The following is a 57,671-nucleotide window of genomic DNA, read 5'->3' as shown; positions in this document are numbered from 1 at the left end:
TCAAGTCCACGTTAGACATTTCAAGCTGACCAGCGATAATCGCACCTGTTCCATCTTCGGCACTGTTAGCTGTCAGGGGCTCAAGTGCACCATCAGGATTCGCATTGGCCGTCATACGGTACAAGTTGCCTCCGATTTTCTCCAAGCCTTCTGGATTGACTACCTTACCGATACCAAGCTGTGCACCAGCCTCAATCGTGCCATCAGCCATCGTCTGATTGATCGTGCCATCTTGACCAATCGTGAAGGACACGACATCATCTCCAAGGGTAATGTTAGCACCACCATTATCCAGTACAAACAATCCATCAGATGTCAACAGGTTACGTGCAGCATCAATGTGGAAATCACCAGCACGAGTCAAATAAGGAACCTCTTGATCCTCACTGAGGCGTACCAAGAAGAATCCATCCCCGTTAATCCGCAAATCTGTAGGATTGTTCGTTGTCATCGGGCTACCTGCCAAGTGCAACGTATCAATTGAACCAATCGATACCCCGAGTCCGATTTGTTTCGCGTTCACACCACCAGTTGCATCTCCTGGAGCAGTTACCCCAGCTGTTGTTTGGCTCATAATATCTTTGAACATGACGCGGCTACCTTTAAAACCAACCGTATTCACGTTCGCAATATTATTACCGATAACATCTAGCTTTGTTTGAAAACCCCGCATCCCGGAAACGCCTGAGTACATTGATTTCAACATTTTAGAAAAGCCTCCCAGCCATAATTTGGTTTACCGCATCAATCGGTCAGCGGCATTCCGGCTCCCGAGAAGGGCCAGCCGGTTAAGAAATAATGACAGCACTATCAATTTGAGTGAATACGTTGTTCTTCATACTTTCACTATCCATGGCAGTTACGACGGTGCGATTTTTGACGTTCACGATAAAGGCAAGATCCTGCATTAAAATCAGAGACTCTTTCGCTCCTTTGGCAGCAGCTTTGTCTAGCGCTGTACCAATTTGCTGCATTTGCTCACTTTTCAGTTCAATGCCACGTTGTTCCAATCTCTTGGCAGCGTGATTGCTTAACTTTAGAAGATTATCTTCCAAAACCTGAGCAAAGGGGCGCTCCGGAGTTGTGGATAATTCCGCTTGCTTGGATCGACTCAGCAAATTTGGTGTATTTATCCCTGTGTATAACTGTCCAACCGTTATGCGATCACTCATAACAAGTTCTCACTGTCATCCGCCCGCTCGGTTGCTTCTGGATTAACTGGGCTTTCGTTTGTGTCTGTTACGTTATCCGTAGTGTTTTGAACCTGAGGTTCACTTTGCTGCGGCTGATTCAGATCACTTGATTCCGGTTCCTTCGGATTGGTTACCTGAATAATCTCATCCAATTTGATTTCGTCATTGCCCACTTTAGCGTACTGTACACCATCACGAACAACGATTGAATCTACAATGCCCTGACGAAGCGTTCCGTTATCTGCTTTATTAGAAGAAAGCCAACTGATCTCTCGACCAATCATGCCAGACACAGCACCCAGGGATTGGTTCAAAGTCTTCAGTTGTGATGAAATGTTAACCAATTGTTCGACCGAACTGAACTGCGCCATCTGAGCGATAAACTCTTTATCCTCCATCGGCTGCATCGGATCTTGGTTCTGAAGCTGAGTAATCAAAATTTTGAGAAACTGATCCTTCCCTAACTCCTTTGTAGCAGCACTTGTCGTTGCTTTGTTCGCTGCCGAGTAGTTTGGCCAGGTATTGTTGGTTGAAACGATTTCATTAGCCATATATTCACCTCATTTCTATTAAGCTTCTGCTGTAAATGAATCCCGTTTAAGCTCTTGACCCTCTACTTGCTCGCTGCGCCAGTTACGCAATTCTTCCTGGATCCCTGCTGTTGTTATAGCATCATCAGATTGCTCTTCACGTTCACGCGAACGACGTTGCTGCTGGGAGTTACTTCCTGGCTGACGTCCACCATCCTGATACATTTGAGATCCCAGTGAGCTGTTCTGTGTAACTTCAAGTCGTTCTACTTGAATCCCTTGGGCTTGAAGTGAACTACGTAGTTGCATCATCTGTTGTTCAAGCATATCTCTCGCCATGGTATGTTCTGTCATAAAACGAGCAACCAATTGTCCGTTCTGTAACGTGATCTGAACATCCAACTTACCTAAATGCTCCGGACGAAGTGAAATCGTCGCTTCAGAGAATCCATTCTTCTGAACGATATCCAACTTGTTCACAACGAACTGCGTCATTTCCTTAGCAAACTGTGAAGCTTGCATAACAGGCTCCGCAGGTTTAGCTGCAGAAGTACCCGAAGTACGCATAGATAACTCACCAGCTGTAATTACAGTGGAATGATCCAACTCTACATCTGTGCTTGCCGTTACAGAAGAATTCGTTCCTGTCTCCATCGTAGCCTGAGTACCCTTACCTGCTGCTGACGCAATAAGGAGCTGAGAGATCACTGCATCTTGCTTATTCAGTGCTTGGCCTGTACTCGCTTGAGTGACTTGTACATTCTGATCCTTTATGGCTACTAACGTATCCACAATAGATTTAAGATCTGCCCAGCCCTTACTACTGCTTAAATCCACACCTGAGTTCTGTAAATGATTCTGTAGATTCTGCAGGAGATTCTTAAACTCACTTGTGTTTTTATTAAGAGTACCATCAGGGTTAACTAGGTTTGTCGCCATTTGTGTAAGAGCATCCTGCAACACAAAACGAGCTACTGTCGGATGTTCCGTCAGGTTAATAGCTGGTACAGCTTTCAATGCCTCTGGAGCGACATCTGTATCTGTTGTCCCACTCTCTTGCTCTGTACCATCGGTGATCTGAGCGTACATCTGCTGAATGAGAATCTGTAGTTCGGCAAGAAGTGACGGGTCTTGCTCAATAGCTTCATCTAAAGGTTCCAAGTCGCTGAATAAAGAATTCAGTATGTCCGTTAACGAGCTTTGCTCATCTTCCTCACTAGATGCTAATGCAACTACGAGTGGATTAACACTTAACATCCCTGATGCTGCCGCATTGCTTCCTTCTGTAGTTCCACCATTCAAGGATGCTGCGAGGGTTTGCATAAATTCTCCCCCTGGTGCCGTAGTAGCTCCCTTTGCTTGGGTTCCTGTCGTTGAATTTGTTGCAGTCGCTTTCGCTGAGGATGCTGTAGTCATCTGATATACGATCGACATATGTTCTCACCTCCTTTCAAATGTTCGGAAACATGTTAAAAAGATGATGCTCCGACTACTTATTTCCCATCAGTCTGTTTAAAATTTTGGCCGTTTCCACTGAATTCTCGGTAGACATATTCTCAAGCAACTGCGAACGAGTGGCATCATCCACTGAGTTCAAAATGGTCAACGTTTTGTCTGGACTGAGCTTATATGTTTCGAGCAGTAGTTTTGCACCACTTGAAGCTGACATGCTAGCAAAGGTTTGACTAAGTTGGTTTTTGTCTAAATTCTTCGATGTTGTCGTAGCCGCTGCCGTTGTTGTCGCTTCCTTATTCAATCTAGATTGCAGTGCATCGATGGCCAAGTCTCCAGATGGTTTGGCATCCTTCATCAACATGGTGACATCTGCAGCTGTCTTGGGATCCATCTTCTCAAGTACTCTAGTCCGAGATGTAGATTGCATCGCACTCAGCAGAAGAACCATTTCTTCATTCGTCATGTTTTGCAAAATCGGTGCTGCTTTACTTGGACTCATGTCTGCATACATTTTAGCCAAATCTTTGATCTGTTTTTGGTAATCAGAAGGTGTCTCTGGAGTAGCCTGTGCAGCTGTTTCAGCAGCCTGCTCAGCTTCATCTAATTTTTTTTGCAAATCGCTAGCTTTCTGTGTTTCTGTAGTCGTAGCATCCTTAGCTGCTTGAAGCTCCGTTTCCTTCGCAGCAACTTGAGATTTGAGCTTCTCGATCGTCGCTTCAGCACTTTCAACTTGCTTTTCGCTCTTCTCTAGCTTCTCTTTCTCCGGATCTAACACAGGCTCAGGAACCCAGTCCTTGACGATTGGAATTTTATTAGCTAAATCTAGTAAGTTATTGCGAATGTCTACATTAAATAGGGTAAGTAGTACCCCAAGCAGTACAACAGTGAATACAATTGGAATAGAGATCATTAGAAACTTTTCCCAGCCACCGCTTGATTCTTTTTCCATGTCCTCTGTGTCTTTTACAGCCATCGTTTATTCCTCCCTCACGAGGGCAACCTCGCTTCCAGACTTCTATTACATTGCCCGTCCGGCTTTTGCAGCGAAGCGTACAGTAGCCATCTCGTCCAGATCGTTCTGTTCACGGAGGAGCATCTCCTGCTGAAATTTGATCTTGGCCTTGTCTCTCGCTTCAAGCCATACTTTTTCGTCCACCATTTTGCCATTTAGGAACGTTTTATTTCGTTCTACATTGACCTGAGCATGCTTTACATCCGTATTCTTTCTACTGATGCATTCATCCAGGTGATGAACATATCGTTGCATTTCTTGTAGAGTAGATACGGAGGCTGTGCTTTCCGTTGTCGATTGAATCACTTGGATCAAATCATTTTTATCATTCAAAAGTTGTAAAAGATGCTCTTCTTCCGTCTGAAGTTTACCGATGGCTGTGGATAACATCCACTCCGCTTGTGTTTTCTCATTGCTCTTCAGGTCAACAACCTTCTGGAAATGATATAGAAATTTCATCGCTTACTCATTCATCTCCTTGCAAACTCAAGAATCAAACGTTCCTGTACTTCACTCAGTGTCACTTTTTCATCTACTTTTTGTTTGGTAAAATTCCAAATGTTATCAATCTGATCCATTGATTCGTCGATCGCGGCATTGGAACCTCTCTGATAGGCTCCAATGTTAATCAAGTCCTCGGATTCTTTATAGACAGCCATTAATCGCTTCATATTATTCGTTGCTTCGATCTGCTCTTGAGGTGCAATGTCCTTCATGACACGGCTAATACTCGCAAGTACATCGATGGCTGGAAAGTGGCCTTTGTTTGCAATAGCACGATTTAATACAATATGACCATCGAGTATACCCCTCACTGCATCCGCAATCGGTTCATTCATATCATCACCATCAACGAGAACCGTGTAGAAGGCGGTAATTGAGCCCGTTGGACCAGTTCCTGCTCGCTCTAGCAATTTGGGAAGGCTAGCAAAAACAGAAGGCGTATATCCTCTCATCGCAGGCGGCTCTCCAACAGCGAGTCCTACTTCCCTTTGTGCCATTGCGTAACGTGTGACGGAGTCCATCATCAGCATGACGTTCATGCCTCTATCCCTGAAATACTCTGCAATCGTCGTTGCAATGACCGCTCCCTTGATCCGAATCAGTGCAGGTTGATCGGAAGTCGCTACAATCACAACAGATCGTTCCAATCCCTCTGGTCCTAGATCCCGTTCAATAAAGTCGCGAACCTCACGTCCCCGTTCACCAACAAGTGCGATTACATTCACGTCAGCGGCTGTGTTTCGAGCGATCATGCCCATTAATGTACTCTTACCGACACCAGATCCCGCAAAAATCCCGACCCGTTGACCTTTACCGACGGTTAGCAGTCCATCAATGGCACGAACGCCAACCCCCATCGTCTCCAGTACGCGCGGTCGATCCATCGGATTGACGGGTGTATTGGAGGTTGAATACGTAGGCATTCTTGAAGGTAGAAGCGAACCATCCAGCGGCTGTCCCAATCCGTCAAGTACTTTGCCAAGCAGCTCCGAACCTACCTGTACACCGAGCGGTTTGCCAGTTCCTACAACATCACAACCCGGCCCGATCGACTGCAATTCACCTAATGGCATTAACAGTACTTTGTTATCTCTGAACCCAACAACCTCTGCCTGAAGTGGTTTAGCTGATTTTCCAGGGTAGATGTAACATACGTCACCGATGCTTGCATCTGGCCCCTCAGATTCAACCATTAATCCAATAACCTGAGTCACTTTTCCGTTAACCCGGACAGGGTCAAAACCTTTTAAGTGTTCCATATACCGCTGTGAACTAAGAACCTTCATGTTGATTTTTTCGCCCCTCATCCTCAAGTGCTAAGCGGATCAGTTCCTTTTTAATTTCAGTCAGTTGAGTATCAATACGAGCATCCACGCTACCGAAGGAAGAACGTATGACACATCCCTTGTCTTTGACGGTTGCATCAGGCAAAATCTGTAATTCAGCTTGTGAGTCAATCGCTAGCGATAACTCTTCCCGTGCTGCTTGCACAAACGAAAACTGATCTGGTGCTACACATAATGTGATCATTCCCTGTTCTCGTTTGCGCGATAGGTTTTGACGAATCAATTCAAGCATTTGTTCTGGCTCCACAGTAAGTTGCATATCAATTACTTTCTCAGCAATACCACAAGCTAGATCAACTAGAAATGGTTCTGCTTCTTGAATAATCTGATCTTTAGCAACATAAGCCTCTTCAAGAACCTCACGAGCTTCTTTCATCATCTCTTCGATCTGCACTTGGAGATCCAGTTCAGCCTGCACTTTGCCTTCTTCAAACCCTTGCTGAAAGCCTTGTGATCGCATCGCTTCAGTAAGATGTTCATCCTGCATGCGCTGCTCCTGCCACCAGGTATCAATCTGTTCACGGGCTTCTTGAAGCAAACGTTCCGCCTCCTCAGAAGCTTCCCGCACCTGCTTTTCTGCAAACTCCTTCGCATCCTCCAGCATCTCTGCAGTGAGTCGTTGTGACTCCTCGTCTACACGTGCTTGCAGCTGTTCTGCTTCAGCACTTTCATCTCGTACCTCTTCGAATTCCGCTTCCGAATCTCCATAATGATGATGATTTTCAAGTCGTTTGCGGTCATCTACCGGAACATACTGGAAAGATTTAATCAAATTAGACAATGATATCATCTCCTCCACCACGAGCGATAATGATCTCACCAGCTTCTTCCAACCTACGGATTGTACCTACGATACGAGTCTGTGCTTCCTCCACATCACGCAATCGTACAGGTCCCATGAACTCCATTTCTTCCTTGAACGTTTCGGACATCCGTTTCGACATATTCCGGAACACCGCATCGCGTACTTCCTCGCTAGCAACTTTGAGCGCCAACTGCAGATCTGCGTTGTCGATATCGCGAATAATTCGTTGAATCGAACGATCGTCGACGTTGACGATATCCTCGAAGACAAACATCCGCTTTTTGATCTCTTCAGCAAGCTCTGGATCTTGTATCTCGAGAGAATCCAAAATCGTACGCTCTGTACCACGGTCTACACCGTTCAAAATCTGAACGATTGACTCGATACCACCAGCATTCGTGTAGTCCTGCGTAACGGTTGAAGACAATTTTTGCTCCAGCACCCGTTCCACCTGTGCGATAACTTCCGGAGAAGTACTATCCATGACCGCCACTCTTCTAGCCACATCAGCCTGCTTCTCCTGTGGTAAAGAGGAAAGGATCGCTGCAGCTTGCTCGAATTGCAGATAGGATAGTACCAAAGCGATCGTTTGTGGACTTTCATTTTGAATAAAGTTCAAAATTTGATTCGGATCGGCTTTACGAGCAAAGTCGAATGGCCTAACTTGCAGTGTTGCCGTCAAGCGATTAATGACTTCAAGAGCTTTCGAAGATCCCAATGCCTTCTCGAGAATCTCTCTCGCATATGTGATACCGCCTTGAGAAATGTATTCCTGAGCCAGGCAGATCTGATGAAATTCAGCCATAATCATGTCTTTTTCCGCGGCATCCACTTTACGAACGTTAGCAATTTCCAACGTCAATTGTTCTATTTCCTCATCACGAAGATGCTTGAAGATTTGTGCCGATACCTCTGGACCAAGTGTTATGAGCAAAATAGCTGCTTTTTGTCTTCCGCTTAGTCCCTGATTGCTTGCCTTTGCCAATGCGTCCACCTCTATTCGTCAGCCAGCCATGTACGCAGCAGATTGACGAATTCGTCTGGCTTTTTCTTCGCCAAACTCTCCAATTGTTTGCGCACCTGACTTTCGTTCGTTACACTGTCCAACGTTATGGACGGGAACTCTGTTGCTACCGGAAGAGGGATTTCCTCTTCTTCTTCTTCGTTTTGTTTCCGGCGACGGCGTACAAGCAGGATCACAACGGCTGCGATCAATGCTGCAACCAGTCCACCTATGCCCCATAGCATTCCTGTTGAAAGTGGGAATCCTGTTTCCGCTGTATCTGTAGTCTGGAAGCCTTGTGAGATAACAGATACTTTTTTAGCCAGATCCGCGTCAGTGATAACCGTGCCTGTGTCAGCAAGTGAAGCACGAACGATATTCACCAAGATATTTTCAATCGCATCTTGAACTGGCGCTTGCAATTCTGTCTGACCTGCTGGTGGTTCAACAGCCACGTTAATGGTTAAGTCTTTTACAGAATATGGGCTTGCCACAATATCTTTAACAATTCGATTAACATCGTAATTCTTAGTGCTTGATGATTCTTCAGAGGTTGAATTTCCTGTTGCATCAGCCGATGGATAACCCGGAACTTCTTCCTGCCCCGTACCAGCTACGCCACCTGTAGGTGTACTCGCTCCGGTATAACTCTTCTGAATCTCTTGTACACTAATCTCAATACCTTTCATATTTTCAACATCGACTGGCTCTACTCTATTTTCTGTTCTAGTTTCCTTGTCAAAATTCAATGTAGAAACGACAAGAACGTTAACTTTGTCTTCGCCTACGATTTGTGAAAGGAATTGCTTCACGTTGTTACGAACATCATTTTCAAATTTCTTCTGAAGTGCCATGTTCTCTTGAACTTCAGATGACAAGCCACCACTGCCACCTCGGGCTGTTGGAATGAGCTCTGCTTCATCTGTATTGGTAATTGTAATATTCTCTATTGGTAGATTAGGAATAGCGGTTTTAACCAAATTAAAATACCCATCAACTGCTGCTTGATTTGGGTGATAACCCGGTTTGAATTGTAGGGCTACAGATGCGGATGCTTTGTCTTGCTCTTCTAAGCCAGCGAAGATGTTATCCTTTGGCATATTCACGAGCACCTTGGCATCCTGAATTCCTTGCATCCGTTGAAGTAATTGCTCCACTTCTCCGTTTAACGCACTGTTGTATTTCACATCAAATTCTTTATCCGTCATCCCAATTGGAGACGAGGATTCTGAGAATGCTTTGTAACCTAACGAACCGTTTTGGATAATACCTTGTGATCCGACATTCACTTTCGTAATTGCAACATCCGTACTAGGAATGGAGATCGATTTGCCATCTGCACTTAATTTGTAAGGAATATTGGCTGAATCTAGGTATGCGATAACTCCCGCCGAGTCACTAGAGTTCAGATCTCTGAAGGCGACCTCATACTCCGTTTTGGAGAGTTGCATGGTTAGAACAACTGCTGCCATGATTAAAAATAAAAAGGTAGATACCAGTAATACCTTTTGTTTTTTGCTAAAACTATTCCAGTACTGAACCGTCTTGTCTTTGTACTGGGCAATTCTCTCATTCACTCTGTCACCCCATCCGAAACTTTGCTTAGTCTGTCCCGAAGCAACTTCTGTACGTCATTCGTTACAGAATAACGTTGGCTTTTAGGAGCAGCATCACGCTGCTTGTTGTAATAATCAGCGCTGTCATCGAAGCGCAAGGCGTGCTATTTTACAATTGCGTACGCATAATTTCTTGGTATGCTTCGACTACTTTGTTTCGGACCTGAGTCGTCAGTTGCAAACTCAACAGAGCTTGTTCTGATGCGATCATCACTTGGTCAACGTTCACTTTCCCAACTAAGAACTGATTAGACATTTCATGCGCCTGGGACTCCTGTGCAGCTACAGAGCCTAGCGCTTCTTGTAAGTATGTACCGAAGCTCTCAATAGTTTCGGCTGGTGTTGAGGGTTTGCTAACGGAAGCATTTTGCATTTGGAGCGGTTGAATCCCCTGTGTGTTAAACATGTTATTCTGAATCATTAATGTCCCTCCCCTTCATCTCTTTCTTCAGTTTAAGAAGAATTTAAATTCCATTCCTGTTTAACTAGGCTCTACCAATCTCCAATGCCTTAGATATCATGGCTTTAGTTGAATTCAAAGCAGTAACGTTCGCCTCATATGACCGCGAAGCTGAGATCATATCAACCATCTCTTTCGCAATGTCGACATTAGGCATAAATACATACCCATCTGCATTTGCATCTGGATGTGTTGGATCGTAGACAGGCTTGAGCGGAGATTGATCATCTCGGATCTCGGAAACTCGAACACCTTCCCCAGTTCCACCGTCTCTCATTTGGCTTTGAAGTATGCTGTTAAATGAGGATTTGTTGGGCTCAAGAACGACCATTTTCCTCTTATAAGGAACGGCTTCCCCGTTAACTACACTCGCACGTGTTGTCTCTGCGTTGGCAATATTGGAAGAAATCACGTCCATTCGCAAACGTTGAGCCGTTAGAGCCGATGCACTAATCCCAAAGCTATTACTGATGTTCACCTTTGTTATCTCCCTTCAACGCCAACACGCATCATTTTGATCTGTTCATTGACTTGCTGGATATAAGCACTGTAGCGCAATTGGTTGTCCGCCAGAAGACTCATTTCTCTGTCGATATCGACATTATTCTGGTTATTATTCATCGATGTGGACTGATCCAAATTGACTACTGGTGTAGGTACGGAAGAGGAAGGGCCTATGACAAAATGCCTTGAATCCGTTACTTTCCCTCTAAGAACAGGCGTATCTCCATCCATTTGCTGCTGCAACATTTCTTCAAAAGCGACGTTCGAACGCTTAAAGTATGGGGTATCCGCATTTGCAATGTTGTCTGAAATCGTACGTTGTCTCATGTTCGACGCATCAAGTGCACCTTGTAACCTCCGGAAACTAATATCATTCAAAAGATTCATATTTTCCCTCCTCTCCTTAGAAATTATGGAAAAAGATTGAATCTTCTTCCTTTTAATCGCTTATGTTTTTTCGACAAAAACATTCGCTTTTACACGTTTTTCTAGGACTTAAGTAGAATTAACTCTGATGTTGTCGTATATGATAAGTTTCTTCGAGATTGGGATTTATTACAATAAGAAAAAAGCCCTATCTTTTCTGTAATAGAGGGCTTTTTGTGTATTTTCTGCAAATTATGATTTTTTTCGCAAATGATGAGGCCCAAGACAAAACTTTTCGAACATACGATCATCCTACGCTTAAACATTCTTAAAATAAAAAAAATGATTCATAGCCTTGTTTCTTACGCAACCTTTACAAAACAGCAGTAAGATTGATCGGATCATCCCTCTGTATGTTACTAATAATTGCCGTAATAATACGGTTTTTTTATTAAACCCACTTCTGCAATGCCATTTCTATGCAATGGAATTTTGACAAAAAAATGATAGTTCTTATTTCAATTCTGCGTCTATTCCACAACACTTTTTTAACAATTATCAACTTGTATGTAGATTAATTTCTCGGAAAGTAGTTTGTTATTCCAGAAATTCCTCCAAACCCACTTTTTGCACATTTGCGCAAAGTTTCTCTCATTCTTCATAAAACCTATCGTCAGACTTGGTTAAAACAAAACCCTTATATTGGAAGAGGTTCCACTCCTGATCATCACTATAACTTACTTTTAGCGAGCGAATTATGCCCGATCTGCGGCACAAGTCCTATATTGTACCTACCAAAATTCTTCATTCACCTAATTATCGGTTCGTGACCTCCATTTTATTAGATGGATTCGTTAACAAGGTCGTTTAGATTAAAACAAAATAACGGTATACCTCTGGATTGCCAGCACACTTACAAGCCAATACAGGATTGCTTATCCCCTAATAGCTATAAATGTGATAGTTTATCCGATGTATACCGTCATTCTCTCATCTATATCGAAATTGCAAGTCAGCTATAGCTGACTTATAGAATGTACTGGCTCAGATCACGATCCAGAGCAATGTCATTCAATTTCTCACGCACATATTCCGGAGTAATCACCATACGCTCTAACGTAAGCTCAGCCGCCTCAAAGGACAAGTCCTCAAGCAGTTTCTCCAGAATCGTGTGCAGACGACGTGCGCCAATATTCTCCGTATTCTGGTTCACGGACTCAGCAAGCTTAGCAATTTCCCGAATCGCTTCATCCGAAAACTCAATTTCGATATTCTCTGTACGTAATAGATCTACGTATTGCTTCGTTAATGCATTTTTCGGTTCAGTCAAAATGGATACAAATTCGTCCAGTGTGAGGCTATTCAATTCTACACGAATTGGGAAACGCCCCTGAAGCTCTGGGATCAGATCTGAAGGCTTAGCCACATGAAATGCCCCCGCGGCCATAAATAGAATATAATCGGTTTTGACAGGGCCGTATTTAGTCATTACAGTCGATCCTTCAACGATAGGCAAAATATCCCGCTGTACACCTTCGCGTGACACGTCAGGGCCACTTCCGCGTCCCTGGCTGGCTACCTTGTCTATTTCATCAATGAAGATAATTCCGGTTTGCTCTGCTCTGCGGATCGATTCCTGCGTAACGTCATCCATGTCGATTAACTTTCCAGCTTCTTCCTGGATGAGCACTTTACGTGCTTCTTTAATAGCTAATTTGCGCTTCTTAGTGCGACGAGGCAACAAGCTACCAAACATCTCCTGCATGTTCATTCCCATCTGGTCATTACCCTGACCAGCAAACATATCCATCATGTTAGGTATTGTATCCTCTACATCAATCTCTATAACATCGTCCTCTAGCTTGCCTGATAACAGATCGAATTTAATCTTACGGCGGCGCTCAGCCACATTGGTATCTGGCTCAGCTTCTTCTTGCTCAGGGACGTTATTACCATTATTCCCGAAGATCATCTCAAACGGATTTCGCTGATTTTTGGATTTGGATTGTGAAGGAGCCAAAATATGTACAATTCGCTCGTTGGCAGCTTCCTCGGCTTTATCTTTCACCTGTTCTGTCCGCTCCAATTTAACCATACGCAAGGACGTTTCGATGAGATCACGAACCATGGACTCAACATCACGACCCACATAACCCACTTCTGTAAATTTGGTCGCCTCTACTTTAACAAATGGGGCACCCACGAGCTTAGCCAAACGACGGGCTATCTCTGTTTTACCTACACCTGTAGGTCCGATCATCAGGATATTTTTTGGAACGATATCATCCTGGGTTTGCTCGGGTAGCAAGCTACGACGATAACGGTTACGAAGAGCCACCGCTACGGATTTCTTAGCTTGTTTTTGACCAACGATGTATTTATCGAGCTCTGCAACAATTTGTCTAGGTGTTAATGCTTGTGATTGCATATAGCTTCCCTCCTACCGGTATACTTGTATTTTGATTCTCAAAGAGGTTGTTCAAAACCGACCTTTTTGAACACGCACTTAAACATATCGATGACCAAAATTAGGGAGAACCCCGCAAAACATGAGGATAAATGACCGGGGTCAGGCTCCATTTTGCGGGGTTGAATTACAACTCTTCTACAATGATATTCGTATTGGTGTACACACACAATTCTGCTGCAATTTGGAGTGATTCACGCGCAATATCTTTGGCTTCCAAATTACCTGCATGTCGTTTCAAGGCACGCGCTGCGGATAAGGCGAAGTTCCCCCCTGATCCTATGGCAATAACATCATCATCCGGCTCGATGATCTCACCACCACCAGAGATGAGTAACATACCTGTTTTATCCATAACGATTAAAAGTGCTTCAAGCTTACGGAGTATCCGATCCTGTCTCCAGTCTTTGGCAAGCTCTACAGCAGCCCGTTGTAAATTACCGTGGTGCTCCTCTAGCTTACCTTCGAATTTCTCAAAGAGTGTAATCGCATCTGCTACGGAGCCGGCAAAACCAGCAACGACCTGTCCGCGATACAAACGTCTTACCTTTTTGGCGGTATTCTTCATAACAACACTTTGTCCCATGGTCACTTGACCATCTCCAGCAATCGCTGCCTTGCCATTATGACGCACTGCACAGATCGTAGTGGCATGAAATGACATATCCATCATATAGCCTCCCCCACGAATAATTTATACGCGTTCAGGAACGGTTAGACCTTCTGAAGCAGCAAACCGAGCAATTCCATCCAATGCACGCTGGGCAAGAGCTTCATTCTTTTCCTTTTTGTTGCGTATCTTTGTTTCCAGTTTCGGCAACAAACCAAAGTTTGCATTCATCGGCTGGAAGTGTTTAAAATCTGCTGTCGTAATATATTGTGCCATACTACCCAGTGTTGTTTCTACTGGCAGTACTACAAGTTCCTGACCAAGAGCCGCTTTTGCTGCATTCATACCTGCGATCAGACCCGATGCAGCCGATTCGACATATCCTTCAACACCAGTCATCTGTCCAGCGAAGAACAGGTTAGGACGGTCTTTAAATTGATAAGTTGGACGAAGCAACTTAGGAGAATTAATAAATGTATTGCGATGCATTACGCCGTAACGTACAAATTCTGCATTTTCAAGACCAGGAATCAATGAAAATACACGTTTTTGTTCTCCCCACTTCAGATGGGTCTGGAAACCAACCAAATTGTACAACGTTCCTGCAGCATTATCCTGTCTAAGCTGAACTACCGCGTGTGGAAGTGTTCCTGTATGTGGGTTAACTAGACCTACAGGTTTCATCGGTCCAAACAATGCTGTTTGTTTACCACGTTTCATCATGACTTCGATTGGCATGCAGCCCTCAAAGTAAATCTCTTTCTCAAACTCTTTTAATTGAGCTACCTCAGCCGTAATCAATGCATCATAAAACACATCAAATTCCTCTTCTGTCATCGGACAGTTCAGATAAGCCGCCTCTCCCTTGTCATAACGGGAAGCCAGGTAGACCTTATTCATGTCAATGGAGTCTTTCTCAATAATTGGTGCAGCTGCATCATAGAAGTAGAAGTATTCCTCTCCCATGAGTGCTTTGATCTGCTCGGATAATGCCGGCGAAGTCAAAGGCCCTGTTGCAACAACAACGATGCCATCTTCCGGAAGAGAAGTCAGTTCCTCATTGACAACCTCAATTAAAGGATGCTGTTGCAGCGTAGAAGTGATCTCCCCCGAGAATCCATCCCGGTCAACCGCAAGAGCTCCACCTGCTGGTACAGCATGCTTGTCTGCCGCTCCCAGAACAAGAGAGTTAAGCATTCTCATTTCTTCCTTAAGAACACCTACTGCATTGGTCAGACCGTTAGCACGCAGTGAGTTACTGCATACCAGTTCTGCAAATTTATCTGTATGATGAGCCGGCGTTTTCACAACCGGTCTCATCTCGTATAATTTTACGCGTACACCGCGACTCGCAATCTGCCAAGCTGCTTCTGTTCCCGCCAGACCTGCTCCAATAACCGTTACTTGTTGTTCGTTAGTCAAAATCATTTACCCCCATATATGCTAATCCGCTGATTCCTCGTCTGCTTCTTCCACAGGCTCCTGATGGTCACAGGACGTACATTGTAATCTTGTTCCTTGCTTATTGCGCTTCTCAATCATTAACGAACCGCAGCTTGGACATGGCTTCGCTGATGGCTTATCCCACGAGACAAAGTCACATTCAGGATACTTGTCACAACCGTAGAATACACGTCCCTTTTTGCTGCGTCGCTCTACAACATGCCCTTCCTTACATTTCGGGCAAGTCACGCCGATATCCTTAATAATCGGTTTGGTATTTCGACATTCCGGGAAGCCAGAACAAGCCAAAAACTTACCAAAACGGCCGAGCTTATAAACTAAATGTTTACCGCACTTTTCACAGATTTCATCGGAAACTTCATCTTCAATCTCAATTTCCTTCATTTCTTCTTCTGCGAATTCAAGCCGTTTCTCGAAGGATTCGTAAAATTCCGCAAGCACCTTGACCCAATCCTCAGAGCCTTCTTCTACATGGTCAAGGTCACCTTCCATGTTGGCAGTAAACTCTACATTAAGAATTTCTGGGAAAAACTCTTCCATCTGTTCTATGACAAGCTCACCTAACTCTGTAGGCATGAATTTCTTTTCCTCGATGGCAACATACCCGCGCTTCTGAATCGTTTCCAGCGTTGGCGCATATGTACTCGGACGGCCTATGCCCAGTTCTTCAAGAGTCTTAACCAGCCTCGCCTCGGTATAACGCGGTGGTGGCTGAGTGAAGTGCTGCTTCGGCTCGATCTCCTGTTTCTCCAGTACATCTCCATTTTTCAGAGGAGGAAGCAGGCGATCTTCTTCTGTTGTTCCGTCATCGTTACCTTCCACATACACCTTCATGAAACCTTGGAAGCGAACTTTGGAGCCCGCAGCGCGAAAGATCGTATCTCCGACAGCAATATCTACAGACAGTGTATCCAGAATAGCCGATGACATCTGACTTGCGACAAATCGTTCCCAAACTAGTTTATATAAGCGAAATTGATCCCGGCTCATAAATGATTTAATCGAATCCGGATCACGCAAAATGGACGTTGGGCGAATAGCTTCATGCGCATCCTGAGCATTAGCTGCCTTTTTGGAATAGTTTCTAGGTGTTTCTGGCGCAAATGGTTCACCGTACTTGCCAATGATGTATTCCTTCGCTTCTTCCTGTGCAGATGCTGCAATTCGTGTGGAATCGGTTCTCATATACGTGATGAGACCCACTGTGCCTTCTTTTCCGAGGTCTACGCCCTCATACAGCTGTTGTGCAACGGACATCGTCTTAGAAGCTCTGAAATTCAATTTACGAGCAGCTTCCTGTTGCAAGGAACTCGTCGTAAACGGAGCGGAAGGATTGCGGCTACGTTCCTTCTCTTTCACTTCTTTGACCGTAAAGTCAGCGCCTTCGATCTGTTTCAGGATCGCCTGCACTTCAGCTTCGCTACCCAGTTCGGTCTTGGTGCCGTTTAACTGATGAAATTTGGCTTCGAACGGATTTCCATCAGCTGTCAGCTTTGCGGTTATGCTCCAGTACTCTTCAGGTACAAAATCATCAATTTCATTTTCACGATCCAAAATGATTTTGACCGCTACCGATTGAACCCGACCAGCCGATAGTCCTTTTTTGACTTTCTTCCATAATAATGGGCTAATCTTATATCCTACGAGCCGATCCAGAATACGTCTTGCCTGCTGCGCATTAACCAGATCCATATTGATTTTGCGCGGCGTTTTGAACGCATCCTTGACTGCTTGTTTAGTAATCTCATTAAATACAACGCGGCAATCCTCTGTATCATCAAGTTCCAAGGCATGAGCTAAATGCCATGCAATAGCCTCACCTTCGCGATCCGGGTCAGCTGCGAGGTACACTTTTTTCACTTTCTTACGTGCATCTTTCAGTTCTTTCAAAATCGAACCTTTGCCGCGGATCGTAATATATTTCGGATTAAAATCATTCTCAACCTCAACGCCGATCTGACTTTTCGGCAAATCTCGCACATGTCCCATCGAAGCCTTAACGATGAACTTGCTGCCTAAATATTTGCCAATGGTCTTCGCCTTTGAGGGCGACTCCACGATTACGAGTGAATCCGCCATAGGTCCATCTCCTCTCAGTCATGAAACTGCTTGGTTCCAATTCATAGTAATGCTCATCATAGCCGTTAACTTCCGTTAATAATCTATATTCACACGCTGCATACGTCACAGCATCGTCATACCCTTGCATATCTAGTTCCAGGTAATTGGCTAATCTGCTTTTTTATGATTAAAGATAACAGAACTGAATGCAAATGTCCAAAATCCCAACCAAGCCGTTCAACAAGTTGATCCAAGGATTGTTCCTCTTGCTCCAGTATGGTGATTACTCTCTGCTCATCGGAGAAGAGGGTTACCGGAGGAAACATTCCCGCTGTAACAGATTGTTTATTTTGCGTCGAACGTCCTCTATTGTAAGGAACTTGTTCGGGATTTGGCAAGTCCATTTGATACTCTTCTAACAGATCGGCAGCAGAAGTGACCAATTTTGCGCCCTGTCGAATGAGGTTGTGTGACCCTCTGCTCTTCGGCGATGTAATAGGACCTGGCACAGCAAATACATCCCTGCCCGCATCCAACGCTGCATCAGCCGTAATGAGTGATCCACTACGAATGTCAGCTTCCACCACCAGCGTTCCTAGGCTCAAGCCAGCAATAATTCGATTCCGTTCCGGAAACAACCCCTGGTGAGCTCGAGTACCTGGAGGATATTCTGACAAAAGTAGACCCGTTTCGGCAATGCGTTCAGCCAAACTATTATTTTCAGGTGGATAGATGGTATCTATTCCTGTTCCAAATACCGCAATCGTTTTGCCACCTGCGCGCAAAGCCGCATCATGACACACGCTATCAATACCTCTAGCTAGTCCACTGACAATAGTTAAACCGGCCTTGCATAATTCCTCAGTTAAACGCTCCCCAACTTTACGACCATAAACGGTCGGCATACGGGTACCCACCATCGCAATGGACTTGGAATGCAGCAGCTGCATATCTCCACGACCATATAGTACCCATGGGGGCTGATCGGTTTCCTTCATTAATATAGGGTAATTGGAATCCAGATAAGTTATAACCTCAATTCCCTGTTTGTAAACGTTCTCCCGTCTTTGAGCAATCCAGTCAAGGTCAAAATGCACCGCAAGGCGATGCGCCTGATCCTTCCTCAAACCCGCCTCTAGCCAATCGGCTTCTGTATACTCTAGCAGGTCTTGGAGCCTATGCTGTCCAGATAATAACTTCGCAATTGTTTTCTTACCGACCCCGTCCATTTCATGCAAACCAAATAAAATCCATCTCTCCTCCATAAACAAAAAACCTCCCGATCCGGGAAGAAGTTCTTCCCTCATATTGTGTAGGCTGTGACAACGGATTGCAAGCGTTTACTCTAAAAAGAATCACTCCATGCTCACGAGAAACCGAGTAAAAAAACGCAAAAAAGCAACCCTTCGCCCTAAATTAGGACAAAAGGTTGCTTACCTTTTCCGTATCCACAAAGTCGGTTACCTGGAAAACGAGTTTCCTGCACCGTTTCTTCTATTATAACGGAAAAGAATTAATGTGTCGTGCACAAATTCAGAATACCGCGTTCTTCAAGCACACTGACAAGCGTAGATCCCATCTCGGCTGGCGTAGGCGCAACCTTGATACCGCAAGATTCAAGCTTCGCAATTTTTTCCTTAGCCGTACCTTTACCACCGGAAATGATTGCGCCAGCGTGACCCATACGTTTGCCTGGAGGAGCTGTAACACCACCAATGAACCCTACAACAGGTTTGGTCATGTTAGCCGCCACCCATTCTGCCGCATCCTCTTCCGCTGTACCACCGATTTCACCAATCATGATTACAGCGTGTGTCTGCGGATCTTCATTGAACCGCTTGAGAATATCAATGAACTCAGAGCCCTTAACAGGGTCTCCACCGATTCCGACAGCAGAGGATTGTCCGATACCACGAGTAGTCAATTGATGTACAGCTTCATACGTCAATGTTCCACTACGGGAAACGACACCAACATGTCCTGGCATATGGATGTACCCTGGCATAATTCCGATTTTACATTCGCCTGGCGTAATGACACCTGGACAGTTAGGGCCGATCAGGACGGTATCTTTCCCCTCCATAAAACGATCTACCTTAACCATATCTAACACAGGAATACCTTCTGTGATACAGATAACGAGATCCAACTCTGCGTCAACAGCCTCCATGATGGAATCTGCTGCGAATGCTGGGGGAACATAAATGACGCTCGCTGTTGCGCCAGTTGCTTCCTTCGCTTCCTGCACCGTGTTGAATACCGGAAGGCTGACTACTGAACCGTCTTCCAGCGTGATGTCAACATTGGTTCCGCCTTTACCCGGAGTAACACCGCCTACCATCTGGGTTCCGTAGTCCAATGCGCCCTTCGTGTGGAACATTCCCGTTGAACCCGTAATGCCTTGCGTAATGACTTTTGTATTTTTATCAATCAAAATACTCACGTTGCTTCACATCCTTACGGTTATTTTTCAAGTGCCGGACAGCTCCGGTACTAAGGAAGCTTGTTGCACTACTCGGGTGCAACCTTCCCAGGAATGAGCTTACTTCACGAGGGCAACAATTTTCTGTGCACCATCGGCCATGGAGTCAGCAGGTACGATATTTAGGCCGGATTCACCCAAAATACGCTTACCAAGCTCCACGTTTGTTCCTTCAAGACGGACTACCAGTGGTTTCGTAAGTCCAAGCTGCTTCGCAGCTTCAACGACACCATTGGCAATGACATCACAGCGCATGATACCGCCGAAAATATTAACGAAGATGCCCGCAACTTTAGCGTCAGACAGAATAATTTTAAACGCTTCTGTTACTTTCTCCGTTGTGGCACCGCCCCCAACGTCAAGGAAGTTGGCTGGGTCGCCTCCATAATATTTGATAATGTCCATCGTTGCCATCGCAAGTCCCGCACCATTAACCATACAGCCGATGTTTCCATCAAGTGCTATGTAGCTGAGGTCGTATTTCGAAGCTTCGATTTCTTTTTCGTCTTCTTCGTCCAGATCACGCAGTTCCAAAATGTCCTTGTGACGGAACAGCGCATTGGAGTCAAAGTTTAGTTTCGCATCCAGTGCGATAACGTTTCCATCTCCTGTAACAACGAGTGGGTTGATCTCAGCGATGGAGCAATCTTTTTCGACAAATGCTTTGTACAACGCGAGCATGAACTTCACAGCTTTGTTAACCAATTCATTTGGAATATTAATGCTGTAAGCCAGTTTACGCGCTTGGAACACTTGCAATCCGATTGCAGGATCAACGATTTCTTTGAAAATTTTCTCAGGCGTAGCTTCAGCTACTTCTTCGATCTCCGTACCGCCCTCTTCGGAAGCCATCATCACGACACGTCCCGTAGCGCGGTCAACAACAACACCCACATAGTATTCTTTGCGGATATCGCATCCTTCTTCGATCAGAAGACGCTTCACTTCTTTACCTTCAGGTCCGGTTTGGTGTGTAACCAACACTTTACCCAGAATTTCGGATGCATACGCACGAACCTCATCCGTGCTCTTCGCCACTTTCACACCGCCGGCTTTCCCCCGGCCACCTGCGTGAATTTGCGCTTTTACTACAGTCACCGGACTGCCCAGTGCCTCTGCGGCCGCGACCGCTTCATCGACTGTATAAGCAACCTTTCCATTAGGAACGGCAACTCCATACTGTTTCAGTACTTCTTTTCCTTGATATTCATGGATATTCATTCTCGAATCCTCCTATCAACATGACTGCAACAAGGCGGGTTGGTTGACTAACAAAAGACAAATGTTGACTATTTTTACTTAAACCCAGTTCATTGTAACACGTTTTTAAAACGCTTTCCTTAAAAAATTAATGGTTAATAGACAGCATTTTGATATGGATATCATCCCATTTTGTGAATGCTTGGATATAAATGGAAAAACCTTCGACGAATATGTCGAAGGTTCATCATCATTTGGCGGTTATTCGTTACTTCCTGGACTCTTTCATATTGGTCTCATGCACCTTATGCAAAAGCCCTTTAAACTGTCCGAGCAAGGCCTCAAACTCAGTACTATTTAAGCAAGCGTCTCCTTGGATGGAGGACGGTATAGCCAAAGCTTTGTTCCGTAATTCTCTACCCGAATCAGTTAACGTAATAAGCACCTTACGTTCATCCTGCGCCGAGCGTTCACGATGGATGTGACCCGCTGATTGCAGGCGTTTCAGCAGAGGAGTCAGTGTTCCCGAATCAAGATAAAGCGCCTCTCCGATTTCTTTCACCGTACATTCTTCACGCTCCCACAGCACCATCAGTACTAAATACTGCGAGTAAGTTACGCCCAGCACTTCGAGATAAGGCTGGTACAACTTCGTAATTTCCCGTGAACAAGCATATATGGCAAAGCATAATTGGTTATCCAACTTCAATGAATCATTCTGCATATCTTGTTCTCACCTGCCTAATTGTGCATTCAATTCCTAACTTAATCCGCATTATCATAGCTATGCTAGCCACTTAAATTTTGCGAATGATTAGAAACTCTAGATCTATCTTATCACAAATTAGAAAAAAAACAGAATAATTGAGCACAAAGTATTTTACTTTTATATTTAATCGTGTTAAATTAGGTTGTATAAAATATAATTGTTTACTCAGGAGTTATGATATATGATGACTATTCAACAAAAGATGACGCGGCTACACTCGACGTACTCGCCAAAGGTGTAGATCAAGAAACTGCTGCAAAATTAGTCGAAGCTGCTCACCAAGCATGCCCTTATTCTCGTGCAACACGTGGAAATATTGTCGTTGAACTGAAAGTACTCTAAACAATTTACTTCTCATTTACATGCCATATATAAGGACATCTGGTTCCATTCGTAATTCTCTGAGGAATTTCTTGTTGTTCACATAACAATTCAGGAATCAGGAATCTCGAGCGAGGCATCATGATTAACACCTGAGTTGACTCCCTGATTTCTTTTATATAAAATGCATAATAGAAGATGAGGAAGCACCTTAATTCGAAGACTGGCCTGCACTCTGCAGAGTCAAGAACGAAGTGAGGTGTTTCTTTTATTATGTACGGCAAAATACATAGTGCTTGTTTGTACGGAATCGATGGGGTTTTGATTGAAGTCGAAACCGATTTATCGAATGGCTTGCCTCAGACAGCCATCATTGGACTGCCAGATTCGGCCATTCGTGAGGCTGTGGAGCGTGTACGGGCAGCGATTAAAAACTGCGGATTCCAGTACCCGCTACAGCGAATTACGATTAATCTAGCTCCTGCTGATTTACGAAAAGAAGGTTCTTCCTTTGATCTGGCTATTGCCGTGGGTTTGCTTGTTACCAGTGGGCAACTCATGCTTCCTCCACAAGAACGCACGCTTATCCTTGGAGAGCTTGCTCTGGATGGCACGGTGCGTTCGGTACCAGGTATCCTCGCTATGGTTGATCTCGCTAAAAGAGGAGGCTTCACTTCTGTCTTGCTACCACAGGACAATTTGGCTGAAGCTGCTTTAATTCGAGGCATTCACGTATATGGCATTCGTCATTTGCAAGATGTTATACCGCAAAGCGAATCTGGTGTAGGTAACGCTGTAGAAACAAAAGCAAATAATCAGCCACTCATTTTGAAAAATTACAACCATTTGTTAACATCGAAGGATGCAATAGAAGTGATCGGTTCGGATAAAGGAGGACAACAGGAAGACTCTTCTGCAGAGGACTATAACGATGTATTAGGACAGCATCATGTGAAACGGGCACTGATGATCGCTGCAGCGGGCATGCATAATATAATGCTTGTTGGGCCACCAGGAACAGGCAAAACCATGTTAATTAAAAGGCTACCCACCATCCTCCCTCCTCTTTCCGAAGAGGAAGCTCTTGAGGTAACCAAAATTTTAAGCGCGGCAGGTAAATTAAAGGAAATCTCGCAAGGGCTCGTTAGCCAAAGGCCTTTCCGCTCTCCACATCATACTATCTCAACTTCAGGATTGATCGGAGGCGGCAGTATTCCAAAACCTGGTGAAGTAAGTCTGGCACATCGCGGCATTTTGTTTTTGGATGAGCTGCCCGAATTCCAACGTCAAGTGCTCGAGGTATTGCGTCAGCCTTTGGAGGATCAGACGGTGACGATCAGCCGCGCTAGAGCTGTATTCACGTTCCCCGCACAGTTTATGCTCGCCTGTTCGATGAACCCGTGTCCTTGTGGATACTTGTCAGCACAAACAGATGACCTGAGTTGTATCTGCAGTCCTTCCCGCGTTGCAGCATATCGTGCCAAAATATCAGGTCCCTTGCTTGATCGAATCGATCTTCAAGTCGAAGTTCCACCTCCGGGGGAATGGCGTAAGGCTGCGCCTTCGCTTAGCTCCAATGAGATGCAAGCCAAGGTCATGCATGCCCATCAGCTTCAAGCCAAACGTTACACAAATACTCGTGTGCATTGGAATAGCCAGCTCTCTGGAGCATTGCTACGCCGCATGATCGTTCTACCTCAAGAGGCAGAGCAATTGCTGCAAAATACACTACAGGCCATGAACCTAAGCATGCGAGCACATGATCGAATCATGAAGATGGCACAGACGATAGCTGACCTTGAAAATGAAGGTAAAGTGGTTACTGCCCATGTGGCTGAAGCCATTCAATATCGTCAATTGGATCTTAAAATCTTTTAAAAGAAAAGCCGTAACCTGCATTGTTATAGGAGCCTTCAACTTAAGCATAACAAATAGCCCCCACTTACGCTTGCTAATCGATTGAATTACATACGTTATGACCAAAACCCAAGATAACAAACCGTCCTTAGGGTCATCGTTTCGGCCATAAACGGATAAATTCAACCTATATAGCATCCCTCATGCATAAGGGAGTTTAGCGTAAATTGGGGCGATTTGTGTCGTTTCACCCTTCACCAAACGTCGACAAAATAGTTACAACTTTACATAACCTACGTTATGAAAATAGATTATTCAAACAGAGTCAGCTTGTCTTTGGCTGCTGTACGCTCTTTAGCTGAAGGAATAACATCCGGATATCCCATATAGATCATGCCAATAATCTTTTCGCCCGCTTCGATGCCGAGCGGTTTACGGAATTTGGGGGCATATAGAAATGGCTTCGTTACCCAGAATGTCCCAATCTCTTCACTCCAGGCTGCAAGCAAAAAGTTCTGCACGAGTGCGCTAACCGCAGCAAAATCCTCATCCCAAATGTTTTGGCGTGGATCCTCTTCCAGTACAACCAGCATAATCGCAGGCACCTGCTTAATATTCGCTGAGAATTTATTATCCTCTCCCATCTCAGCATCAATAGCTTGAGCTAGCTTTTTGCGGCCATCCCCAGTGAACAGAAGGAACCGCCAAGGTTCGCGCAGTTTGTGATTAGGAGCCCATACAGCTGCATCTAATAATTCAATAATTTTGTCTGCAGGAACCGCGTCTTTTTTGAACTTTTTGACCGTCCGACGATTTTGAATTGCTTCAATGACCGCGTTTCCTGTCTGAATTGATTTGCTCATAACATAACCTCCTAGGCTTTCTTGTTTAAATTATGGTGTAACAGCTTGTAAGCCAAGCATATGATTTGATATAAAACTGCCAACATATGAAGTTGCTTCTTTATTATACATCGTTCTGTTCGCCAGATTCAAAAAAGCTGACCGCTATGGATCTCCTCATCTTCTATCTCCTATTATCATAAAAAAAGATGCTCTCAATCCTGCCCCCTCGAAAGGAATACAGAGATTAAAAGCATCGATCTACTCACACCTATTTAACTGGCAACGTTCCTACGGTTTCTAGTAAGAGACACTTAGTACGAGCCAGCTCCTTCAAAGATACCATTTACAAAGTCCATTTTATTCATTTTCTCCGCATTCCCTGCCACATCCGTGCTGTAGTATTCCACCAACTTCACGTCATTTGCATAAAATTTAACAGGACCATTATAGGTCATCCATTCTGCGCCATTGTAACGATATTGTGTTATTTTTACGCCTGATCCGTTAGCTTCATCCGTGGCTTGCAGTCTAAACGTAAACCCAACAATATAAAGCTTTCCATTAATCGTTTCCGTTAATGGCACCAGTCGATACTTGGTTACTGGAGGCTGAATATCTTGGTTGACGCGTAATACAAAATCGACGGTATTATGATCTCCCGGAGTTAAATTTGCTAATTTGCTATGTTTGGGGTAACCAGCTGCTTCCGCAACGATTGTAATTGAACCTGTTGGAATCCGTTTAAGTAAATAATAGCCTTGAACATCGGTTGTAGCTCGTTCCGTGTACCCACTAACTTTGACTCCTGCTACCGGATTCCCACTAGCATCAACAATCTGTCCTCTGACATGAGCAGCATTCTCCAGTACAACATCAATACGTAACGTTTGACCTGCATCAATGCCTAGACGGTCTTGTAGATAAGGGAGATGATCCTGACTATCGATCCAGATGGCAATGTTGGGGTTATAATCGTAATCGATACCCGTAACTGTATACCTTCCGTTTGCATCCGTCTGTATTACACGATCTGTTATACTTGTCACTTTAATTGCGGCACCAGGAATCGGTTGACCCGCTGGATCTGTTACCGTGCCCACAATGGTAGAGGGCTCATATAGGCTTACATTGATGTTCACTTCATCCCCAGGACTTAACGTATAATTTTGATATTGCCTATAGGACGCATAGGTAATGAAGCCTTCTGCTTCAACGTACAATGTTAGGTCTGTATAATCTTCAACGACTGCTTCAAAGCGATAGTTTCCGTTTTCATCAGCGACCAGACTGTGTTTGGTCGTATCCCCCCGATAATAAAGCTCATAATCCACTTTGGCATGAGGGACACTGTAGCCTTCTCGATCCGTTATTTTCCCATAAATAATGGCTGGTGGTTGGGCATTATTTTCTTGTGCGGCGGAGAGTGCCCCTTCCTGCTCCAATGCGTAGGAGGTTCCAGCGTATACAATACTAAGTAAGATCGAAAAGAAGCACAGCATGAACGATCGAGAGATCCATTTAGAGTGCCTACTCATGAACATTGTTTTCACCTCATTAGTCTATTTATGGTTCTTGTCAGCAAGTCGGTATCAGCTTGTGAGTAATTCAAGTTTCCAAAACTCTCCATCCCATACATAATGCCAGATTCCCCCACCACCACTCAGAGTATGCTGTACCTCCAACACATCCACTTTGGGTGTTTGCCAACAACGCTTAACTTGGGTGTTAGTTCCAGTTGTTTCTTTTTCCATCTTCCTCTCCTCCTACCTTTAGTTGTTCTATTCTGTTATTTCCCACGGTATATGATACAATTTGTATCATTCAAAAACAATATGGAATTTACTGCACACAACTAAAGCCTAACGTATAACTCAATCATGCTAGATGTTGTAAGTGGATCAAGACAAATTTGGAGCATTATGGAACTAAGTTTCAACCCTATTGATTGGATCCGATAGATTTTGAAGCAATAGAAAAATCATAGAAGATCAAAAATTGCCTATCAACCAAAAAAAACTTCACTACCACGACTGTGTTCGTGGTAATAAAGTCCGTTTTCAACCTAATTTATTTGAGTGTATTAAAAAAATCCGAGAGAAGTAAATTTTGCCGAATATTTAAGCATCCGGTCAGAAGTTTTTCGCACGCATATTACTGAGGTGTTTCAAGAGAACATAACACTGCAGGCGTGAGAAGCCGGTGAATGATGCCTTTAAGTGAGATTTATTAGCGCCCTAGAACGCATTTACGATATGTTCTATAGAAACCATCTCGCCTGTCTCATCCTGCATCACTGCAATAACATCAAAGCGGATTTGCCGATTAAGCTCTCCAGACCTTTGCATATACACCGCCGCCGTTGAACGAACCTGCTGCACCTTACGGAAATCAACCGATTCCTGTGGTGTACCATATCGCCCTGCCCCGCTCCTGCTTCGGACTTCAACAAAAATGACGAGTCCTTCAAACGTGGCAACAATATCGATCTCCCCACTACGGCAACGCCAGTTTTGAGCTACAATCTCGTAATCATGCTCTTGTAGCCACCGACAAGCCGCTTGCTCCCCTAATTTTCCTTTTTGCTGACGTGTAAGCTTAGGGGAGGACTTATGTTCTGGTTTATGATCTACCAATCGTTTTACTCCTCCCGTCCAGAAGCCAACCGATCAGCTCGATAAATGTAGGTTAATACCTCTGCTACTAACTGATATAACTCCGCCGGTATCTGTTCATCTAGATCCAGCTTGGAGAGCACCTCTACCAGAGCCGCATCTTCTTGAACAGGCACACCATTTTCCTTGGCTTTGTCCAGAATGGCTTCTGCCACTTTGCCACGACCTTTGGCCACGACAACAGGTGCTTCCGTTTCCCCTGGTACATATTTTAAGGCAACAGCCTTTTTGGAAAGCAGATCCGGCTGCGGCTCATCTTTCATATTTTAAAGTCCACCCCTTTGTACCGTTCAGGGCTATAATCCGACGCATTGATTTTACGTTCTGCACCAGGTTCCTGGCCTACCGGCCAAGGTTCTGTCTTAAAGGTAAGCAGTTGGTAGCCTAGCTTGTCGAGAGCCGTATGAATGACTTCACGCCCACTTTCGAGTAGCGGCCCCATGCCTTCCCGATCATTAAGCACACGCAGACTGACAATATTATTGACGACATGCACATCCACCAACGTTGGTCCCAGACTCTTCATGTCCAAGTCAAACCACAACCGGCAGTTGGATGCATCCAGTTCGCCGCGCTGGCCTCTGCGAGATTGAATCTGGACTGAAGCGGTCTCTTCTCCATCAGGACCCGTAATTGGAATAAACCAATGCATCTGGGCAAAGGTAGAGCTTCGATCGGTTGTCAGCAATAACTGCTGCCCCGTTAAATATTGCACAGCCTGCCCGGCGGCATCTTTGAGTGCCGCCGGGGCATTGTCGCTGCTGGCTAACTGCAGCAGCAAGCCCTTCAGCGTGTCCGTGGTTCCCGGACTCGCCACGTCGCCCACGCGCGCTTGCGCAGCTGCGCCGTGCACTGCCTGCTGCTCGTGCTCCGCACCGAGCAGCTTCAACACACGCCCCACCCACGGGTCTCCCCCGTGGGTGACGGGCGCTGCCGCAGCACCTGCAGGAGCTGCGGCAGTTCCACCAGCCGGCGGCGCATCAGCGCCGGCTGGAACCTGCTGCGCCGCGCCTCCGGCAGCCGCAGCGGCTTGGCCGCCCTGCGATGCAGGGGCGGCCTGGGCTGCCGCACCCGGCTGTGCCGGTGCGGCAGTGGATGCGCTGCGCAGCGCATCCAGCAGCGCCAGCAGCTTAGGCGCAAGCTCCGCTGCGCTTGCTGCTGCTGGCGCCGCCTGCGCGGCTGCGGGCGTTGCACTCGCAGCCGCAGGCGTAGCCTCAGCGCTGCCGGCAGTTCGCCCGGCAGCGCCTGCTTCAGGCTGTCCCGCGATTGCGCGGCCAGCCTGAAGATCTGCCGCCCCTGGTGTACCCGGGCGGCTCTGACCCACAGAGCCCGCTTCTGCACCGCGCGGGCTCTCTCCAGGTATTCCGGTTCCCGCCGGAATACCTGTTCCTTGCTTGCCAGCCGTCTCCACTTGGCTGGCCCCCGCCTTCGCGCCAGCAGCCTCCGTAGCGTTACCGGTGCCTGCTGCTGGCGGTTGCCCAGTCGCCTTTGATGGAGCTCCCGCTTCTTCTGCTGCACCATCAGTCATAACAGGGGTCCCCCCAACTGCTACGGTTGCCTGTCCTGCTCCATTCGTTGCTGCCAAAGGACGCCCTGCACTAGCAGGCAATGCAGCATCGTCTGCTTGCAGACTTCCCGTCACGGGCATTGCTACCGCTTGGTTGATCCCTGTCTTCGCCGCACCAGCTTGTTCTCCTATGGTTGCGGCCGACTTGCCTGCCTGTTGCGTGAGAAAGGATTCCAGCTGATCTGCAAGTCCATTCAACAATTGATGCAAGGGTGGACCAAACACTGCCTGATGCAACCCTTTAACAGTCTCGGCTGTAATGGGAAGCCCCCGCTGGAAAGCAATTCCCGTCGATTGCACCCATTCCTCCACCGGAACCTGTGCTGGCTTAGCTGTCATCATATTTTGAATCATAGCGACATTGTCCTTGGTCAGAGGTAACCCACTGCGTTGCATCGCCAGTAACAATTCACGATTACCTTTTGTATCTGACAAACCCACTTCCTGAAGCAGGTTGTTCAACGAAGCTTGAGGCAGTTCTGATAGCGCATTAGCCATTGGTTTCATCACAGTGATGCCATTCTCTCCCTGAGGCTGGACTTGAAGCAAGGTAGTTTCCCCAGGCCGCAGAGGCGTTTCAAGCTTGGCTCTCACCTGTACTCCCTGTATTTGCAGAACGGCCTCTCCGCCATCATCTGACACACTAAGAACAGATCCACGTACCACCTGACCTTCTTTTAATTCAAGAGGTTTGGCTTCACCTGGTTTGTTGTCCCCGAGTAGCCCTCGAATCATTGAGCTGATATTCACGACTTTCCCTCCTCTCGTCTAATCTATATAAATTAAAATAACGTTTGTTGCTCCCCTAACAGATTTCCTAGGAAACTACGGCGATGCATAGGTGAAGCTCCCAAAGCCATGATCTGTTCCCGATGAAATTTGGTGGCGTAGCCTTTATGTATCGACAGACCGTAATCCGGATATAACGTCTCCCACTCTTCCTTACACAGTCGATCTCGGGTTACCTTCGCAATAATGGATGCTGCAGCAATGGACTGACTATTCGCATCTCCTTTAATGATCGACATCTGCGGTATAGTCACATCGACCTTTTCCGCGTCTACGAAGAGATAGTCAGGTCGAACCCCAAGCCCTTCCACTGCCCGCTTCATCGCCAGACGAGTCGCTTGTTTAATATTAAGATGGTCAATCTCTTTTGAGTCGGCAAAACCAATACCGACGGATATCGCCTTCTCCATGATGAGTTCAAACAACATATCGCGTTTTTTCTCCGATAGCTTTTTCGAATCATTCACACCTTCCAGAATCATATCCCGAGGCAAGATTACCGCTGCCGCGACCACATCTCCAAACAAACATCCCCGACCGACTTCATCAATGCCAGCAATATGTTCGAATCCACTCTCCCAATACTCTCGTTCATATCTCAGCAGATCTTGTGGTTCAGTAACCACTTTTTCTTTTCTCTTCTTCGGTTTATCCAGGGCTTCTAGCTGAATAATTTCGTATTCTTTATCGTTATGAGTCATCTTGCCTTCATCTCCTCTGCCCATGCTTGCAATAACATTTTCTTCAGATTGATTACATATATATAAATTGGCATTTCAATTGAAATATTAGGGTTAATGAACCATACATGTTCACCAACAACATTTTATTAATAGAAAACTTGTTACATATTAATTACTATAGAAAAAGAAATAGATTTATTATTTTTATCGGCATTTGTTTATTTAAATTGAAGATATTTTGCATCCGTCCTTGTCCATTTACTTCACCATTCATCATACCATGATTCGTTTTGTCCTCATATATATATGACGCAATCTGAGCAATGCAAGTTCTCACTCAAAATCTTCCAAATCATGTCCTTTGTAAAAACCTGTAGGCAAAATCATCCCGTAAATCTCGCTTTTTTTAATTTAGCTCATACCTCCGCTAACTATCATTTTGGCTCCCCCTATCTAATGCAACAGGCTTAGTTCATTAGATATCTTGCCTTATATACAAAAAAGCAGCCGCTCCCGGTAATCCGGTAACGGCCGCTTCTTTCGGCTCTTGTTCCATATAAGAAGACGGAGTATACAATTCATCTTCCTATAATATATTGATTTAATATGGAGCTTCCATTGAGAAGCGTCCCATTTTGCCAGCACGCAGTTCACGCAAAAAGGCTCTGGATGCCTTTTCGAGGTCAACACGCCCTCCGCTTACAATACAACCACGAATGCGTCCAACCTTTTCCATAATCGCAATGACACTGTCCGAATCATCTGCATCCTTGGAAAAATCCTCAAGTCCGTAACGCTCCTCAAGAGCATCCCAGTAATAACGCATTAAGTAACTAATCGCAAAAAAGGCAATATCCTCGGCATTCAGAATTTCTTCTTTGATGGCACCCGTTACCGCAAGGCGATAACCTACATTCTGATCTTCGAACTTCGGCCATAGAATACCAGGGGTATCCAGCAGTTCCATCTCTTTGCCTACCTTAATCCACTGTTGTCCCTTCGTCACACCCGGGCGATCCCCTGTCAGTGCAATGCTTCGTCCTGCCAGTCGATTAATCAGCGTTGATTTACCCACGTTTGGAATACCTACAATCAATCCACGAACCGCACGAGGGTTAACCCCTTTAGCTAGCTGGCGATCAATTTTTTCTTTTAGAAGAAGCTTCGCCTGTGCAGGAATGTCTTTTACATTCGTGCCTGTTGAAGCATCTACAGGAAAAGCGGTAATGCCCTCTTTTTTGAAATAGTCAATCCATTCTTGCGTCACTTTAGCATCTGCCAAATCAGACTTATTCAACAGAATCATACGGGGTTTCCCCTGCAATATCTCGTCAATCATCGGATTACGGCTGGAGACAGGCAGACGGGCATCCAACAGTTCGATGACCACGTCAATGAGCTTCAACTTATCCTGAATCTGGCGTCTGGCTCGGGTCATATGACCTGGAAACCATTGTATCGTCACCTTGTCCTCACCTCATTATCGTTCTAATCTAAGGCAGCTTACTTGTCTCCTATAGGCAATGCCTTCTTGTTCATTATCAATCCTATTACATAGTCTGCTCATAAGGCCTGCATCACTATTAATGGTTAATCCATTTTATCTTACCGACCGGCCAGAATATTACATCGGCACGACCGATGATATCCTCTAGAGATACATATCCAATCATACGGCTATCTGTACTGTTAGGACGATTATCTCCCATTACAAACACATGTCCTGGTGGCACTTTACCATCCGGGAATTGATCATTCGGGAAATCCTTCACGTTATACGTCCCGCCATTTGCTTCCGCGGCATCAATCGCACCTTGAATATAAGTCTCATTGACTTTTTGACCATTGACCGTTACCGTATCATCATTTACCTCAACCGTGTCACCTTCAACTGCAATAACACGTTTAATGAAATCGCGACCTTCGGAAGGTACGTGGAAGACAATAACCTCACCACGCTTCGGCTCTCGAATGTCGTATAATATTTCATTAACAATCACTCGTTCACCCGTCTCAAAATTCGGTTGCATCGACGGTCCGTCTACGACAAATGGTTTGAACAACAACCACCGAATCAAAATAACGAGCACTAATGCGATAACAATGGCTTTAAGCCACTCGAGAATTTCATTTTTAGCTTTTTTGGATCGACTGTCTTTTTCATCGACAGCATTGCCTTGGTTTGGTTGAACTTCATGTTCCATCACTGATCTTCCTCTCTTCACGGTACATGTTTATAGCAGCTTGCAAATCCAGATTTTGCATCTAGCTCGAAACAGATACAAAATAATCTCATCAGTTATGTAATCTATACGCCAGCATTTTGCATAATTCGATTCCATTTACTTGGGGAAACGGTAATCAGACAGGCAGATACACCTGTGTAAACCAATGTAAAGACAAACGAATCATTTTTATAACTCACTAAAAATGTAATCTTTGGTAATTATAAGTCGTACATTGGATTTATGCAAAATGCTCACACAAGAACTCCGCACATTCAAACCACAATTAAATGACATCAATAACTGATTAATCCTAACCTCCCGGACTAACTCTTACGTGTGCCGCCATACCATTTTACTCGGAAGTGTACCTCCGGTTCAACTTTTCCCAGACAAAAACGAAAAGGGCTTGTCTCCAAGCCCTCCCCGGTATCCGTTATATTAACGAATTTCTTTAATTCTCGCTGCTTTACCGCGTAGTTCACGAAGATAATAAAGCTTCGCACGACGCACTTTACCACGGCGAGCCACTTCGATTCTATCGATTTTAGGGGAATGAAGCGGGAAAGCTCTTTCCACACCTACACCGTAAGAAATTTTACGAACTGTAAAAGTCTCACTGATTCCACCACCACGGCGTTTAATCACAACACCTTCGAACAATTGGATACGCTCACGAGTTCCCTCGATTACCTTAACGTGCACTTTCAAAGTGTCACCAGGACGAAAACTCGGAATATCTTTGCGAAGTTGTTCTTGTGTAATCGCTTGAACGATATTCATCTATGACTCCCTCCTTCCGTACAGGCGTTCATACTTCTTCCAGAGATCACCTTGTCTCCTTCATTATCCATAGAGGACCGCCGTATTCCACACAACAGACTTATTGTATCATGTAGCATGTCAAAACACAAGATAATTGTAACAAGTTATTTGTGTTCTGAAGATGAATGGATAAACTATTCCCAAGTGTATAATCAGGTATCCCATCAATCGCTTTAATTTGATCATCCTATAGAAAAATGACCCTCGTAATAAACGTCTCATCCTTATATCCTAACTATTTCTGAATGACAACGAATAATAGTACGCATAGAACCGTAATCATAACTTTTTGGCGACTTTTCATGATTCTCATGATCTCCCTTATTACAGCTCTACAATTAGACATAGTCTCATGATTAGATTGCTTAGCAATCAGATTCGCGGAACAAAGTCAACCTTCAACCGGCTAAGATACTGTAACTTCCGCGGAGCCATGTTCGTCTATGATATATAAGGTTACTTATGCCCATAAATAATAACGATATTTTTACAAGGAGAACCACGTTCGTATGAAATGGAAAAAATGTTTGCTCGTTACTCTAGCTGTACTGACCTGTCTGACTACAGTGTATGTCTATGCCGTTAATCATCCTTCCAATGCCTTAGCGCACAAAGCCTGCACATCATGGGATATGGTGAAACGTGAAGCGTTCTCATTATCTCACTCCGAATATAACAGCATACCTGCTCTTGATACCACTACATTTCAGGTGGAGCCAGGTACTGCGTCGGAAGTCCCTGTATTGATGTATCATTACATAGAACCTCATATGGACGCTCAGAAGAAACAAAACAAATCTATGATTAGTCTGCAAGATTTTGAAAAAAACATGAAATATTTGCATGACGAAGGTTACCATACGATCACACTTGAAGAGTTGGAGGACTACGTTAATGGACGAATTTCATTACCTTCCAAATCGATCGTAATCACCTTTGATGATGGTTACCAGAACAACTACACACTTGCCTATCCTGTTCTCAAGAAGTATGATTTCCACGCTTCCATTTTTGTGATCGGCAGTAAAATTCAGGATCAGCCTTCTGTATTTGACTCAAGCAAAGATACGTTTTTATCTAAACCAGAGATAGAAGCGGGTTCAGATGTATTTGAGTATAACAGTCACACCTACAACCTTCATCATAAAGGTTTCATACGATGTGGTCAGCTCGTTCCCGCTGGTCTGGATACTAGCCTCCTCAATGATGATATTCAGCAGATGAAGCAGACAGGCATTGACACACCTTATATTGCTTATCCTTTTGGATATACAAGCACACAGATGATCTACTACTTGCAGCAAAATGGCTACCGCATGGCCTTTACCGTTGTTCAGGGGATGGTGAAGCCCGGTGCCGACTTAATGAGGCTTCCACGTCTTACCGTGACTACTGGTACGGATCTCTCCACATTGCTGCAATCGAGTTCAAGTCGAGATGCTGGATCTGGATCGGTCACTGAGACAAACGAGACAAACTAAGCTCATCCATTCGGCGCATGTCTTTACACACAAAAAAGCCTAGCTATACCGCCCAAACAGGGCTGTAGCTAGGCCTTACGTCTTTATCCGTTAATATACAAAGTTAAGCCCTATTCATTAATCAGTATACGCTTATGTTACCTATAACAGCTTATACGATCACTACATCTGTACTTTAATATATCTAAAGTCAGTATGAAGGCTCTTTTTCTACTCTGATTTCTCTTTTTTCAAACGAAGCTCTTCTAACCAGATCCGTTCTTTATCCGTCAACTCCGCACTTTCCAGCATATCAGGTCTGCGCTCTAATGTACGTAGCAGAGACTGCTCCCGGCGCCATGCATCGATATTCAGATGATGACCTGATAACAGCACGTCTGGTACCTTCATATCTCGAAACTCTGGTGGACGTGTATAATGCGGATACTCCAGTAGGCCTGTACTGAACGAGTCGGTCACTGCGCTCGTTTCATTGCCGAGTACACCTGGAATCAAACGCACCACACTATCAATAGCAACCATAGCCGGTAACTCTCCACCCGTTAACACATAATCGCCAATGGACAATTCGTCTGTAACGAGAAATTCACGAATACGCTCATCATAACCTTCATAATGTCCACATATAAAAATAAGATGCTCCTCTTGCACAAGCTCTTCCGCCTTCTGCTGTGTGAACGTCTCTCCTTGTGGACACATTAGAATAATACGTGGCGCCTTCATCGTAGGTACAGCAGCCTCTTCACGTTGATCAAGGATATCCTCCACAGCCGCAAAGATCGGATCCGGTTTTAACACCATACCGCCTCCGCCCCCATATGGCGTATCATCTACTGTGTTATGCTTATTGGTCGCATAATTACGGAAATTAACTGCATTGAGAGATACAAGTCCTTTGGTCTGAGCTTTACCAAGAATACTTGTCCCGAATACACCATCGAACATTTCCGGGAACAAAGTTAATACATCTACTTTCATGCTACAGCAGCCCTTCCATAAGGTGAATCTTAACCAGCTTCTCCTTCACATCAACATGAAGCACGACATCGTCAATTACCGGAATTAAAACTTCTTTGCCTGCTGGTGTTTTGACCACCCATACATCATTGGCACCAGGCGTTAGAATTTCGGAGATCGTTCCGAGTGTCTCATCCTCTTCCGTAATAACAGTACATCCCACAATCTGATGGAAGTAGTATTCATTCTCTTCGAGTTCAGCCAAATCTTCTTTGGATACTTTAGCCATCCCGCCTTTGAACTTTTCCACTTCGTTAATGTTTCCATACTCTTTCAAACGAACGATGTACATATTTTTATGCAAACGTGCAGATTCTACATGCACCAAGATCGGATGATTATCCGCTGTAAAGAAATATAGCTCTGCATTTTTAGCGAACCGTACTTCCGGGAAATCCGTCAACGGCATAATTCTCAATTCTCCACGAATGCCATGAGTGTTCACGATTTTACCTACATTCATAAATTCTGCCATACAATCCTCCTACGAAATTCAATCAAAATAAATAGGTACTTCGACTCTCGAATGGCCGTTCCAGCGACGGTTCGTTCTTCCGATCACTGTTATCCCCTCATTTTTTGAACTATTATAAAAAGGTGAAAATGTGGTGATAAAGGTGAACGCTAACGCTTCTCCAGAATCGATTCCGTCTCCTACACTGCTCCCGATGTCACTCATACCAAAAAATATTTTTATTTAATATCCAATAAACATTAAGTTCAGCATGCACGAAAAGGGGCTAGGACATGCATCCTAACCCCCTTTCGTATATCTTTAAGATATGATATCTACGGTAACCCGTTTATCCATCTTAACTGCTGCTGATGTGACGACTGTACGGAGAGACTTTGCGATACGTCCCTGTTTACCAATGACCTTCCCAACATCGTCAGGATGCACGGTTAACTCATACACGACAAGCCGGTCTTTCTCAACCGTCCGAACCGTCACATCTTCCGGATGATCGACCAAAGCCTTAGCAATTACACTTACTAATTCTTCCATAGATGACCCTCCGAATCAGCACCTTATTTAGATAGTTTAGACTCGTGGAACTTCTTCATCACGCCCGCTTTGCTAAGCAAGTTGCGGACAGTGTCAGATGCTTGCGCACCATTTTGAAGCCATTGCAATGCTTTATCTTCATCGATCTTAACAACAGCCGGTTGTTCAACCGGGTTGTAGTAACCGATCTCCTCGATAAAACGACCGTCACGTGGGGAACGGGAATCCGATACCACTACGCGGTAGAAAGGAGCTTTGTGAGCACCCATACGTTTCAGACGAATACGAACTGCCATTTGAAAATTCACCTCCTTCAATGAAATCAGATTATTGCTTTAGTGCAGGTAACATCAACGGAAAGGAAACTTCATTCCTTTTCCTAATCCTTTGAGTTGCTTCATTGCTTTATTTTTGCCGCCTTTAGGTCCCATCATATCCGAGAACTGTTTCATCATGCGGCGCATTTCATCAAACTGCTTGATCAATCGGTTAACTTCAGCTAGAGATGTTCCGCTCCCCGTTGCAATCCGTTTCCGGCGACTATGATTAATCATATCCGGGTTACGTTTCTCTTCTGTTGTCATCGAGTACACAATCGCCTCGATTCGACCCATCTGCTTGTCATCAACCTTCAGATCCTTGGCTTGTTTCATCTTGCCCATGCCAGGAATCATATCCATGATCTGATCGATTGGTCCAAGCTTTTTCACTTGATCCATCTGCTCAAGGAAATCCTCAAACGTAAATTCAGCATTACGCATCTTACGTTCCATTTCCTTGGCTTTCTCTGTATCAATGTTCGACTGAGCTTTCTCAATTAGAGAGAGCATGTCGCCCATACCGAGAATCCGTGAAGCCATCCGTTCCGGATGGAAAGGCTCAAGTGCGTCCAGCTTCTCACCAAGAGAAGCAAACTTGATTGGGCAACCCGTAACGGCTTTGACAGAAAGTGCCGCACCACCCCGGGTATCTCCGTCCAGTTTGGTCAGTACAACACCGGTTAGATCAAGCTGCTTGTTAAAGTGTTCTGCCACATTAACAGCATCTTGTCCTGTCATACTATCTACAACAAGCAGAACCTCATCCGGGTTAACTACACTATGGATCTGACGAAGTTCTTCCATCAGTTCTTCATCTACGTGCAAACGACCTGCGGTATCGATGATAACATAATCATTGCCGTTATCCTTTGCATGTTGCAATCCCTGACGTGCAATCTCTACGGGGCTTGTCTGATCTCCCAGTGTGAATACAGGCGCTTTGATCTGTTCACCAAGCACTTGCAACTGCTTAATCGCTGCAGGACGATAAATATCTCCCGCCACAAGCAATGGTCTGCTATTTTGCTTTTGCAGCATCTTAGCGAGTTTACCGGATGTTGTCGTTTTACCTGCACCCTGTAAACCAACCATCATCAGAACTGTTGGAGGCTTATTCGCTTTAGCCAGCTTTGACTGACTTCCACCCATCAAGTCCGTGAGTTCCTTGTTTACGATGTCGATAATCACCATTCCTGGTGTGAAGCTATCCATCACTTCTTTACCGACAGCCTTTTCTTTCACCTTGGCGATGAATTCCTTGACCACTTTGAAGTTTACATCCGCTTCAAGCAATGCCAGACGCACCTCGCGCATCGCTTCGGCAACATCTTCATCAGACACCTTGCCTTTGCCGCGCAGTTTACTGAACACATTCTGCAATCGGGTCGTTAATCCTTCAAATGCCATGATCCCACCTCCTTAAGCTGTAATACTGTTTGTAAGATCGTTACGTTTCGCTCAGCGTTCAAAATCGTTCTATTCTCTAAGCTGCTGAACAATATCGTTTATTGGTTTGTTGTTATCAATGGAGACACCGATGTCTTCCAATGCAATTTGCAAATCTTCAAGATTACGATTGCGACGCTCATGCTTTTCTAACAAGCCAAGCTTGCTTTCGTAATTTTCAAGCACTTGTTCGGCACGCTTGATATGCTCGTATACCGCCTGGCGGCTGATCTCGAACTCGGATGCAATTTCACCGAGCGAGAAATCATCATGAAAGTAATACTTTAAAAAGGTCTGTTGCTTCTCTGTCAGTAAACGTTCATAAAAAGCAAACAGCAAGTTAATCCGGTTTGTCTTCTCAAGCCGATTTTCTTGACTCATATCGGGGACTCCCTTCGTCAAGGAAAAACACTTTACACTCTTGCAACGTTCCTAATAATACCGAAAACAAATCAGGATGTCAAGCAAAAATACTTGTCACAATATAATTGCTTTATTTAAGGCAACAAACCGCTCATAAATAAGGTGAAATAATCAATATTAATCCGCCCTATATCCTTCTTTTACATCACTGCTCTCTAAATAAAAAACGAACCCCCTCCACAAAGAGATGATTCGTTTATTGTTACTATCGTAAAGGTGTAAGGTACAAAAGCACGGCGAAGAAGTGAAGAATACTGCCCGCCAGTACAAACAAATGCCAGATAGCATGATGGTACGGGAATCCACGCCACACATAAAACAGCGTTCCGAGCGTATACATCAGCCCCCCCGTTACTAATAACACAATTCCTCCTGAAGGAATTGCAGCTACAAGCGGCTGCCATGCAATGACGATGAGCCAGCCCATGGCAATATAGAAGATTGTGGACATAAACAGAAACTTTTTCGTAAAAAACGCCTTGAAAATCACGCCGAATAACGCGATGCCCCAAATGACTCCAAATAACGTCCAACCCAGTGTGCCGCGGACAGCAATGAACAAGAAGGGCGTATATGTTCCTGCTATAAACAAATAAATAGAGGAATGATCGAAAAACTCAAACAAGTCTTTGGCTTTCCCCTCTTTAAGTGCGTGTACTAGCGTTGAGTTGGTATAGAGCATAAGCATCGTGATCCCGTAGATCGTGAAACTGACCACATGCCATGCCGTACCTTTCATACTGGAGAATACAATTAATAGTACCAATGCAGCCACACTAAGCGCAGCACCGATCCCATGAGTTACTGCATTGGCGACTTCTTCACGGCGGGAATAGGTATAGGTATTGGCCATATCAACCGTCCTTTCTAACCCTATTTTAAGTTCAATTTTATTCCATTATACACCAATTGCCGTAGATAAACATGTTGAGCATACGCTTATCAACGGCAATAGAGTCATGTATACGATACGTTCGTGTTCCCAAAAATGCTGTGTCTGTGTAAACCATCAGTTGACGGTAAAATTACTCTTCAGTAGACCCCTCTTCTACCTGCTCCTGAATTAATCCAGCAAACAGTGCGTGTACGAACTGCTCAGAGTCGAATGGCTGCAGATCCTCCATTTTCTCACCCAAACCTACCATTTTCACAGGCAAGTCCAACTCTTGGCGAATCGCAACCACGATCCCTCCCTTAGCTGTTCCATCAAGCTTCGTCAGTACAAGTCCTGTCACGCCACTTTTCTCTCCAAAGAGTTTCGCTTGATTCAGGGCGTTTTGTCCTGTCGTTGCATCAAGCACCATCAGCACCTCATGTGGAGCATCCGGAATTTCACGCTGAATAACACGATAAATTTTGTTCAGCTCTTCCATCAGGTTGGATTTATTTTGCAGTCGACCAGCTGTGTCGCAGAGCAAAATATCCGCGTTACGCTGTTTAGCGGCTTGCACAGCATCAAACATCACTGCCGCCGGATCCGAACCCGCTTGCTGCTTAATGACTTCCACTCCAGCACGTTGTCCCCAAACCTCTAACTGTTCGATTGCACCTGCACGGAATGTATCCCCTGCTGCCATAATGACTTTTTTGCCCTGCTGTTTGTAACGATGTGCAAGTTTACCAATTGTCGTTGTTTTTCCAACACCGTTAACGCCAACAAATAGAATTACCGTAATTCCATTCGGGTTTAGCTTTAATTCATTATTTTGTTCTCCGCGCAGCAAGTCAGTTAGTTTCTCAGAAAGCACAGGCTGTAGCTCAGCCGCGTCCTCAATCTTGCGTTTTTTCACCTCAACACGTAATTCATCAATGAGATTCATCACGGTGTTAACACCAACGTCTGCTCCAATTAGAATTTCTTCCAATTCTTCGTAGAATTCCTCGTCGATTTTTTTGCGTCTAACCATAAGGTCAGATACTTTCTCAACAAACTCTTTGCGTGTCTTTTCGAGTCCTTCCTTAAACTGCTTCGTAACCGACTCCGTTTTGCTAGCAATGCTATCTCTCAGCTTCTTAAAAAAACTCATAAAGCCCCTCCATCGTGTGCATAGTCATACTTCATTTATAATAGACCATCTGTAATATTGCCCATACTTCGTAGTGCTCTTTTTAGACACGACCTAGTTAAACCATCTATGCGATCTCCGCTTCCTCGTCCTCCAACCTAACTGAAACGAGCTTGGACACGCCGCCCTCTTCCATCGTAACGCCATAGAGAACGTCAGCCTCCTCCATCGTACCCTTGCGGTGTGTCACCACGATAAACTGGGTTTGTTCGGAGAATTCACGTAGATATTGAGCAAATCGAACAACGTTCGCTTCATCCAGTGCAGCTTCAACTTCATCAAGAACACAAAACGGCACGGGTTTAACATGCAGGATGGCAAACAACAATGCCATCGCTGTGAGCGCTCGCTCTCCCCCGGACAATAGCTGCAAATTTTGCAGCTTTTTGCCTGGCGGCTGAGCGACGATATCTATTCCCGTATCCAGCATTCGCTCAGGATCCATTAGGACGAGATCCGCGCGTCCACCACCAAATAATTTGGAGAATACGGTGCCGAATTCACGGCGAATCGCATCAAACGTTGATTTGAAACGCTTAGCCATCTCGTCTTCCATCTCACGGATGACTTGATACAAGGTTGTTTTGGCCTCAACCAGGTCATTCTTCTGTTCACTGAGGAATTCATAACGTTCATTGACACGCTGGAATTCTTCAATCGCTCCCAGATTGACCTCACCAAGCGCAGATATACTTCGTTTGAGCTTCTGTACCTCAGCCTGTGTGCTTTCTACATCCTCTGGTACAGGATAACGCTCTTTAGCTAGCTCATATCCGAGCTCATATTCATCGGTCAATTTACGCAAAATATTTTCGAGCTCAACATCAAGCCTGTTCACGGAAATCTCGGTCTGACGCATCTGCTCTTCCACTGCTTTGAGCTGTGTGCGCTGTTCCTTCGTTTCACTTTCCGCAAGCTCTAGCTTCTTCGACAATTGACTTCGAGCAGCACGCTTGAAATCAAGCTCCTGAGAAGCTTCTGCTTTCTTCAGCTTGTACTCGTTCAGATTCTCAATCTGCGTAACGCTCTCAAGTTGTGTTTTCTTCAGATCCGCTTCCATCGAGGCAAGCAAGGTACGATTCTGACGAAGTTCCTTCACAAGTGACTCGACTTCTCGTTCCAAACGGCGTAGCTGCTCTTCATTGGAATAACGCTCTTGATCCAGCTTACCTTCCCGCACTTTCAGTTCAGTCAATTGGCTCTGCAATTCCTCTTTGGCTGATTCATTGGCCTTACGCGCGAATTCAGCAGCGTGGATAGCACGATGCGTTGCCTTCTCTTCCTCTTCAAGCTGAGCAAGCTTTTGGACAGCGACCGCACGAGCATTATCCATCTCTTGAATCTCTTCTTTGAATCCACTCTTCTCTTGACCGGCTACAGCAACCTGCTCCAGTACGTGACGAAGCTCATGCTCAACCTGCTTCATTTCCATCGATGCCTGCTGTTCCGCATTACGCGTATCATCACCAGACTGTCGCAGCTCATCCAGCTTGTCCTGGCACTGCTCCAACTGAGCTTTCACATCGTCCACACTGCGATGCAATTTGACGATTTGGTTTTCGGTATCCACAATGTCTTGGTCCAACTGATCCAATTGCCGTTTACGGCTGAGCAGACTGCCGTTTTTCTTGTGCTGGCTTCCGCCTGTCATGGAACCACCTGCGTTAACCACATCGCCTTCAAGGGTTACTACCCGGAAGCGATATTGACACCGTGCAGCAATTTTGTTGGCTACCTCCAACGTTTCTGCAATGATGACATTTCCAAGCAAGCTACCGATAATCGAAGCATACGTGGAGTCATATTGAACCAGATCGGCACCAATACCAACAAATCCATCCATACCTTCAATCATCGAGCGCTCATTAGCACCAATTGTACGTGGACGAATGACATCCAGCGGCAGGAATGTAGCTCTACCTAGTTGTCGTTGCTTCAGAAAAGATATCGCCTGTCTGGAGACCGATTCGTTCTCCATGACGATATGTTGCACAGACGCACCCATCGCCGTCTCTACCGCAAGTTCAATCTTCTCAGGTACTTTGATCAGCTCAGCTACCGCACCATGAACCCCGCTCAGTGTACCTTTACGGGACGCCTTCAGGACTTCTTTAACACCGAGCATGAAGCCATCAAAATCATCCTGCATTTCTTTCATCGTATCACGTCTGGAAACTTGAGCTTCACGCTTCTGCTCCCATTTCCGCACGGTTCCGCGACTCTCTTCCAGCAGCTTCTGCAAGGACTGAAGTCGTTCACTCTCGGTAATGTATCCCCCGCGGAGTTCACTAATTTCCTTGCCCAGACGAGCAACCTTTTTCTCAATTTCCGCCTTCCGCTGCTCTAACGTTTCCTTTTGCTCTTCCCATTTGCCCGACTCCTCGGATGCACGACTCATACGTCGCTCCAGCGTTTCTTTTTGCTGATCCACATAACGAATTTCGTTCCGTGTCTGTGCCATCTGATTCATTAATTCGAGCAAATTACCTTTGAGACTCTCTTCTTGTTGTTGACTGATACCTCCAGTCACCCCAATGAGCTTAGCCTCTTCCTCGGACAGGCTGTTTCTCACTTCCGTAAGTTCTTTCTCCAGCTTAGCGAACTTCTCACGAAGGGAGAGCAACTCAGCCTCACGCTCGCGGTGCTTTTCTTCACTGGCTGCAACGGTCACGGTCAATTGCTCATGGTTCGTTTGCAGATTGCGAGCTCGTTCTTTTAATAATTCTCTGTGCCCTTCACTCTTCTCGGTTGCTTCACTGAATTGTAGGAGCTCCGATTGCAGTCGCTCCGTCTCAGCTTCGAGTGTACGTAACGCATTTCGATCGCTCTCTAGCTTTGCATCATGTGTGGAGACAATTGCAGAGAGACCAACCTCTTCCTGTTTTAACGATTGTAAACGTTCATTAGCCTTGCTCCAGGAAGCATGGATTTGTTCAATCTGATACACATACATCGAAATTTCTTGAGATTTCAACTGACTCCGTAATTCCTTATAGTGAATTGCCTTCTCCGACTGTTCTCTGAGCGGGCCAATCTGATCTTCTAGTTCAGTAACGAGGTCATGAATCCGCAGCAAATTTTGCTCTGTTTCATCCAGCTTTCGTGTAGCATCCCGTTTACGGGATTTATATTTGACGATACCAGAAGCCTCTTCGAAGATTCCCCTGCGATCCTCTGACCGGGTACTCAAAATCTCTTCAATTCGTCCCTGTCCAATAATCGAGTAGGCTTCTTTACCGATCCCTGTATCCATGAACAATTCTGTAATATCTTTCAAACGGCATGATTGCTTATTTATAAAATATTCACTATCTCCGCTACGGTGTACACGACGTGTCACGGTCACCTCACCAAAATCTAAGGCAAGCGCATGATCCTCGTTATCGAGCGTTAAAGAAACTTCACCATAATTGACGGCTTTTCGCGCGTCACTACCAGCAAAAATAATATCTTCCATTTTGCCGCCACGTAGTGATTTGGCGCTTTGCTCCCCCAATACCCAGCGAATTCCGTCAGATATATTACTTTTTCCACTACCGTTCGGGCCCACAACCGCGGTTATGCCACGAACAAATTCCATCTCTGTTTTGTCGGCGAATGACTTGAATCCACCCAGTTCAATACGTTTAAGAAACATAGGGCTTCCCGTCACCTCCTCTTGCAAATTTCAGTTGTTGCAGCGCATATGATTGAATTAGGAGTACCCTAACCTCTCTTTACAAAAAAAAGAGCAAAAAGCAGTCCGGCTAATCATTCCGCCGGGGCGGACCCGCGGGGCTGCTCTTTGCTCTTCGTTTGTCTATGCGCTATCGGTAAAGCCTCAGGCTTCCGGAAGCTTCAATCGTTCCAGCGCTGCTGATGCAGCCTGCTGTTCAGCTTCTTTTTTGGAACGTCCTGTACCTCTGCCAAGCCGTTCTTGACCCATATGGACCTCGGAGACAAACTCCCTTTCATGGGCAGGACCCCGTTCTTCAACAATTCGATATTCCAAAGATCCCATGTTGTGATGCTGTGTGAGTTCCTGCAACTCCGTTTTGTAATCACTCATTTGCAGCTTGCCGCCCAGAACGATTAACGGAAATACATGCTGATCCAGAAACGCCCTAACCGGCTCCAGTCCCTGATCCAGATATAATGCACCGATGAAGGATTCAAACACATCAGCTAGCAGCGCTGGCCGCGTCCGTCCTCCAGTCAGTTCCTCACCTTTTCCAAGAAGTACATACTGTCCAAAACCCAATGCTTCAGCAAATTTGACAAGGGAAGGTTCACAGACAATAGATGCCCGCAGCTTCGTTAGTTCACCTTCCGGACGGTTAGGATACAAATGATACAAGTATTCCGAAACAGTCAACTCCAATACCGCATCGCCTAGAAACTCCAAACGTTCGTTATCCTGATGTTGACTGAACCGGTGTTCGTTTACATACGAAGCATGGGTAAACGCTTGTTTTAAAAGCTGCCTGTTGTCAAATTTGATTTGAAGTTTGTGCTGTAATTGCTTCAGATCTTCACTCAAATTGAACTAGCCCCTTATGCTTCAAATTTTTTGAGAATAATGGTGGCATTGTGACCGCCGAATCCAAATGAATTGGACATTGCAATATTAACTTTCGTTTGACGCGGAACATTTGGTACATAGTCAAGATCACATTCTGGATCTTGGTTCTCCAGATTGATCGTTGGAGCAAGTGTCTGATGTGTCAGAGACAATCCACAGATTACCGCTTCAACCCCACCAGCAGCACCAAGCATGTGACCCGTCATCGATTTAGTGGAACTCACAGCCAGCTTGTACGCATGATCTCCAAACGCTTTCTTGATTGCCAGCGTCTCTGAGCGGTCACCTACAGGTGTGGATGTTCCGTGAGCATTGATATAGTCCACTTCTTCAGGTTCAATACCTGCATTGCGAAGTGCCATCTTCATACAACGAGCTGCTCCATCTGGATCTGGTTCAGTCATGTGATGTGCATCCCCAGTCAATCCGTAACCAATGACTTCACCATAGATACGTGCACCACGTTTTTGAGCGTGTTCCAGTGATTCCAAAATCAGAATACCTGCACCCTCACCCATAACGAATCCATCACGTCCCGTATCAAACGGACGGCTAGAATGAGCTGGATCATCATTACGTGTAGACATCGCACGCATTGCACAGAAACCAGCAAGTCCAGTTGGGCGGATCGTTGCTTCAGCTCCTCCGCAGATCATTGCATCTGCATCACCGTTAGCAATCAACTTGAAGGAATCTCCAATGGAGTGTGTTCCGGTAGCACAAGCAGTTACTACGTTAATGTTCGGTCCTTTTGCACCAAGAGAGATCGACATTTGACCAGAAGCCATATTCGAAATCATCATTGGGATGAAGAACGGGCTAACACGTTTAGGACCTTTTTGCAGCAATGCGTTATGCTGATCTTCCCAAGTACCCAATCCACCGATACCGGATCCGATCGATACGCCAAAACGCTCTGCCTCAATGTTCTCGTCAATTTTCAAGCCGCTGTCTTCCACAGCTTTGAAGCCGGCAGCTACAGCAAACTGAACAAAACGATCCATTTTGCGTGCGTCCTTACGATCCATATATTCTTCCGGGTTGAAATCCTTGATTTCGGCGGCAATTTGAGTAGTATATTCACTTACATCAAATGCCTCAATCTGAGAGATTCCGGACTTACCTGCCATTAAACTTCCCCAGAACGTCTCTAAATCTTTTCCGAGCGATGTCATTACGCCCATTCCGGTAATTACTACTCTTTGTTTCAAACCGACTCACCTCTATATCGACTGCTTTACGCAAGTATTTTTGTGGAAAATCCGCAGGTGACACGTAAGAAATCAAGATGAATTCCTGACTTAACCTACGCTTCCTGCGGAATGAGAAAAACCAATGAATGATGAGAAGTCCCGCCTGTTCGAAAACAGGTGCGGGACTGAATTGACTTTAGGTATGAGATTGTATGTAGTTTACAACTTCACCTACGGTCGTGATTTTTTCTGCATCTTCATCAGAGATTTCCAAATCGAATTCATCTTCCAATTCCATGACCAATTCCACTACATCCAAAGAATCAGCACCCAAATCTTCTTTGAAAGATGCTTCAAGTGTAACTTCAGCTTCGTCTGCGCCCAAGCGGTCGACAACGATGCGTTTTACACGCTCCAATACATCGGACATCCGGTTCACCTCCTCCTTGGTATTATACGAGAATCGCAGGCAAAATGCCATAGAAGACATATGCGGCTCCCGGCCGGGGAATCCGGCCTTTTTCCGGCATTTCGGATCGTCCAGCGCCTGTTCCCCGACTATTGTTCACGTCAGGAAAGAATTACATGTACATGCCACCATCGACATGAAGTGTCTGACCTGTCATATAAGATGAAGCTTCTGATGCCAGGAATGTTACGACACCAGCAATTTCATCCGGCTGACCCAGACGGGACAATGGAATACCACTTAGCATACCATCAACCAATTCCTGGGACAGTTCTTTCGTCATATCCGTTTCAATGAAACCTGGTGCAACACAGTTCACTGTGATGCCTCGTGAAGCGAGTTCACGAGCAGATGCTTTCGTCAAACCAATCACGCCTGCCTTAGCGGCAACATAGTTGGCTTGACCTGCATTACCAAGTACACCTACAACAGAGGAAATATTAATAATTCTTCCTGACCGCTGCTTCATCATCGGGCGCGTAACTGCCTTCAGGCAGTTAAATACACCTTTTAGATTCGTCTCAATAACCTGATCAAACTCTTCTTCTTTCATACGCATAATCAGGTTATCACGAGTAATTCCCGCATTGTTAATGAGAATATCGACATTACCCCACTCTTCAAGCGTGGCTTTGACCATCTGTTCAGCCTCATCCATCAGACCCACATTAGCCTGAACGGTAATGGCTTTGACCCCTTTGGCACGGATCGCTTCCGCTACCTCCTCAGCAGCCGCTTGGCTGCCCGCATAGTTCACGGCAACGTTGGCACCCGCCTCCGCCAGAGCAAGCGCGATACTGCGTCCAATTCCACGGGATGCACCTGTAACCAATGCATTTTTTCCTTCTAGCTGTTTAGACATAATCTTTCCTCCTCTCCCAAATATAGAGTTACTACTTACCACTCCGATGACAGAACAACGTTCCGATCGCTGTTATCCCCAGATTTTTTTGATCCCCTTTTCTAAAGGGAAAATCTTGTGATAGCATATGCTTCCGATGTGGCTTTCTTTAAGAAAGCTTTCAGGCAAACGCTTCGCTTCTTCACGTTTTTTTATTGCAAGGCAGCTGCCGTTGCTTCAAGCGTTTCAAGACTGTTTACGTTGTACAATTTTACGGTTTTATCTGTCTTTTTAATTAAACCCGTTAGTACACTTCCCGAACCAATCTCGATAAACGTGTCTACACCTTGCTCAATAAGCCATGTCACACTGTCTTCCCATAATACGGGAGAATAGACCTGTTCTGTCAACAATTGTTGAACTTGTCCATCTTGTACCGGCTGTGCAGTCACATTAGCCACAACAGGAACATTAGCTGGTGCGAAAGAAACAGTTTTAAGTTTATCTGCTAGTTTCTCTGCCGCATCCTTCATCAAGGAAGAGTGGAACGGCCCACTGACTTCCAGTGCAATTGCACGTTTGCCGCCTGCTTCTTTCACACGTTCCACTACTGCAGCAACGCCTTCTTTCACACCTGAAATGACAATTTGACCCGGGCAGTTCATGTTCGCCAATTCAACAGCATGTCCGCTTTCAGATACGTCACGGCAAAGCACCCCCAGCGCTTCCCGATCCGCACCCAGTACTGCAGCCATCGCTCCCTGTCCACCTGGTACAGCCTGCTCCATGTACTGACCGCGTGCCCGGACAATACTTACCGCATCAGCAAACGACAATACGCCTGCCGCCACTAGTGCACTGTATTCTCCCAAGCTATGTCCAGCCATGTAATCCGCTTGAATCCCTTTTTCCTTAAATGCCTCAAGCCAAGCAATACTTGCTGTCAACAGAGCCGGTTGTGTATTTGATGTCTGTTTCAACTCAGTCTCCGGACCTTCAAATATCAGGTTGCTCAGCGAAAAGCCAAGCGTTTGATCAGCTACTTCAAAAATTTCTTTTGACGCTGGAACCGTCTCATACGCTTCCTTCGCCATACCTACCGCCTGTGATCCCTGACCGGGAAATACAAATGCTATTTTACTCATCAGATTCATCTCTCCAAGCTATCTAATTTACCAAACGAGTACAGATGCTCCCCATGTCAGTCCGCCGCCGAATCCAACCATCAGTACGGTATCTCCAGCTTTCATGCGTCCTTCTTCAGCAGCTTCAACCAAAGCAAGCGGGATAGAGGCCGCTGATGTGTTAGCATATTTATCAACGTTCACAACTACTTTTTCTTCTGGAAGATCTAGTCGCTGCATCGCGGATTGAATGATACGAATATTAGCTTGATGCGGAACAAACAAATCTACGTCTGAGCGATCCAGACCTGCTTTGTTCAACACTTCTAGCGTAGCCGTTCCCATAACACGTACCGCAAATTTGAATACTTCCCGACCATTCATGTAGATGTAATGCTTTTTGTTCTCAATGGTCTCTGCAGAAGCCGGTAAACGCGAACCTCCACCTTCCAGTTGAAGCAGGCTACCACCCGCACCTTCAGCACCAAGATCAAATGATTTGAATCCACGGCCTTCAGGCACTTCCCCAACGATTACCGCGCCTGCGCCATCTCCGAACAGTACACAGGTATTCCGATCCGTGTAATCCGTAATCCGGGACAGACAGTCTGCACCAATAACGAGCGCATTATTGTATAGACCACTTTTGATAAAGCTTGTCGCTGTCGCAAGTCCATATACAAAACCAGAGCAAGCAGCAGACAGGTCAAACGCAGCTGCACCTTTAGCGCCTAATTTATCTTGAAGAATACAAGCAGTAGAAGGGAAAGCAGAATCTGGTGTAATCGTTGCAACGATGATTAGGTCCAAATCGCTACCTGTCATACCCGCAGATTCCAAAGCCTTGATCGCTGCTTCATATGCCAGATCCGAAGTGGCTTGATCCGGTGCAGCGATGTGACGCTCTTTGATTCCTGTTCGACTGACAATCCACTCGTCATTTGTATCTACCATTTTTTCAAGATCGCTGTTTGTCAAAATTTTCTCAGGCACATATTTCCCCGTACCAATAACCCCAACCGGGCGCAAATTATTCATGTCGTCACTCACTTCCCGCTAATTTCCTTAGATATGCTCTCCACTAGCTGATTCTGTACTGCGATCCGTGCTTGACGCACTGCATTTTTGATCGCATTCCCATCGGCCGACCCATGACTCTTAACAACCAGTCTGCTTAAACCGAGAAGCGGCGCGCCGCCATGCTCGGTATAATCCAGTTTCCGTTTCAGACCTCTCAGCTCAGGCATAAGCACAGCAGCAGCCAATTTGCTTTTGAGTGACGATGAGAACTGTTCTTTGAGCAGAGTAAAAATGGCACCTGCTGTGCCTTCCAGCGATTTTAACAATATATTTCCTGCAAACCCGTCGCAGACAAGCACATCACATGCACCTGTCAGTACGTCACGAGCTTCAACATTACCTACAAAACGAATCGGTAACTGCTCCAGCAAAGGATAGGCATGCTTCGTGAGTTCGTTTCCTTTACCAGGCTCTGTACCTACATTCAACAAACCAACTCGCGGTGAGTCAATACCTTGAACCTTCTGTCTATACAAGCTCCCCATAAGTCCGTACTGCGCAAGATGCTCTGGCTTCGCATCCATGTTAGCGCCAAGATCCAATGCAAGCACACCTACATCATCAATCGTTGGAATCATCGGTGCAAGTGCTGGACGCTCGATGCCATCCATGCGACCTACAACTAGTAATCCGGTTGTCATGAGTGCTCCGGTATTGCCCGCAGAGATCATGGCATCTGCTTCACCTTCCTTCAGCATCCTTCCGGCAACGACCATGGAAGCATCCTTTTTACGGCGGACAGCTCTCACGGGTTCATCGTCCGAACCGATAACTTCAGAAGCATGACGAACGGACAGATTAGCAGGCTTAACCGCAGCTTGACTCAGAAGCGGTTCAATTTGGGCTTCGTCGCCAACCAGAACGATCTGTGTATCCGTCCATTCTGTGGCGGCTGCGATCGCCCCTTCGACCGTTGCCGCAGGGGCATTATCGCCTCCCATAGCATCAATGACAATCTTCATACCAGTTGACCTCCCTCTACGCTGTCTTCTCCACCCGAACGGTAGATAACAAAGTTGCCTTGGAATACCATTTCTTCCCCCACATAAGTGAACACTTCCACTTTGGCTTTTCCCTTCTGACCTGAGATCGATCTGACATAGGCCTTGGCAATACATTTCTCAGCCAGATGAACAGAACGCACAAAACGAATGTCTGCCGATGCAGTCAATGCGATCTCATCATTAATCACCGCTACAGCAAGGGAGTTCGCCTGGGCAAAAACATAGTGACCACGAGCAATACCCGTTCTGGAAAAGACATGCTCTTCCTTAATCTCAAACAAGGAGATTCCACTCTTGTCCAACTGCAAGTCTACAATATCACCGATAATCTCATGCAGAGGCAAAGAGCGAACCTGATCGTATGAGCGCTCTGCCATTAGTTTCATCCGTTCCCGAAGCTCAGGTATGCCAAGCTCCAGCCTGTCGAGACGAATCGTCTGAATACTCACTTTTAACTGTCGTGTAAGCTCCTGATCCGTCACAAACGGGTTGTCTTCGATCATTTTGGTCAACTGTTGCTGCCTCTGTCTTTTCGGTACACGTTCGATGCCTGACACCCCCCAGCTATATCGTTTACGGAACCGCCCATCCGGTCAGTTCTATCCTTAAGTGGTTGTTCAAAAAGTCCGCTTTTGATTACGAAGGATGCGCGAGCGGCATCTCAGCATTGAATATGAGATTCAGCCGAAAACCGACCTTTTTGAACATGCACTTTAAGTACATATTACTCTATAATTACGCCCTAACTTCAGGGCCTTTCTTCGTACAAGTTATAACTCATATCTATGTAACGTCAAATCTTAGAACCTGGTACTAAACTATAGTATATCTCATCCTGTGTCAAAAAGAAAGGCTGATCCACCAAAAACAATCCGTTATTCTGAAGCTTCGCTCCACCTGCCCGTATTATACGAAACCCCTTGTCCTATACCGAAAAAATATCTATATAGATTGAACTAGACATTTGACAGAAGCAACGCGGATAGAAGTAAAGTGAAGCAACAAAGCGTCTAAGCTCCATCCCTACAAAAAAATAAAAAAGAAAAAGTAGCACTCCACCTAAATGAAGTACTACTTATTAGCTAGCTATTATTGAGAGATGATCTCTCTTGCTTTGTACGTTCCGCACACTTTGCAAACGTGGTGACTAAGTTTCAGTTCGCCACATTGCTCACATTTCACCATGCCCGGTACAGCCAATTTAAAGTGAGTGCGACGTTTGTCGCGACGCGTCTTGGACGTTCTCCGTTGAGGTACTGCCATTATTCCCACCTCCTTATCAAAATCAACCTTTGCAGGTAGTTGTTACGTTCGATTTTCAATCATGCTCATTTAAAAAAATCCTTGAGCCCTGCAAGCCGCGGGTCGATAACTTCGTTATCACAACCGCAGTCACCTTCGTTCAACTCGTGGCCACACTTAGGGCATAACCCTTTGCATGTATCGCTACAGAGCGGTACAAACGGAAGATGTAGCAGAAAAGTTCCCTCGGCATAAACCTTCAGATCAACGCTATCTTCATCCACATAGAAAGTATCGTCGTCTTCGTGCAATTCCTCTGGTTGTTTTCCCTGCTTGAATTGCTCATGAAAATCAATATGAAAATGTTCATTAATCGGCTTAAGACATCTGGAGCATAACATGTCCGCTCCTGCTGTCAGCTTGCCATGAACATCCACAACGTTTCCCTCTTTCTGTTCTGCAGATAAATCCGCAGTCAGTGGGGTAACGGCTGTGATATCTTGTCGGTTAGAAACCAGTTCCTTAACATCCCACTGTTCATTGAACTGTAGGGGACGATCACTGGTTGCCACTTTGCGAAATGGCATTAACATTTCCATCACTCCAAACGAAACCAATCTCATAATTGTTGTCAAACGCATTACGACATGTATACAGATCAAGCTGAGGTATAAGCACTTCATTTCCTGACTGTATGTATTCTGACGCTATATCATTAAAACTATTATGAAATTGACTTAACAAACAAAAATCATTATACCGATTTTCCAAGAGGTTTGTCAACACTTTTAACTTTACACCCTTTTTTATAACCGATGTTCTCCAACCGAACACACACATTGAAACATTATAGGCTTACTTCAAGCGAACTACAAGCATCTATTGCATGAATAACCGGTCACAATTCGTTGATAATTAGTGTGATCTATATCACACGACCCTCCATGCTCCGTATCTATACTTGTTGTAAACCGAGGCACATTAAGCATGCATGACGGATTTATTCTACTATTTTAAGTGAATGTAGTGATCGGGCAATAAGAAAACGGAATGCAGCTAAACATGGAGCTTACGGATATTGTGCAACTTTTATAGAGAACGAACGTGGTGTAATGGAGATGAAGAAAATCTTCTTCGACCACATCCGCTTCTGTTTATTCCAAACTAAGTACTTACGACGACGCTAGTGAAGCCGCTTAGCAGACTACGTCACAACCTGCTTTTTTTGCTAATTAGATTCTAATAGTGCGTGTTCAAAAAGAGCGGTTTTCAGTACCAAGAAGATGGGATGAAGATAGAAATGGAGTAGCGGAGCGTAGGCAAAACTACGTGAGCAACGGACATTTCGGCTGAATTCCATATAGGGCGCTGAGATGCCTCAAGGCATCCTTCGTAATCAAAAGCGGACTTTTTGAACAACCTCTAATACGTTCATCTTATTATCGGGAGGGAATTTCATGTTAAGTGAAAACACGATTAAGGTCATCAAATCCACAGTCCCTGTGCTCGAAGTACACGGTGAAGCCATTACCCGCCATTTCTATCAAACGATGTTCACCGCGCATCCAGAACTGTTGAATATATTCAACCACGCTAACCAGAAACAGGGACGGCAACAGGCAGCCCTTGCAAACATGGTATATACCGCCGCCTTGCATATCGACAATCTCGCTGCCATCTTACCTGCGGTACGCCAAGTCGCTCATAAACACCGTAGCCTTGGCATTGTTCCCGAGCAGTATGCCATCGTTGGTACGTATCTGCTTCAAGCGATCAAAGACGTGCTCGGGGATGCAGCAACCGATGAAATTATAACGGCATGGGGCGAAGCCTACCAAGTCATTGCAGACGCATTTATCGGAATTGAACAGGATATGTATGCTACAGCAGAGAAACAAACGGGCGGCTGGGAAGGCTTCCGTTCGTTCAAAGTGGCGAAGAAGGTGCAAGAGAGCGACATCATTACCTCCTTCTACCTGTATCCAGAGGATGGTCTGCCCATTTCCAGCCATGAACCGGGACAATATATCAGCATCAAAATTCATCCAGAGGGTCATCCATTTACCCAGATACGTCAGTATAGCCTTTCTGATGCTCCTGATAAACCTTATTACCGTATTTCTGTCAAAAGAGAACAGGGTTCCATGGATCGTCCAGATGGGGTGATCTCCACATATCTCCATGAACACATTTCAGAAGGCTCTGTTGTTGAGTTATCCGCTCCGGCTGGCGATTTTACGCTTCATGCAGAAGACCCTCGCCCTATTGTACTCCTAAGTGGCGGGGTGGGTATTACGCCAATAATCAGTATGCTGAATACCCTTGTACAAAAGGGAGATAAACGTCCAATCACATTTTTGCATGCCAATGTAGACAGCGCCAACCATGCATTCCGTGAACATATTAACCAACTGGCTGAGAATAATGACAATGTTCGTGCGTACTATTGTTACACCCAACCGAGCAGCTCAGATCGCGATATTTCATGTTATCACAAGGAAGGTTACATGGATGCCGACTGGCTTCGTCAGATCATAGACAACTTGGATGCAACATTTTACATGTGTGGATCTGTCCCATTCATGCAGAGCGTCTATGCAGCACTAGATGAAATTGGCGTATCACCTGACCAGATCCATTATGAATTTTTTGGTCCAAAGGCACAGCTCGTCCCTTCTGTAGAAGGTGTATAACGTATAAACTTGCGATTTCACAATAAAATGACGGGCTTACCCTTCAAAAGGCATGCTTAAGCATCTTACGATGCGAGAGTGATGCCTTTTTTGCAATGTTTGTGGCGGCCTTTGATTTGATCATCCGACCCACCTGACCTATTATGGTAGAAGATGAATTTCTCAAATATGATTGAGCCAAACATTATATACATTGTTGAAAAGAGTTTCTTAGTTTCTGGAAAAGGAGTGTACCATACATATGAAGGCCGTTGGTGTCATTGTTGAATATAATCCGCTGCATAACGGGCATGTCTATCATTTAAGCGAAGCCCGGCGGCTTAGCGGTGCGGATGCTGTCGTTGCTGTGATGAGCGGCCCTTTCCTCCAACGCGGCGAACCCGCCATCGTAGGTAAAAGGGCACGCACCGAGATGGCGCTTCATGCTGGCGCCGATCTCGTGCTTGAACTGCCGGTTGCCTACGCCGTACAACCGGCGGAGTGGTTTGCGTATGGTGCGGTAGCATTACTGCACCATACCGGGGTTGTCGACTCGCTCTGCTTCGGCAGCGAGTCGGGGGACCTGGACAGCCTGCAGCGCATTGCGCGCGTGCTGGCTGTAGAGCCTGCAGGGCTGCGCGAGGATATCGCGCGCCGCCTGCGGGAGGGCGCCAGCTACCCCGCCGCGTACGCAGGCGCGGCGGCGGCACTGGCGCCTGGCGGCGTCGATGCTCGCGACGCCGCTGCACTGCTGGAGCAGCCCAACAATTCGCTTGGGCTGCACTACCTGATCGCGCTGGAACGGTTAGGCAGCGCGATCCAGCCCTTTACCGCGGCGCGTACCGGTGCCGCGTATCACGAGGCGACGCCCGGGCCTGGGGCGATCGCCAGTGCAACAGCCGTCCGCCGCTTGTTGATGGCGGACGGGCTCGAAGCCGCCGCGCAGTACGTGCCGGCGGCAACCCTTGCCATTCTCCAGCGCGAATGGCAAACCCGGCGCGCTCCCGTGGACTGGGAGCGCTTTGTCCAGCCGCTGTTGCACATCGCGGCGACCCGCCGTGCCTCCGAGCTAGCCAGCATCGCCGAGGTCACGGAAGGACTAGAGCATCGGCTGATCCGTACCCTGTCTCAGCTGGCGGAGCCTTCAGTTGATGCCTTGCTTAGTGCATTGAAGACCAAGCGGTATACGCGGACGAAGCTGCAACGGATGTTAACACATGTGCTGTTAAATCATACTAAGGCTGAGTTATCCCCCAGCATCTTGGCTGAAGGGCCAGGCTACCTTCGAATCCTTGGCTTCAGCTCGAAAGGTCAGAGCCTGCTCAAACAAATGAAACGTTCCGCATCTCTACCCGTCGTGATTAAGCCATCTACCTTTAGTCACAGCCAGCTTGAACTGGATATACAGGCTCAGGCAGCATATGCCCTCGCTTACGCTGACAAAGACACAAGAACGATGTACAGCGACTATTTTGATCCACCAATAAGATACTAAATAGGAATATAAGCATACTCAATCTGCGGGATATTCTATCATTGAGGATATGTGACTACAACCGATTGAGCTTACCAAAGACATTCAGTTCCTAAATACCGTTATACTTCGGTTAACCCCTTGTTGTTACAGGAACTAATGGTTCGATAATCATGTCTGAAAGCCCTTGGTCAAAATCAGAGTTATATTGTGCTCAAAAGACAAAAAACCTTCCACTGTAGCAGGTGAATTCTGCTCAATGGAAGGTTTTTTTGATCAGGCAAAGCCTATTCATGAACGAGCCTCTCTCCCTACACCGTCTCGTCGCTGTAAACGAATCTGAGAGACCTTATTCCGTCATTTCACAACGAATGGAAATGGTAACGAACCTGAGAAACGTTATATTGCAAAATACCACGGAATGAACCTAATTCTCGCGTCCAAAAGGCTCATTAGCGTGTCTATGGACCTATGTCAAGAAAGTAGACACTTACGCGACGGATTTGTCCGTAAATTTCTTCGCAAAACGAGTAGGGGAAAGATAACCTAGCGCACCATGCATTCGCTTGCGGTTGTAATAGAACTCAATGTACTGGTAAATGGCGTTATAAGCCTCTTCTG

At 45.5% G+C, this 57,671-nt stretch carries 55 protein-coding genes and 1 pseudogene (1 of these 56 running past the window's edge); 5 read left to right on the top strand and 51 right to left on the bottom strand.

The features are described from left to right. The 21 genes from flgG to M3636_RS23865 form a co-directional block, all read right to left on the bottom strand. Positions 1-706 carry the 5' portion of a flagellar basal body rod protein FlgG gene (gene flgG / locus M3636_RS23965; RefSeq protein ID WP_128101404.1) on the bottom strand. It extends 110 nt beyond the left edge of the window, so the window shows 706 of its 816 coding nt (coding positions 1-706); the start codon lies at positions 704-706; its stop codon lies beyond the left edge, outside the window. 82 nt (positions 707-788) lie between these two features. Continuing rightward, positions 789-1,172 (bottom strand): TIGR02530 family flagellar biosynthesis protein, encoded by a 384-nt coding sequence (locus tag M3636_RS23960; protein WP_128101403.1) that lies wholly within the window; start codon positions 1,170-1,172, stop codon positions 789-791. Further along, positions 1,169-1,744 carry a flagellar hook capping FlgD N-terminal domain-containing protein gene (locus tag M3636_RS23955; RefSeq protein WP_128101402.1) on the bottom strand — a complete coding sequence of 192 codons (576 nt, stop codon included), beginning with the start codon at positions 1,742-1,744 and terminating at the stop codon, positions 1,169-1,171. The genes M3636_RS23960 and M3636_RS23955 overlap by 4 nt, the downstream gene beginning before the upstream one ends. 18 nt (positions 1,745-1,762) lie before the next feature. After that, positions 1,763-3,157 carry a flagellar hook-length control protein FliK gene (locus M3636_RS23950; RefSeq protein WP_128101401.1) on the bottom strand — a complete coding sequence of 465 codons (1,395 nt, stop codon included), beginning with the start codon at positions 3,155-3,157 and terminating at the stop codon, positions 1,763-1,765. Between the two features lie 55 nt (positions 3,158-3,212). Next, entirely contained in the window at positions 3,213-4,151 is a 939-nt protein-coding gene (locus tag M3636_RS23945) for a MotE family protein (protein ID WP_128101400.1), read from the bottom strand. 45 nt (positions 4,152-4,196) lie between these two features. Beyond that, complete coding sequence (gene fliJ, locus M3636_RS23940; RefSeq protein ID WP_128101399.1) at positions 4,197-4,649, bottom strand: flagellar export protein FliJ; 453 nt, start codon at positions 4,647-4,649, stop codon at positions 4,197-4,199. An 11-nt stretch (positions 4,650-4,660) separates the two neighbouring features. Then, positions 4,661-5,980 (bottom strand): flagellar protein export ATPase FliI, encoded by a 1,320-nt coding sequence (gene fliI, locus M3636_RS23935; protein ID WP_128101398.1) that lies wholly within the window; start codon positions 5,978-5,980, stop codon positions 4,661-4,663. Beyond that, the gene (locus tag M3636_RS23930) at positions 5,967-6,821 is read right to left on the bottom strand and encodes a FliH/SctL family protein (protein ID WP_128101397.1); all 855 of its coding nucleotides are present in this window, start codon (positions 6,819-6,821) and stop codon (positions 5,967-5,969) included. Before M3636_RS23930 ends, fliI begins: the two co-directional genes overlap by 14 nt. Continuing rightward, positions 6,814-7,830 (bottom strand): flagellar motor switch protein FliG, encoded by a 1,017-nt coding sequence (gene fliG, locus M3636_RS23925; protein WP_056700579.1) that lies wholly within the window; start codon positions 7,828-7,830, stop codon positions 6,814-6,816. Before fliG ends, M3636_RS23930 begins: the two co-directional genes overlap by 8 nt. An 11-nt stretch (positions 7,831-7,841) precedes the next feature. Continuing rightward, positions 7,842-9,425, bottom strand: a complete 1,584-nt coding sequence (fliF, locus tag M3636_RS23920; protein WP_128101396.1) for a flagellar basal-body MS-ring/collar protein FliF — start codon at positions 9,423-9,425, stop codon at positions 7,842-7,844. A 148-nt stretch (positions 9,426-9,573) separates the two neighbouring features. Then, complete coding sequence (gene fliE / locus M3636_RS23915) at positions 9,574-9,885, bottom strand: flagellar hook-basal body complex protein FliE (protein WP_128101395.1); 312 nt, start codon at positions 9,883-9,885, stop codon at positions 9,574-9,576. A gap of 64 nt (positions 9,886-9,949) precedes the next feature. Then, the gene (gene flgC, locus M3636_RS23910; RefSeq protein WP_128101394.1) at positions 9,950-10,402 is read right to left on the bottom strand and encodes a flagellar basal body rod protein FlgC; all 453 of its coding nucleotides are present in this window, start codon (positions 10,400-10,402) and stop codon (positions 9,950-9,952) included. Positions 10,403-10,407: 5 nt separating this feature from the next. Beyond that, on the bottom strand, positions 10,408-10,815 hold the full coding sequence (gene flgB / locus M3636_RS23905; RefSeq protein WP_128101393.1) for a flagellar basal body rod protein FlgB: 408 nt from the start codon (positions 10,813-10,815) through the stop codon (positions 10,408-10,410). Between the two features lie 1,006 nt (positions 10,816-11,821). Continuing rightward, entirely contained in the window at positions 11,822-13,222 is a 1,401-nt protein-coding gene (hslU, locus tag M3636_RS23900; protein WP_128101392.1) for an ATP-dependent protease ATPase subunit HslU, read from the bottom strand. Between the two features lie 166 nt (positions 13,223-13,388). After that, positions 13,389-13,931: an ATP-dependent protease subunit HslV gene (gene hslV / locus M3636_RS23895; RefSeq protein WP_056700565.1), complete on the bottom strand. Its 543-nt coding sequence runs from the start codon at positions 13,929-13,931 to the stop codon at positions 13,389-13,391. A gap of 24 nt (positions 13,932-13,955) precedes the next feature. Next, positions 13,956-15,299 carry an FADH(2)-oxidizing methylenetetrahydrofolate--tRNA-(uracil(54)-C(5))-methyltransferase TrmFO gene (trmFO, locus tag M3636_RS23890; RefSeq protein WP_370874826.1) on the bottom strand — a complete coding sequence of 448 codons (1,344 nt, stop codon included), beginning with the start codon at positions 15,297-15,299 and terminating at the stop codon, positions 13,956-13,958. Between the two features lie 15 nt (positions 15,300-15,314). Continuing rightward, positions 15,315-17,414, bottom strand: a complete 2,100-nt coding sequence (gene topA / locus M3636_RS23885) for a type I DNA topoisomerase (RefSeq protein WP_128101391.1) — start codon at positions 17,412-17,414, stop codon at positions 15,315-15,317. A 116-nt stretch (positions 17,415-17,530) separates the two neighbouring features. Beyond that, the gene (dprA, locus tag M3636_RS23880) at positions 17,531-18,661 is read right to left on the bottom strand and encodes a DNA-processing protein DprA (RefSeq protein WP_128101390.1); all 1,131 of its coding nucleotides are present in this window, start codon (positions 18,659-18,661) and stop codon (positions 17,531-17,533) included. Positions 18,662-18,909: 248 nt separating this feature from the next. Beyond that, complete coding sequence (gene sucD / locus M3636_RS23875) at positions 18,910-19,839, bottom strand: succinate--CoA ligase subunit alpha (protein WP_145408847.1); 930 nt, start codon at positions 19,837-19,839, stop codon at positions 18,910-18,912. 99 nt (positions 19,840-19,938) lie between these two features. Further along, positions 19,939-21,099 carry an ADP-forming succinate--CoA ligase subunit beta gene (gene sucC, locus M3636_RS23870; RefSeq protein WP_056700556.1) on the bottom strand — a complete coding sequence of 387 codons (1,161 nt, stop codon included), beginning with the start codon at positions 21,097-21,099 and terminating at the stop codon, positions 19,939-19,941. A 247-nt stretch (positions 21,100-21,346) separates the two neighbouring features. Further along, a complete protein-coding gene (locus M3636_RS23865) occupies positions 21,347-21,802 on the bottom strand; it encodes a MarR family winged helix-turn-helix transcriptional regulator (RefSeq protein ID WP_128101389.1) in 456 nt (151 codons plus the stop codon). Positions 21,803-22,063: 261 nt separating this feature from the next. On the opposite strand from M3636_RS23865, the pseudogene M3636_RS23860 reads away from it, so the two are divergent. Both M3636_RS23860 and M3636_RS23855 read left to right on the top strand, forming a co-directional pair. Beyond that, positions 22,064-22,189, top strand: a pseudogene (locus M3636_RS23860) (Ohr subfamily peroxiredoxin); the annotation flags it as partial. 252 nt (positions 22,190-22,441) lie between these two features. Beyond that, entirely contained in the window at positions 22,442-24,046 is a 1,605-nt protein-coding gene (locus M3636_RS23855; protein ID WP_251384260.1) for a YifB family Mg chelatase-like AAA ATPase, read from the top strand. A gap of 290 nt (positions 24,047-24,336) precedes the next feature. On the opposite strand, the gene M3636_RS23850 is transcribed toward M3636_RS23855, so the two are convergent. The 10 genes from M3636_RS23850 to rplS all read right to left on the bottom strand — a co-directional run bounded on the left by M3636_RS23850 (position 24,337) and on the right by rplS (position 33,589). Beyond that, positions 24,337-24,888, bottom strand: a complete 552-nt coding sequence (locus M3636_RS23850; protein WP_251384259.1) for a nitroreductase family protein — start codon at positions 24,886-24,888, stop codon at positions 24,337-24,339. 293 nt (positions 24,889-25,181) lie between these two features. Further along, positions 25,182-26,405 (bottom strand): carboxypeptidase-like regulatory domain-containing protein, encoded by a 1,224-nt coding sequence (locus M3636_RS23845; protein ID WP_251384258.1) that lies wholly within the window; start codon positions 26,403-26,405, stop codon positions 25,182-25,184. A 54-nt stretch (positions 26,406-26,459) separates the two neighbouring features. Next, on the bottom strand, positions 26,460-26,621 hold the full coding sequence (locus M3636_RS23840) for a hypothetical protein (RefSeq protein WP_251384257.1): 162 nt from the start codon (positions 26,619-26,621) through the stop codon (positions 26,460-26,462). A 483-nt stretch (positions 26,622-27,104) separates the two neighbouring features. Continuing rightward, on the bottom strand, positions 27,105-27,503 hold the full coding sequence (locus M3636_RS23835; RefSeq protein WP_251384256.1) for a YraN family protein: 399 nt from the start codon (positions 27,501-27,503) through the stop codon (positions 27,105-27,107). A 5-nt stretch (positions 27,504-27,508) separates the two neighbouring features. Beyond that, the gene (locus M3636_RS23830) at positions 27,509-27,805 is read right to left on the bottom strand and encodes an EscU/YscU/HrcU family type III secretion system export apparatus switch protein (RefSeq protein WP_251384255.1); all 297 of its coding nucleotides are present in this window, start codon (positions 27,803-27,805) and stop codon (positions 27,509-27,511) included. After that, complete coding sequence (locus M3636_RS23825; RefSeq protein ID WP_251384254.1) at positions 27,802-29,859, bottom strand: DNA ligase; 2,058 nt, start codon at positions 29,857-29,859, stop codon at positions 27,802-27,804. Before M3636_RS23825 ends, M3636_RS23830 begins: the two co-directional genes overlap by 4 nt. Positions 29,860-29,891: 32 nt before the next feature. Next, entirely contained in the window at positions 29,892-30,599 is a 708-nt protein-coding gene (locus tag M3636_RS23820) for a ribonuclease HII (RefSeq protein WP_251384253.1), read from the bottom strand. A 583-nt stretch (positions 30,600-31,182) separates the two neighbouring features. After that, complete coding sequence (gene ylqF, locus M3636_RS23815; RefSeq protein ID WP_128101382.1) at positions 31,183-32,046, bottom strand: ribosome biogenesis GTPase YlqF; 864 nt, start codon at positions 32,044-32,046, stop codon at positions 31,183-31,185. A 118-nt stretch (positions 32,047-32,164) separates the two neighbouring features. Then, positions 32,165-32,785: a signal peptidase I gene (gene lepB / locus M3636_RS23810; protein WP_145408854.1), complete on the bottom strand. Its 621-nt coding sequence runs from the start codon at positions 32,783-32,785 to the stop codon at positions 32,165-32,167. 462 nt (positions 32,786-33,247) lie between these two features. Further along, positions 33,248-33,589, bottom strand: a complete 342-nt coding sequence (rplS, locus tag M3636_RS23805) for a 50S ribosomal protein L19 (protein ID WP_024630190.1) — start codon at positions 33,587-33,589, stop codon at positions 33,248-33,250. 551 nt (positions 33,590-34,140) lie between these two features. On the opposite strand from rplS, the gene M3636_RS23800 reads away from it, so the two are divergent. Then, positions 34,141-35,112 carry a polysaccharide deacetylase family protein gene (locus tag M3636_RS23800; RefSeq protein ID WP_251384252.1) on the top strand — a complete coding sequence of 324 codons (972 nt, stop codon included), beginning with the start codon at positions 34,141-34,143 and terminating at the stop codon, positions 35,110-35,112. 210 nt (positions 35,113-35,322) lie between these two features. Here M3636_RS23800 and trmD read toward each other — a convergent pair whose 3' ends face one another. The 19 genes from trmD to M3636_RS23705 all read right to left on the bottom strand — a co-directional run bounded on the left by trmD (position 35,323) and on the right by M3636_RS23705 (position 53,497). Next, the gene (gene trmD, locus M3636_RS23795; RefSeq protein WP_251384251.1) at positions 35,323-36,090 is read right to left on the bottom strand and encodes a tRNA (guanosine(37)-N1)-methyltransferase TrmD; all 768 of its coding nucleotides are present in this window, start codon (positions 36,088-36,090) and stop codon (positions 35,323-35,325) included. Position 36,091: 1 nt separating this feature from the next. Next, positions 36,092-36,604, bottom strand: a complete 513-nt coding sequence (gene rimM, locus M3636_RS23790) for a ribosome maturation factor RimM (protein ID WP_128101378.1) — start codon at positions 36,602-36,604, stop codon at positions 36,092-36,094. Positions 36,605-36,904: 300 nt separating this feature from the next. Then, positions 36,905-37,135: a KH domain-containing protein gene (locus M3636_RS23785; protein ID WP_056700529.1), complete on the bottom strand. Its 231-nt coding sequence runs from the start codon at positions 37,133-37,135 to the stop codon at positions 36,905-36,907. 23 nt (positions 37,136-37,158) lie between these two features. Then, a complete protein-coding gene (gene rpsP, locus M3636_RS23780; RefSeq protein WP_056700527.1) occupies positions 37,159-37,431 on the bottom strand; it encodes a 30S ribosomal protein S16 in 273 nt (90 codons plus the stop codon). A gap of 54 nt (positions 37,432-37,485) precedes the next feature. Further along, positions 37,486-38,862, bottom strand: coding sequence for a signal recognition particle protein (gene ffh, locus M3636_RS23775; protein ID WP_128101377.1), 1,377 nt, complete (start codon positions 38,860-38,862; stop codon positions 37,486-37,488). Positions 38,863-38,931: 69 nt separating this feature from the next. Next, positions 38,932-39,282: a YlxM family DNA-binding protein gene (gene ylxM / locus M3636_RS23770; RefSeq protein WP_251384250.1), complete on the bottom strand. Its 351-nt coding sequence runs from the start codon at positions 39,280-39,282 to the stop codon at positions 38,932-38,934. A 247-nt stretch (positions 39,283-39,529) separates the two neighbouring features. Further along, positions 39,530-40,177, bottom strand: a complete 648-nt coding sequence (trhA, locus tag M3636_RS23765) for a PAQR family membrane homeostasis protein TrhA (protein WP_145411277.1) — start codon at positions 40,175-40,177, stop codon at positions 39,530-39,532. Positions 40,178-40,349: 172 nt separating this feature from the next. Continuing rightward, the gene (gene ftsY, locus M3636_RS23760; RefSeq protein ID WP_128101375.1) at positions 40,350-41,351 is read right to left on the bottom strand and encodes a signal recognition particle-docking protein FtsY; all 1,002 of its coding nucleotides are present in this window, start codon (positions 41,349-41,351) and stop codon (positions 40,350-40,352) included. A gap of 106 nt (positions 41,352-41,457) precedes the next feature. Then, entirely contained in the window at positions 41,458-45,027 is a 3,570-nt protein-coding gene (gene smc, locus M3636_RS23755; protein WP_145411276.1) for a chromosome segregation protein SMC, read from the bottom strand. A 183-nt stretch (positions 45,028-45,210) separates the two neighbouring features. Continuing rightward, positions 45,211-45,909 carry a ribonuclease III gene (gene rnc / locus M3636_RS23750; protein ID WP_128101374.1) on the bottom strand — a complete coding sequence of 233 codons (699 nt, stop codon included), beginning with the start codon at positions 45,907-45,909 and terminating at the stop codon, positions 45,211-45,213. A gap of 14 nt (positions 45,910-45,923) precedes the next feature. Then, entirely contained in the window at positions 45,924-47,162 is a 1,239-nt protein-coding gene (gene fabF / locus M3636_RS23745; RefSeq protein ID WP_056700515.1) for a beta-ketoacyl-ACP synthase II, read from the bottom strand. Between the two features lie 178 nt (positions 47,163-47,340). Continuing rightward, positions 47,341-47,574: an acyl carrier protein gene (acpP, locus tag M3636_RS23740; RefSeq protein ID WP_024630176.1), complete on the bottom strand. Its 234-nt coding sequence runs from the start codon at positions 47,572-47,574 to the stop codon at positions 47,341-47,343. Between the two features lie 151 nt (positions 47,575-47,725). Next, positions 47,726-48,475: a 3-oxoacyl-[acyl-carrier-protein] reductase gene (gene fabG / locus M3636_RS23735; RefSeq protein ID WP_251384249.1), complete on the bottom strand. Its 750-nt coding sequence runs from the start codon at positions 48,473-48,475 to the stop codon at positions 47,726-47,728. Positions 48,476-48,666: 191 nt separating this feature from the next. Beyond that, entirely contained in the window at positions 48,667-49,599 is a 933-nt protein-coding gene (gene fabD, locus M3636_RS23730; protein WP_251384248.1) for an ACP S-malonyltransferase, read from the bottom strand. A gap of 27 nt (positions 49,600-49,626) precedes the next feature. After that, positions 49,627-50,616 carry a beta-ketoacyl-ACP synthase III gene (locus tag M3636_RS23725; protein ID WP_145046248.1) on the bottom strand — a complete coding sequence of 330 codons (990 nt, stop codon included), beginning with the start codon at positions 50,614-50,616 and terminating at the stop codon, positions 49,627-49,629. An 8-nt stretch (positions 50,617-50,624) separates the two neighbouring features. Further along, positions 50,625-51,620: a phosphate acyltransferase PlsX gene (gene plsX / locus M3636_RS23720; RefSeq protein WP_251384247.1), complete on the bottom strand. Its 996-nt coding sequence runs from the start codon at positions 51,618-51,620 to the stop codon at positions 50,625-50,627. Continuing rightward, on the bottom strand, positions 51,617-52,210 hold the full coding sequence (gene fapR / locus M3636_RS23715; RefSeq protein ID WP_174715340.1) for a transcription factor FapR: 594 nt from the start codon (positions 52,208-52,210) through the stop codon (positions 51,617-51,619). Before fapR ends, plsX begins: the two co-directional genes overlap by 4 nt. Positions 52,211-52,751: 541 nt before the next feature. Then, complete coding sequence (rpmF, locus tag M3636_RS23710) at positions 52,752-52,925, bottom strand: 50S ribosomal protein L32 (protein WP_017689233.1); 174 nt, start codon at positions 52,923-52,925, stop codon at positions 52,752-52,754. A gap of 65 nt (positions 52,926-52,990) precedes the next feature. Further along, positions 52,991-53,497, bottom strand: coding sequence for a YceD family protein (locus M3636_RS23705; RefSeq protein WP_145411274.1), 507 nt, complete (start codon positions 53,495-53,497; stop codon positions 52,991-52,993). An 864-nt stretch (positions 53,498-54,361) separates the two neighbouring features. On the opposite strand from M3636_RS23705, the gene hmpA reads away from it, so the two are divergent. Together hmpA and M3636_RS23695 are read left to right on the top strand one after the other, a co-directional pair. Beyond that, positions 54,362-55,597 carry an NO-inducible flavohemoprotein gene (hmpA, locus tag M3636_RS23700; protein ID WP_251384246.1) on the top strand — a complete coding sequence of 412 codons (1,236 nt, stop codon included), beginning with the start codon at positions 54,362-54,364 and terminating at the stop codon, positions 55,595-55,597. A gap of 241 nt (positions 55,598-55,838) precedes the next feature. Further along, positions 55,839-57,071 (top strand): nucleotidyltransferase, encoded by a 1,233-nt coding sequence (locus tag M3636_RS23695; protein WP_251384245.1) that lies wholly within the window; start codon positions 55,839-55,841, stop codon positions 57,069-57,071. A gap of 469 nt (positions 57,072-57,540) precedes the next feature. Here the strand turns inward: M3636_RS23695 and M3636_RS29835 are convergent. Continuing rightward, positions 57,541-57,671: IS3 family transposase (locus tag M3636_RS29835; protein WP_353056303.1), on the bottom strand; the 131-nt coding region annotated here is incomplete at its 5' end.

It is taken from the genome of Paenibacillus sp. MER 99-2, from assembly GCF_023714095.1.
Classification (GTDB): Bacteria; Bacillota; Bacilli; order Paenibacillales; family Paenibacillaceae; genus Paenibacillus.
The sequence above is the reverse complement of the archived record's forward strand: the minus strand, read 5'-3'. Positions and strand labels throughout refer to the sequence as shown.

What these genes read in the sequence shown, in the direction of transcription:
- M3636_RS23960 (WP_128101403.1), bottom strand. Translation starts at nt 1,172, where the DNA reads ATGAGTGATCGCATAACGGTTGGACAGTTATACACAGGGATAAATACA.
- M3636_RS23955 (WP_128101402.1), bottom strand. Translation starts at nt 1,744, where the DNA reads ATGGCTAATGAAATCGTTTCAACCAACAATACCTGGCCAAACTACTCG.
- M3636_RS23950 (WP_128101401.1), bottom strand. Translation starts at nt 3,157, where the DNA reads ATGTCGATCGTATATCAGATGACTACAGCATCCTCAGCGAAAGCGACT.
- M3636_RS23945 (WP_128101400.1), bottom strand. Translation starts at nt 4,151, where the DNA reads ATGGCTGTAAAAGACACAGAGGACATGGAAAAAGAATCAAGCGGTGGC.
- fliJ (WP_128101399.1), bottom strand. Translation starts at nt 4,649, where the DNA reads ATGAAATTTCTATATCATTTCCAGAAGGTTGTTGACCTGAAGAGCAAT.
- fliI (WP_128101398.1), bottom strand. Translation starts at nt 5,980, where the DNA reads ATGAAGGTTCTTAGTTCACAGCGGTATATGGAACACTTAAAAGGTTTT.
- fliE (WP_128101395.1), bottom strand. Translation starts at nt 9,885, where the DNA reads ATGATTCAGAATAACATGTTTAACACACAGGGGATTCAACCGCTCCAA.
- flgB (WP_128101393.1), bottom strand. Translation starts at nt 10,815, where the DNA reads ATGAATCTTTTGAATGATATTAGTTTCCGGAGGTTACAAGGTGCACTT.
- hslU (WP_128101392.1), bottom strand. Translation starts at nt 13,222, where the DNA reads ATGCAATCACAAGCATTAACACCTAGACAAATTGTTGCAGAGCTCGAT.
- hslV (WP_056700565.1), bottom strand. Translation starts at nt 13,931, where the DNA reads ATGGATATGTCATTTCATGCCACTACGATCTGTGCAGTGCGTCATAAT.
- trmFO (WP_370874826.1), bottom strand. Translation starts at nt 15,299, where the DNA reads ATGATTTTGACTAACGAACAACAAGTAACGGTTATTGGAGCAGGTCTG.
- topA (WP_128101391.1), bottom strand. Translation starts at nt 17,414, where the DNA reads ATGGCGGATTCACTCGTAATCGTGGAGTCGCCCTCAAAGGCGAAGACC.
- dprA (WP_128101390.1), bottom strand. Translation starts at nt 18,661, where the DNA reads ATGGAGGAGAGATGGATTTTATTTGGTTTGCATGAAATGGACGGGGTC.
- sucC (WP_056700556.1), bottom strand. Translation starts at nt 21,099, where the DNA reads ATGAATATCCATGAATATCAAGGAAAAGAAGTACTGAAACAGTATGGA.
- M3636_RS23865 (WP_128101389.1), bottom strand. Translation starts at nt 21,802, where the DNA reads ATGCAGAATGATTCATTGAAGTTGGATAACCAATTATGCTTTGCCATA.
- M3636_RS23855 (WP_251384260.1), top strand. Translation starts at nt 22,442, where the DNA reads ATGTACGGCAAAATACATAGTGCTTGTTTGTACGGAATCGATGGGGTT.
- M3636_RS23850 (WP_251384259.1), bottom strand. Translation starts at nt 24,888, where the DNA reads ATGAGCAAATCAATTCAGACAGGAAACGCGGTCATTGAAGCAATTCAA.
- M3636_RS23845 (WP_251384258.1), bottom strand. Translation starts at nt 26,405, where the DNA reads ATGAGTAGGCACTCTAAATGGATCTCTCGATCGTTCATGCTGTGCTTC.
- M3636_RS23840 (WP_251384257.1), bottom strand. Translation starts at nt 26,621, where the DNA reads ATGGAAAAAGAAACAACTGGAACTAACACCCAAGTTAAGCGTTGTTGG.
- M3636_RS23830 (WP_251384255.1), bottom strand. Translation starts at nt 27,805, where the DNA reads ATGAAAGATGAGCCGCAGCCGGATCTGCTTTCCAAAAAGGCTGTTGCC.
- M3636_RS23820 (WP_251384253.1), bottom strand. Translation starts at nt 30,599, where the DNA reads ATGACTCATAACGATAAAGAATACGAAATTATTCAGCTAGAAGCCCTG.
- lepB (WP_145408854.1), bottom strand. Translation starts at nt 32,785, where the DNA reads ATGGAACATGAAGTTCAACCAAACCAAGGCAATGCTGTCGATGAAAAA.
- rplS (WP_024630190.1), bottom strand. Translation starts at nt 33,589, where the DNA reads ATGAATATCGTTCAAGCGATTACACAAGAACAACTTCGCAAAGATATT.
- M3636_RS23800 (WP_251384252.1), top strand. Translation starts at nt 34,141, where the DNA reads ATGAAATGGAAAAAATGTTTGCTCGTTACTCTAGCTGTACTGACCTGT.
- trmD (WP_251384251.1), bottom strand. Translation starts at nt 36,090, where the DNA reads ATGAAAGTAGATGTATTAACTTTGTTCCCGGAAATGTTCGATGGTGTA.
- rimM (WP_128101378.1), bottom strand. Translation starts at nt 36,604, where the DNA reads ATGGCAGAATTTATGAATGTAGGTAAAATCGTGAACACTCATGGCATT.
- M3636_RS23785 (WP_056700529.1), bottom strand. Translation starts at nt 37,135, where the DNA reads ATGGAAGAATTAGTAAGTGTAATTGCTAAGGCTTTGGTCGATCATCCG.
- rpsP (WP_056700527.1), bottom strand. Translation starts at nt 37,431, where the DNA reads ATGGCAGTTCGTATTCGTCTGAAACGTATGGGTGCTCACAAAGCTCCT.
- ffh (WP_128101377.1), bottom strand. Translation starts at nt 38,862, where the DNA reads ATGGCATTTGAAGGATTAACGACCCGATTGCAGAATGTGTTCAGTAAA.
- ylxM (WP_251384250.1), bottom strand. Translation starts at nt 39,282, where the DNA reads ATGAGTCAAGAAAATCGGCTTGAGAAGACAAACCGGATTAACTTGCTG.
- trhA (WP_145411277.1), bottom strand. Translation starts at nt 40,177, where the DNA reads ATGGCCAATACCTATACCTATTCCCGCCGTGAAGAAGTCGCCAATGCA.
- ftsY (WP_128101375.1), bottom strand. Translation starts at nt 41,351, where the DNA reads ATGAGTTTTTTTAAGAAGCTGAGAGATAGCATTGCTAGCAAAACGGAG.
- smc (WP_145411276.1), bottom strand. Translation starts at nt 45,027, where the DNA reads ATGTTTCTTAAACGTATTGAACTGGGTGGATTCAAGTCATTCGCCGAC.
- acpP (WP_024630176.1), bottom strand. Translation starts at nt 47,574, where the DNA reads ATGTCCGATGTATTGGAGCGTGTAAAACGCATCGTTGTCGACCGCTTG.
- fabG (WP_251384249.1), bottom strand. Translation starts at nt 48,475, where the DNA reads ATGTCTAAACAGCTAGAAGGAAAAAATGCATTGGTTACAGGTGCATCC.
- fabD (WP_251384248.1), bottom strand. Translation starts at nt 49,599, where the DNA reads ATGAGTAAAATAGCATTTGTATTTCCCGGTCAGGGATCACAGGCGGTA.
- M3636_RS23725 (WP_145046248.1), bottom strand. Translation starts at nt 50,616, where the DNA reads ATGAATAATTTGCGCCCGGTTGGGGTTATTGGTACGGGGAAATATGTG.
- plsX (WP_251384247.1), bottom strand. Translation starts at nt 51,620, where the DNA reads ATGAAGATTGTCATTGATGCTATGGGAGGCGATAATGCCCCTGCGGCA.
- rpmF (WP_017689233.1), bottom strand. Translation starts at nt 52,925, where the DNA reads ATGGCAGTACCTCAACGGAGAACGTCCAAGACGCGTCGCGACAAACGT.
- M3636_RS23705 (WP_145411274.1), bottom strand. Translation starts at nt 53,497, where the DNA reads ATGTTAATGCCATTTCGCAAAGTGGCAACCAGTGATCGTCCCCTACAG.
- hmpA (WP_251384246.1), top strand. Translation starts at nt 54,362, where the DNA reads ATGTTAAGTGAAAACACGATTAAGGTCATCAAATCCACAGTCCCTGTG.
- M3636_RS23695 (WP_251384245.1), top strand. Translation starts at nt 55,839, where the DNA reads ATGAAGGCCGTTGGTGTCATTGTTGAATATAATCCGCTGCATAACGGG.